This window comes from Clostridium sp. AM28-20LB, from assembly GCF_003480665.1.
Classification (GTDB): Bacteria; Bacillota; Clostridia; order Lachnospirales; family Lachnospiraceae; genus Otoolea; species Otoolea fessa.
The window spans coordinates 1-57,671 of record NZ_QUJN01000006.1 but is presented as its reverse complement, the minus strand read 5'-3'; the positions used below and the strand labels follow the sequence as shown (position 1 = coordinate 57,671).

The 57,671-nt window shown below is 50.7% G+C and carries 54 protein-coding genes and 6 tRNA genes (1 of these 60 running past the window's edge); 6 read left to right on the top strand and 54 right to left on the bottom strand.

Annotation, left to right across the window (positions count from 1 at the left end; all coding sequences use genetic code 11):
• The 21 genes from DW739_RS11815 to DW739_RS11715 all read right to left on the bottom strand — a co-directional run.
• On the bottom strand, positions 1-995 hold the 5' portion of the coding sequence (locus DW739_RS11815; protein WP_118743103.1) for a potassium/proton antiporter. Its footprint begins 685 nt before the window's first position; 995 of the gene's 1,680 nt are visible here — the first part of the coding sequence; its start codon is at positions 993-995; its stop codon lies off the left edge, out of view.
• 101 nt (positions 996-1,096) lie between these two features.
• Positions 1,097-2,377, bottom strand: coding sequence for a DUF1576 domain-containing protein (locus tag DW739_RS11810; protein ID WP_107001742.1), 1,281 nt, complete (start codon positions 2,375-2,377; stop codon positions 1,097-1,099).
• A gap of 196 nt (positions 2,378-2,573) precedes the next feature.
• On the bottom strand, positions 2,574-3,110 hold the full coding sequence (locus DW739_RS11805; protein ID WP_022360009.1) for a shikimate kinase: 537 nt from the start codon (positions 3,108-3,110) through the stop codon (positions 2,574-2,576).
• Positions 3,107-3,793, bottom strand: coding sequence for a flavin reductase family protein (locus tag DW739_RS11800; RefSeq protein WP_333489860.1), 687 nt, complete (start codon positions 3,791-3,793; stop codon positions 3,107-3,109). Before DW739_RS11800 ends, DW739_RS11805 begins: the two co-directional genes overlap by 4 nt.
• Before the next feature lie 12 nt (positions 3,794-3,805).
• Entirely contained in the window at positions 3,806-4,081 is a 276-nt protein-coding gene (locus DW739_RS11795) for a type II toxin-antitoxin system HicB family antitoxin (protein WP_107001743.1), read from the bottom strand.
• A gap of 94 nt (positions 4,082-4,175) precedes the next feature.
• Entirely contained in the window at positions 4,176-5,840 is a 1,665-nt protein-coding gene (locus DW739_RS11790) for a putative manganese-dependent inorganic diphosphatase (RefSeq protein WP_107001786.1), read from the bottom strand.
• A 372-nt stretch (positions 5,841-6,212) separates the two neighbouring features.
• Positions 6,213-7,157 carry an ROK family glucokinase gene (locus DW739_RS11785; protein WP_107001744.1) on the bottom strand — a complete coding sequence of 315 codons (945 nt, stop codon included), beginning with the start codon at positions 7,155-7,157 and terminating at the stop codon, positions 6,213-6,215.
• A 229-nt stretch (positions 7,158-7,386) separates the two neighbouring features.
• Complete coding sequence (gene tkt / locus DW739_RS11780; protein WP_022360014.1) at positions 7,387-9,372, bottom strand: transketolase; 1,986 nt, start codon at positions 9,370-9,372, stop codon at positions 7,387-7,389.
• A gap of 46 nt (positions 9,373-9,418) precedes the next feature.
• Positions 9,419-10,702, bottom strand: a complete 1,284-nt coding sequence (locus DW739_RS11775) for a DUF5711 family protein (protein WP_107001745.1) — start codon at positions 10,700-10,702, stop codon at positions 9,419-9,421.
• Positions 10,703-10,774: 72 nt separating this feature from the next.
• Positions 10,775-12,085, bottom strand: coding sequence for a LysM peptidoglycan-binding domain-containing protein (locus DW739_RS11770; protein WP_118293725.1), 1,311 nt, complete (start codon positions 12,083-12,085; stop codon positions 10,775-10,777).
• 191 nt (positions 12,086-12,276) lie between these two features.
• Entirely contained in the window at positions 12,277-12,876 is a 600-nt protein-coding gene (gene yyaC / locus DW739_RS11765; RefSeq protein WP_107001747.1) for a spore protease YyaC, read from the bottom strand.
• 215 nt (positions 12,877-13,091) lie between these two features.
• Complete coding sequence (locus DW739_RS11760) at positions 13,092-14,186, bottom strand: hypothetical protein (protein ID WP_117796611.1); 1,095 nt, start codon at positions 14,184-14,186, stop codon at positions 13,092-13,094.
• A 45-nt stretch (positions 14,187-14,231) separates the two neighbouring features.
• Positions 14,232-14,498, bottom strand: coding sequence for a hypothetical protein (locus DW739_RS11755; RefSeq protein WP_107001749.1), 267 nt, complete (start codon positions 14,496-14,498; stop codon positions 14,232-14,234).
• A 150-nt stretch (positions 14,499-14,648) separates the two neighbouring features.
• A complete protein-coding gene (locus DW739_RS11750) occupies positions 14,649-15,452 on the bottom strand; it encodes a sugar phosphate isomerase/epimerase (RefSeq protein WP_233430282.1) in 804 nt (267 codons plus the stop codon).
• Between the two features lie 78 nt (positions 15,453-15,530).
• On the bottom strand, positions 15,531-16,679 hold the full coding sequence (locus DW739_RS11745) for an ABC transporter ATP-binding protein (RefSeq protein WP_107001750.1): 1,149 nt from the start codon (positions 16,677-16,679) through the stop codon (positions 15,531-15,533).
• A 42-nt stretch (positions 16,680-16,721) separates the two neighbouring features.
• A complete protein-coding gene (locus tag DW739_RS11740; RefSeq protein ID WP_107001751.1) occupies positions 16,722-17,546 on the bottom strand; it encodes a carbohydrate ABC transporter permease in 825 nt (274 codons plus the stop codon).
• On the bottom strand, positions 17,536-18,426 hold the full coding sequence (locus tag DW739_RS11735; RefSeq protein ID WP_022360022.1) for a sugar ABC transporter permease: 891 nt from the start codon (positions 18,424-18,426) through the stop codon (positions 17,536-17,538). Before DW739_RS11735 ends, DW739_RS11740 begins: the two co-directional genes overlap by 11 nt.
• A 278-nt stretch (positions 18,427-18,704) precedes the next feature.
• Positions 18,705-20,072 carry an ABC transporter substrate-binding protein gene (locus DW739_RS11730; RefSeq protein WP_107001752.1) on the bottom strand — a complete coding sequence of 456 codons (1,368 nt, stop codon included), beginning with the start codon at positions 20,070-20,072 and terminating at the stop codon, positions 18,705-18,707.
• Between the two features lie 429 nt (positions 20,073-20,501).
• On the bottom strand, positions 20,502-21,851 hold the full coding sequence (locus tag DW739_RS11725; RefSeq protein WP_118743102.1) for a glucose-6-phosphate isomerase: 1,350 nt from the start codon (positions 21,849-21,851) through the stop codon (positions 20,502-20,504).
• A 126-nt stretch (positions 21,852-21,977) separates the two neighbouring features.
• Positions 21,978-23,063 carry a hypothetical protein gene (locus tag DW739_RS11720; protein ID WP_118743101.1) on the bottom strand — a complete coding sequence of 362 codons (1,086 nt, stop codon included), beginning with the start codon at positions 23,061-23,063 and terminating at the stop codon, positions 21,978-21,980.
• Positions 23,064-23,465: 402 nt separating this feature from the next.
• Positions 23,466-24,164 (bottom strand): 5'-methylthioadenosine/adenosylhomocysteine nucleosidase, encoded by a 699-nt coding sequence (locus DW739_RS11715; protein ID WP_022360026.1) that lies wholly within the window; start codon positions 24,162-24,164, stop codon positions 23,466-23,468.
• 381 nt (positions 24,165-24,545) lie between these two features.
• Between DW739_RS11715 and DW739_RS11710 the strand changes: the two genes are divergently transcribed.
• Positions 24,546-24,794: a TIGR03905 family TSCPD domain-containing protein gene (locus DW739_RS11710; RefSeq protein ID WP_022360027.1), complete on the top strand. Its 249-nt coding sequence runs from the start codon at positions 24,546-24,548 to the stop codon at positions 24,792-24,794.
• Between the two features lie 192 nt (positions 24,795-24,986).
• On the opposite strand, the gene DW739_RS11705 is transcribed toward DW739_RS11710, so the two are convergent.
• Both DW739_RS11705 and DW739_RS11700 read right to left on the bottom strand, forming a co-directional pair.
• The gene (locus DW739_RS11705; protein ID WP_107001754.1) at positions 24,987-25,523 is read right to left on the bottom strand and encodes a hypothetical protein; all 537 of its coding nucleotides are present in this window, start codon (positions 25,521-25,523) and stop codon (positions 24,987-24,989) included.
• Between the two features lie 12 nt (positions 25,524-25,535).
• Entirely contained in the window at positions 25,536-26,375 is an 840-nt protein-coding gene (locus DW739_RS11700) for a DUF4367 domain-containing protein (RefSeq protein ID WP_107001755.1), read from the bottom strand.
• Positions 26,376-26,550: 175 nt separating this feature from the next.
• Between DW739_RS11700 and DW739_RS11695 the strand changes: the two genes are divergently transcribed.
• On the top strand, positions 26,551-27,618 hold the full coding sequence (locus DW739_RS11695) for an undecaprenyldiphospho-muramoylpentapeptide beta-N-acetylglucosaminyltransferase (RefSeq protein ID WP_107001756.1): 1,068 nt from the start codon (positions 26,551-26,553) through the stop codon (positions 27,616-27,618).
• A 100-nt stretch (positions 27,619-27,718) separates the two neighbouring features.
• Here the strand turns inward: DW739_RS11695 and DW739_RS11690 are convergent, their stop codons facing one another.
• The 14 genes from DW739_RS11690 to DW739_RS14965 all read right to left on the bottom strand — a co-directional run bounded on the left by DW739_RS11690 (position 27,719) and on the right by DW739_RS14965 (position 39,704).
• The gene (locus tag DW739_RS11690) at positions 27,719-28,276 is read right to left on the bottom strand and encodes an RNA polymerase sigma factor (protein WP_227589698.1); all 558 of its coding nucleotides are present in this window, start codon (positions 28,274-28,276) and stop codon (positions 27,719-27,721) included.
• Between the two features lie 10 nt (positions 28,277-28,286).
• Positions 28,287-28,709, bottom strand: coding sequence for an HIT family protein (locus DW739_RS11685; RefSeq protein WP_107001757.1), 423 nt, complete (start codon positions 28,707-28,709; stop codon positions 28,287-28,289).
• A 215-nt stretch (positions 28,710-28,924) separates the two neighbouring features.
• Positions 28,925-30,445, bottom strand: coding sequence for a DUF6382 domain-containing protein (locus DW739_RS11680; protein WP_118743100.1), 1,521 nt, complete (start codon positions 30,443-30,445; stop codon positions 28,925-28,927).
• A 13-nt stretch (positions 30,446-30,458) separates the two neighbouring features.
• Positions 30,459-30,851 (bottom strand): hypothetical protein, encoded by a 393-nt coding sequence (locus tag DW739_RS11675; RefSeq protein ID WP_117796600.1) that lies wholly within the window; start codon positions 30,849-30,851, stop codon positions 30,459-30,461.
• Positions 30,848-31,411 (bottom strand): prepilin peptidase, encoded by a 564-nt coding sequence (locus DW739_RS11670; RefSeq protein WP_117796599.1) that lies wholly within the window; start codon positions 31,409-31,411, stop codon positions 30,848-30,850. The genes DW739_RS11675 and DW739_RS11670 overlap by 4 nt, the downstream gene beginning before the upstream one ends.
• A 45-nt stretch (positions 31,412-31,456) precedes the next feature.
• Complete coding sequence (locus DW739_RS11665; protein ID WP_118472975.1) at positions 31,457-32,296, bottom strand: hypothetical protein; 840 nt, start codon at positions 32,294-32,296, stop codon at positions 31,457-31,459.
• Positions 32,297-32,503: 207 nt separating this feature from the next.
• A complete protein-coding gene (locus DW739_RS11660; RefSeq protein WP_243015275.1) occupies positions 32,504-34,438 on the bottom strand; it encodes a DUF5702 domain-containing protein in 1,935 nt (644 codons plus the stop codon).
• Complete coding sequence (locus DW739_RS11655) at positions 34,435-34,623, bottom strand: Flp1 family type IVb pilin (RefSeq protein ID WP_022360416.1); 189 nt, start codon at positions 34,621-34,623, stop codon at positions 34,435-34,437. Before DW739_RS11655 ends, DW739_RS11660 begins: the two co-directional genes overlap by 4 nt.
• Positions 34,624-34,650: 27 nt before the next feature.
• A complete protein-coding gene (locus DW739_RS11650) occupies positions 34,651-35,874 on the bottom strand; it encodes a hypothetical protein (RefSeq protein ID WP_118482083.1) in 1,224 nt (407 codons plus the stop codon).
• 6 nt (positions 35,875-35,880) lie between these two features.
• Positions 35,881-36,663 carry a type II secretion system protein F gene (locus tag DW739_RS11645; RefSeq protein WP_243023774.1) on the bottom strand — a complete coding sequence of 261 codons (783 nt, stop codon included), beginning with the start codon at positions 36,661-36,663 and terminating at the stop codon, positions 35,881-35,883.
• Positions 36,614-37,822: a CpaF family protein gene (locus DW739_RS11640; protein WP_347559450.1), complete on the bottom strand. Its 1,209-nt coding sequence runs from the start codon at positions 37,820-37,822 to the stop codon at positions 36,614-36,616. The genes DW739_RS11645 and DW739_RS11640 overlap by 50 nt, the downstream gene beginning before the upstream one ends.
• 120 nt (positions 37,823-37,942) lie before the next feature.
• Positions 37,943-38,947: a hypothetical protein gene (locus DW739_RS11635; protein WP_118626992.1), complete on the bottom strand. Its 1,005-nt coding sequence runs from the start codon at positions 38,945-38,947 to the stop codon at positions 37,943-37,945.
• Between the two features lie 35 nt (positions 38,948-38,982).
• On the bottom strand, positions 38,983-39,558 hold the full coding sequence (locus tag DW739_RS11630; protein ID WP_182427989.1) for a prepilin peptidase: 576 nt from the start codon (positions 39,556-39,558) through the stop codon (positions 38,983-38,985).
• Positions 39,555-39,704 carry a hypothetical protein gene (locus DW739_RS14965; RefSeq protein WP_182427988.1) on the bottom strand — a complete coding sequence of 50 codons (150 nt, stop codon included), beginning with the start codon at positions 39,702-39,704 and terminating at the stop codon, positions 39,555-39,557. Before DW739_RS14965 ends, DW739_RS11630 begins: the two co-directional genes overlap by 4 nt.
• Before the next feature lie 384 nt (positions 39,705-40,088).
• Between DW739_RS14965 and DW739_RS11620 the strand changes: the two genes are divergently transcribed.
• The 4 genes from DW739_RS11620 to glgB all read left to right on the top strand — a co-directional run bounded on the left by DW739_RS11620 (position 40,089) and on the right by glgB (position 44,330).
• Positions 40,089-40,502, top strand: coding sequence for a metalloregulator ArsR/SmtB family transcription factor (locus DW739_RS11620; protein WP_243015268.1), 414 nt, complete (start codon positions 40,089-40,091; stop codon positions 40,500-40,502).
• 81 nt (positions 40,503-40,583) lie between these two features.
• The gene (locus tag DW739_RS11615; protein WP_118482082.1) at positions 40,584-40,826 is read left to right on the top strand and encodes a YaaL family protein; all 243 of its coding nucleotides are present in this window, start codon (positions 40,584-40,586) and stop codon (positions 40,824-40,826) included.
• A gap of 23 nt (positions 40,827-40,849) precedes the next feature.
• Complete coding sequence (locus DW739_RS11610) at positions 40,850-42,379, top strand: alpha-amylase family glycosyl hydrolase (RefSeq protein WP_243023773.1); 1,530 nt, start codon at positions 40,850-40,852, stop codon at positions 42,377-42,379.
• Between the two features lie 4 nt (positions 42,380-42,383).
• Positions 42,384-44,330: a 1,4-alpha-glucan branching protein GlgB gene (gene glgB / locus DW739_RS11605; RefSeq protein ID WP_118482081.1), complete on the top strand. Its 1,947-nt coding sequence runs from the start codon at positions 42,384-42,386 to the stop codon at positions 44,328-44,330.
• 116 nt (positions 44,331-44,446) lie between these two features.
• Here the strand turns inward: glgB and DW739_RS11600 are convergent, their stop codons facing one another.
• The 17 genes from DW739_RS11600 to DW739_RS11520 form a co-directional block, all read right to left on the bottom strand.
• The gene (locus DW739_RS11600) at positions 44,447-45,619 is read right to left on the bottom strand and encodes a MalY/PatB family protein (protein ID WP_118743099.1); all 1,173 of its coding nucleotides are present in this window, start codon (positions 45,617-45,619) and stop codon (positions 44,447-44,449) included.
• Between the two features lie 260 nt (positions 45,620-45,879).
• On the bottom strand, positions 45,880-47,025 hold the full coding sequence (locus DW739_RS11595) for a PLP-dependent aspartate aminotransferase family protein (protein WP_207663864.1): 1,146 nt from the start codon (positions 47,023-47,025) through the stop codon (positions 45,880-45,882).
• A 370-nt stretch (positions 47,026-47,395) separates the two neighbouring features.
• Entirely contained in the window at positions 47,396-47,983 is a 588-nt protein-coding gene (gene pdxT, locus DW739_RS11590; protein WP_118684527.1) for a pyridoxal 5'-phosphate synthase glutaminase subunit PdxT, read from the bottom strand.
• Position 47,984: 1 nt separating this feature from the next.
• Positions 47,985-48,860: a pyridoxal 5'-phosphate synthase lyase subunit PdxS gene (pdxS, locus tag DW739_RS11585; RefSeq protein ID WP_107001769.1), complete on the bottom strand. Its 876-nt coding sequence runs from the start codon at positions 48,858-48,860 to the stop codon at positions 47,985-47,987.
• A 364-nt stretch (positions 48,861-49,224) separates the two neighbouring features.
• Positions 49,225-50,076: a 16S rRNA (cytidine(1402)-2'-O)-methyltransferase gene (gene rsmI, locus DW739_RS11580; RefSeq protein WP_118743098.1), complete on the bottom strand. Its 852-nt coding sequence runs from the start codon at positions 50,074-50,076 to the stop codon at positions 49,225-49,227.
• A gap of 15 nt (positions 50,077-50,091) precedes the next feature.
• Positions 50,092-50,823, bottom strand: coding sequence for a tRNA1(Val) (adenine(37)-N6)-methyltransferase (locus DW739_RS11575; RefSeq protein ID WP_107001771.1), 732 nt, complete (start codon positions 50,821-50,823; stop codon positions 50,092-50,094).
• A complete protein-coding gene (locus tag DW739_RS11570; RefSeq protein WP_022360400.1) occupies positions 50,813-51,724 on the bottom strand; it encodes a stage 0 sporulation family protein in 912 nt (303 codons plus the stop codon). The genes DW739_RS11575 and DW739_RS11570 overlap by 11 nt, the downstream gene beginning before the upstream one ends.
• Before the next feature lie 4 nt (positions 51,725-51,728).
• Positions 51,729-52,718, bottom strand: coding sequence for a DNA polymerase III subunit delta' (holB, locus tag DW739_RS11565; RefSeq protein WP_117796592.1), 990 nt, complete (start codon positions 52,716-52,718; stop codon positions 51,729-51,731).
• A gap of 260 nt (positions 52,719-52,978) precedes the next feature.
• On the bottom strand, positions 52,979-53,596 hold the full coding sequence (locus DW739_RS11560; protein ID WP_118652523.1) for a guanylate kinase: 618 nt from the start codon (positions 53,594-53,596) through the stop codon (positions 52,979-52,981).
• 98 nt (positions 53,597-53,694) lie between these two features.
• Positions 53,695-55,287 carry an aminotransferase class I/II-fold pyridoxal phosphate-dependent enzyme gene (locus DW739_RS11555; protein WP_243023772.1) on the bottom strand — a complete coding sequence of 531 codons (1,593 nt, stop codon included), beginning with the start codon at positions 55,285-55,287 and terminating at the stop codon, positions 53,695-53,697.
• Positions 55,288-55,379: 92 nt separating this feature from the next.
• Complete coding sequence (locus tag DW739_RS11550) at positions 55,380-56,501, bottom strand: MBL fold metallo-hydrolase (RefSeq protein WP_118743097.1); 1,122 nt, start codon at positions 56,499-56,501, stop codon at positions 55,380-55,382.
• A gap of 319 nt (positions 56,502-56,820) precedes the next feature.
• Positions 56,821-56,893 (bottom strand) — tRNA-Lys (locus tag DW739_RS11545).
• A 3-nt stretch (positions 56,894-56,896) separates the two neighbouring features.
• Positions 56,897-56,969 (bottom strand) — tRNA-Phe (locus DW739_RS11540).
• A gap of 196 nt (positions 56,970-57,165) precedes the next feature.
• Positions 57,166-57,239 (bottom strand) — tRNA-Met (locus DW739_RS11535).
• A gap of 66 nt (positions 57,240-57,305) precedes the next feature.
• Positions 57,306-57,387: transfer RNA gene (locus tag DW739_RS11530), tRNA-Tyr, on the bottom strand.
• Positions 57,388-57,396: 9 nt separating this feature from the next.
• Positions 57,397-57,469: transfer RNA gene (locus DW739_RS11525), tRNA-Thr, on the bottom strand.
• A gap of 18 nt (positions 57,470-57,487) precedes the next feature.
• Positions 57,488-57,560, bottom strand: a tRNA-Val gene (locus tag DW739_RS11520).
• Between the last annotated feature and the right edge of the window lie 111 nt (positions 57,561-57,671).

The window sequence follows — 57,671 nt, the reverse complement described above, 5'->3', positions numbered from 1 at the left end:
TGCCCGATCGGCGGTTTCGACGGTGCGAGCAGCAAGCCAACCGCCGCCGGACGCGCCACAAATGTTAAAAACAATGCGATTGCGATCGCCGGAAGCACGATCGACGGCATCTGCGAGGGAAACGCCAGAAGTCCCAGTAAGAAAAACAGAAGCATCTGCATCATGCCGGTAAACGCATCAAAGAAGCCAACCAGCGCTTTCTGGTTCTTCAGCTCCTGATTTCCAAGGATAATACCGGTCAGATACACGCTTAGGTAGCCATTTCCGCCAATCTGGGATGCAAGCGCGTAGGAAATGATTGCCGCCGCAAAGACAAAGATCGTGTCAAATCCCTCGCCATAAAAGGCATACCGCTTTAAAAGCCATGTCACCAGCCACGCGACCGCCGCGCCGGTCAAAAGCCCAAATGCGAGCTGGCGGATCAAAAGCAGAACCGCCGAACCGCCGCTCACACTCCCCGTCATCGCAGACAGCAGAATCACCGTCATCATGTACGCAAACGGGTCGTTGCTTCCGCTCTCTAACTCCAGCATGGATGCCGTGCCGTATTTGAGGTTCAGCTTGCGCGAACGCAGGATCGAGAACACGGATGCCGCATCGGTCGATCCAAGAACTGCGCCGAGAAGCATTCCTTCCATCAATGCCATCTTAAGCACCAGATGACAAAACAGCCCGGTCAAAAACGCCGTCAGCACTACACCCGCCGAGGATAACAAAATCGACCGCCCCGCGACCGGCTTCGCCTCACTCCAGCGCGTGCCGAACCCGCCGTAAAACATAATAAAAATCAGTGCCACCGAGCAGACCTGTTCCGCCAGTGCAAAATTGCCGAATGGAATCTTAAAAATACCGTCCGATCCAAACAGCATTCCCAGCATAATAAAAATAAACAACGTCGGCACCCCCAGCCGCCCCGAAAGACGGCTTCCCGCGATGCAGACAAGGATAATAATCGCTACGACCAGAAGCGCAAATGAAGTTGAAATATGTATCATTCCTTTCTATGTTTAGTAGGTATCATAAATGTGGTGTTTTTATAATGATACAATATCTCTATGCCTCTTTCGTGTTAAGATTCCATTAAAAAGAGGAAATCTTACAGCGACAGATCTCCCTTCGCCCGCGCCCTCCGGTCGCGGATCGACTGGATCACCGGCACCAGGAACATTGCGACGATACCGCCCGCAAATCCATTGTTATAGAGGTTCATGCCCCCATACACGATCCCGACATTGAGCGCCACCGACGCGTGCAGAAAACCGGCTAACACGCCGCATAAAATTCCAAACTCTCCGGCGATCGGCGCCAGCGTCGTGGAAAAGAGCAGCGCCAGAAGTGCCGACGGATTCGTGATATCCCACGCCCGGACGGTACTCGCAATGCAGACGCCCGCCATGATCGGGAAAATATTCCGCAAATGTTTTCCAGTCGCACTGAATCCAACGATGGTAAAGATTCCGCCGATCGTCGGTCCATTTAGGTTTCCGCCGACTGCCAGCACAAAGAAGGTCGCAAACAGACCATTGAGTCCCATGTTGAGAAGCGTCACCGCACCGCCCAATTCCAGCAGGTAATCGGTACCGCCGATTCCCGTTGTCGCAAGGAGTTTTTCATACCCTAAAAGCGTATCTTTTCCGCGCCACAGCACTGCCACCACCGACATGCCTGCAAACAGGACAAATAGCAGCCCTAAAAGCATCGCATCATTGCCGGAGGACCAGATAAGACGCGCCTCCGTCTCAATTCCAAAGGACTTAAACGTGGAGACCAGGACCGTCGCAATGATACCAGAGGCAAATCCCACATTATAAAGGGAATATCCCTTATGGGCATAGTGGGAATGCGTCGCGAGCGGTGGAAGCACGAATCCGATACAGATTCCCACCAGAATCGTCACACAGAAGCGCTGCCAGAGCGGCAGCTCCACCACGTGCATCAGCTGTGTGATGATCGGAGACAGGCTCGTTCCGTAGATGCCGACATAAATATAGTTGGATAAGTGCATTTTATGATATTTTGCATAGAGAAATACACCCAGAAAAATCGCCCAGATATTCATCAGATTTTTTCCGAACAAAGAGAATCCAAACATCAGACAGCAGGATGTGATCGTATGCCCGTCCATCTCCATCCCAAGACTATAGACAAAGTAGATGCTGATAAGCGCCATCATCCCGGCATTGACAAACGCGGCTCCCATGCCGCCGACCGCAATATAATCGGTGATCAGGAAATCCGGTTCCCTTATGATTTCATAGATACCAGTCACAATGGAGTCAAACGGCTGTATAATCAGCCCCACTGAAATGAAATAGATCGGAATCAGTGCCAGAAGAAAGAATTTCATCTCTCTGGACAGAGATTTCACTGTAGTCATATACGCACACCTTTCAAAAAAGGGATGCAAAAAAGATTCCGCATCTTTGCACCCCCGACTGTTAACATTCTATAAAAATGGTTACTATTCTATTGTATTGGATTTTCAACTGTTTTGCAACTGATTTTTTTCTCACTGTAACCCGTTATGAAACCCGTCCGACAGAACCGGCTGCCCCCATTCTCATGTGAAATTGTTACTCTTCCTCCGGCGCACTTCCCAGCACATAACCGCGCTCTTCCAATATTTCGCGCAGCTCATCAACCACCGCCCCCAGCTCTTTACCTTCCTCGTCGATCGTGATGTCCGCGTATTTCTCAAAATACGAGATCCTCTCATGGTAGAGATCCAGAAGTGTCATGCCGTCTTTCAGCGCCACGCCGCGGTCCTTGACATCGCCGACGCGTTTTACCAGCTCGTCATAGGTAATTTTCAGATAGACAACCAGTCCGATGGATTTTAAATGTTCCATCGCTTCCTTTCCGTAGATCACGCTGCCACCCGGTGCGATGACCGCCTGCTCGGCTTCCACCCCCGCGTTGACGCGGTTCTCCACATCGAGAAATCCGTCCAGTCCCTGTTCTTCGATGATCTCGCGCAGACGCTTACCTTCCTGTTCCTGAATCAGCAGATCCACATCTATAAAGGAATAGCCCAGTCTCTTTGCTAAAAGCACTCCGACCGTGCTCTTTCCTGCGGACGGCATACCAATCAAGGTTACATTATTTTTCATCTTTGGCACCTCTTCTTTTTCTTTACACTCCATCCAAATGTTCCAAGAAGCTCTGAAAGCCCATAATAGCCGCCATGCGAATACACAATCGGTTCCGCCTTTGCAAGCTCCAGGCTGCCGCGCTCGTTGAGCCACTGCTCGTCCACGCTGACACCCGTTACCTCTGCCAGAAACATATGATGTGACCCCAGTTCCTTGACTTCGGTCACCCGGCACTCGATCGCGACCGGGCTTTCGGCGATCACCGGCGCCTTCACCGTCTGCGCCGGAACCGGTGTGAGCCCTGTCTCCTTCCATTTATCCACATTCCTGCCGGAGCGGACGCCGCAGTAATCGGTCGCATACGCCATCGACTCCGTCGCCAGGTTGATGACAAACTCACCGCTCTCCCGCAGCATATGGTAAGAATAGCGCTCCGGGCGCACCGAAATGTACGCCATCGGCGGGTTCGTACAGATCGTGCCCGTCCAGGCAATCGTGATGATGTTGCTGTTTCCTTCGCAGTCCGCCACTGTGACCAGCACCGCCGGAACCGGATAAATCATATTGCCCGGCTTCCACTGGGCGCGCGGTCCCGGAGTGTTCCGGGTCTCCATCCGTTTTTTCAACTGTCCTTCCGGGTTCTGCCTTGCTCCTCCCCGGCGACGCTCTTCTGGCTTTCCAGCCGCTCTCTTCTGTGCCATCCCTATATCCTCTTAATCGTTGTCCGGGAGAAGTTTGATCCGGACCATGATCTGTTTCACCATGCTTCCTTCCGGCAGGCTCATATCATCGATATGCGTCTGTGCCGGCAGATCGCCCTCTTCCTCCAGCTCCAGGCTGATCCAGTTGTACGCTGCCTCCCGCGCATTTTCCACCGCATCCTCCAGATCCGGACCTTCCGCCTCGCAGCACTCCAAATCCGGGAAATATGCATCATACCCTTTTCCATCTTTCTTAGGCGTAAAAACCGCCGGATATACAAATGTCATGGTATCCTTCCTTTCCGTCCGACCTTCCTGCCCTGCACGAACTATCACTGGATTTTCCGTATGAAACAATCCCGTCCGCGCACTGTCATCTGATTTACTGCTCCAGTGTCACTGTCAGTGCCGGAATCAGCTGTTTCTTTCTGGAAACAACGCCCGGCAGTGTTGCCGTCTGCTTCAGCTCTTCATTTGCATCACCTACGTGGAACGCATCTGCCACAACCTGTGCCGCCCCCTGTCCAACACAGAGAAGTTCGGTCGTCTCCGTCAGGATATTCGTCAGCATGAAGAAGAGCATATCCAGACCTTCGTCCTCACGCGCCTTCTCCATAAACGGCAGCATACGGTTCTTCAGCTTTCCAAGCTCCTCTGCATTCAGGGAGTTGATCTGACCGACGCCGAAGTTTGTCTTTCCAGCTGAGAATTTCTTGAAATCCAGATACAGAATCTCTGCATCGCTCTTGCCCTTTAACTCGCTGCCTGCCTCAAACATCTGGTTTGCGAACTCATCCAGCTTGATGCCTGCCATCTCAGCCAGAGAAACCGCTGCCGCCCGATCCATCGGTGTGCAGGTCGGAGAACGGAACAGAAGCGTATCGGAGATGATCGCACTGCAGAGCAGACCTGCGATGGTCTTGTCGATCTCCAGCCCCTGTTCGCGGTACATCTGGAAGATGATTGTTGCCGTACAGCCGAGCGGCTGGTTACGGAAGAAGACCGGTCCGACTGTCTCCACAGTACCCAGACGATGGTGGTCAATCAGCTCCAGGATATTGGCATTCTCGATGCCGTCTACCGCCTGGCCGCGCTCATTGTGATCGACCAGAATCACGTTCTTGCCGCGCGCACCCAGTAAGTTACGGCGGGAAATCAGGCCTTTGTATTTGCCTTCTTTATCGAGTACCGGGAAATGACGGAAACGCTTGCTTGCCATCACATCCTTAATATCATCGATGAAATCATCTGTATCGAAGGTGATCAGCTTCTCAGTCTTCATGAAATAGCTGATCGGCATACTCTGGTTAATGAGACGGGCTGCCGTGTAGGTATCATACGGAGTTGTGATGACGGTACAGCCGCGCTCCTGTGCCAGTTTTTTGATCGTCATGGAAACGCCAGCGCCCTCACACACGATGATACAGCTTGCACCCATCTCGATCGCGCACAGCTGCGACTCATAGCGGTTGCCGAGGATAACCAGGTCGTTCTTTTCAATATAATATTCCATCATATCCGGATTAGCTGCCGCAATCAGGACTTTTCCTTTATCAAAGTACGCTTTCTCATCGCCAACAAAAATCGCGCCCTCCAGGGTCTCGATGATATTTGCATACTGAGTGCATGCCTTGGAAAGAATGCTGCTGTCGTATACATTCATATAAGAACGGGTAATATCGCCGACTGTGATCAGACCTTCCAGTATATTCTTATCGGTAACAGCCGGAAGTGTTACCAGACCATCCTCCTGCATCAGGTTCCATGCTTTTCTCAGGGAAATATTCTTGGAAACACCTGGAGTCTCGCGGATCTCAATATCCTTGACCTGCGTTTTAACGGATTTAATCAGTTTCGGCACATCTACCTTAAAGTAATCCAGTACGAAGGTTGTCTCCGGGTTCAGTTCTCCGGCACGGCACGGTACATATTCGCCGCCCGTCTGAAGTGTTTTGAAATTCGCATAGCCGATTGCAGAACAAATCGAATCCGTATCCGGGTTTTTATGTCCAATTACAATCGTTTTCTTTGCTTTTTCTGCTGCCATTTTTTCCTCCTGATTCGCACCGTGCGCTGCAAATTCTGCCATTTTTCTTTCTATCCTCTGTTTTGATAGAGAAACCTCTGATTCGTGAAACTTTTTTGTACAAAATCTCCAATTTTCATAATCTGTTTACACGGTGTTCATATTTTATTCATATCTTATTTTTATACTAAAAGCATAAAAGATTTCACTTTTCAAATTTGTTTTATAGTGATTTTGCACATAGATTTTTCATAATTGCCCCGGATGCTTGACCGCTCCGGGGTCTCCTCTTGTCTACAGCATATTTTCGGCATATCTGAACGCTTTTCTATCTCTATTTCCTTCAAACGTCCAGACCCTTTACCCTGCACTCTGTCACTCAAAACAAGGCGCCTAATCTAAGATCAGTCTCGCCGCCCCATAGATACCTGCGTCATTTCCCAATGTTGCCAGGCGAACCTCGCCCTTATTCTCAGAGATCGGGGTCAATTCACGGTAATAGCGGTCAATCCAATCCGTTAAAAAAGTCCCCGCCTTTGACACGCCGCCTCCGATGACAAAAATCTCCGGATCCACGGTCATCGAAATAGTCGCCAGCGCCCATCCGAGATAATAGCACACGGTGTCCATAACCTCCAGCGCCAGTGCATCCCCGGCTTTTGCCGCATCCAGCACATCTTTTGCGGTGATCGCATCACCGTAGGCACGCATCACCGACGCATCCGGCTTTGCCGCCATCTTCCGCCTCGCTTCCCTGGCGATACCGGTCGCGGACGCTACCTGTTCCAGACAGCCGTGTCCGCCGCAGTTGCAGGTTTCTTTCTCGCCCTCGCGGATATGGATATGACCGATCTCGCCGCCCAGTCCGTGGCGTCCTGCAACGATCTTCTGATCGTGTACCACGCCGCCGCCGACACCGGTTCCCAGCGTCACCATCACGATATCATGGCAGCCCTTGCCGCCGCCCTGCCACATCTCGCCGAGCGCCGCCACATTAGCATCATTACCGGAGCGGACCGGCATTCCATCTAATAACTCACTCAAAATCTTCTGCGGGTTCAGATCGCGCCATCCCAAGTTGACGCAGACCTCCACATAGCCGTCCGGCTGCACCGGACCCGGAAATCCCATACCTGCGCCGATCACGGCGTCCATCGGGATTCCCTGCTCGTTCAATTTCTTCCTGATCGAAGCGGCTACATCCGGAAGAATGTACGCCCCATTCTCTTCCTTGCGGCTCGGAACCTCCCACTTATAAACAAGCGTTCCGTCCGTCTCAAAAATACCAATCTTAACCGTCGTTCCGCCGACGTCTATCCCAATACATTTTTTTTCCATGTCTGGATCCCTTCCCTTACGGCTGCACCGACAGCCTTTCTTCTATGCCCTCATCTTTTTTCTGCGCTGGCTCTTATTATACGCAATGCATCCCCGTTTTGCAAGGTTTGGAAAGCAAAATACACCTGCCTGCCGGAGAAAGGCGCATTTCTGCTTAAGCGGTACCGCATTCTTTTCTGCCGACAGACAGGTGCCTGTCTTTTATCTTATTTTTTTACCAAAATCAGCATTATTTCAGGCTCTTAGCCACCTCTACCACATGCTCAACGGTAAAGCCGAACTTCTTGAACAGAAGCCCTGCCGGTGCGCTGGCGCCGAAACTTTCCATCGCGATGATCTTGCCGTCTAAGCCGGTGTACTTGTCCCAGCCGAAGCTTCCAAGCGCCTCTACTGCTACACGGCGGCGTACTTCTCTCGGAAGTACGGACTCCTTGTACTCCTCGCTCTGCTCCTCGAACAGATCCATACACGGCATGGAGACAACGCGGACTTTCTGACCTTCTGCTGCCAGAGTCTCTTTTGCATGAACCGCCAGAGCTACCTCGGAACCGCTGGCAATCAGAATTAACTCCGGTGTGCCTTCGCAGTCGTCGATGATGTAGCCGCCCTTTAATGCCTCACGGCTGCTGCCTGCCATCGGCTCCAGATTCTGTCTGGTCAGCACCAGTGCGGTCGGTGTGTGCTCGGAAGTAACAGCACTGTACCAAGCTGCCTCTGTCTCGGTCGCATCGCACGGGCGGAATACATGGAAGTTCGGCATCGCACGCAGCGCTGCCATCTGCTCGATCGGCTCATGGGTCGGTCCATCCTCACCAACGCCGATACTGTCATGCGTAAATACATAGGTCAGCGGCACGCCCATCAGTGCAGACAGTCTTGCCATCGGTTTGCAGTAATCACTGAATACAAAGAAGGTCGATACATACGCACGCAGACCGCCGTGCAGCATGATGCCATTTCCGATCGCTGCCATCGCAAGCTCGCGGACACCGAAGTGCAGGTTACGTCCAGCTCTGTCCTCCTTGGAGAAGTCGCCCGCATCCTTCATGTTAGTCTTGTTGGACGGTGCTAGGTCAGCAGAACCGCCAAACAGGTTCGGCAGAACATCCTTGATGTAGTTGATCAGGCGTCCGGAGATCGCACGGCTTGCTTCCGGTTTCTCCTGTTTTGCCCAGAATCCGGCGTCATCTTTCAGCGCCTCGCCCGCCTTTGCATTGTGATACTGGTTCCAGAGCGCTTCCATCTCCGGATATTCCTCGCAGTAAGCGGCAAACATCACGTTCCATGCAGCTTCTACCTCTGCCTTCTGCTCTGCGATCTCGGAGTAGTTTTTGTATACCTCTTCCGGTACGAAGAACGGCTCTTCGCTCGGCCAGTTTAAGTTCTTTCTGAGTGCTTCCACATTCTCCACGCCCAGCGGCTCGCCGTGTGCGCTCGCCTTGCCCTGTTTTGCCGGGCAGCCGAAGCCGATCTGCGTCTTGATGGTGATAAAGGACGGATGCTCGGTATCTGCCTTTGCAGCCTCGATCGCCTTGCCGATCGCGTCGATATCATTGCCGTCTTCTACAGTGATCGTCTGGAAACCAAATGCCTGCATACGCTCCTGTACATTCTCACGGAATGCGATGTCGGTGCTTCCCTCGATGGAGATGCGGTTGGAATCATAGAGAACAATCAGCTTGGAAAGTCCCAGGGTACCTGCCAGAGAGAATGCCTCAGAGGAAATGCCTTCCATCATACATCCGTCGCCGCCCAATACATAGGTGTAATGGTCAACTACCGGATAATTTTCTTTGTTGAATACACTTTCCAGATGTGCCTCAGCCATCGCCATGCCGACTGCCATACCCATACCTGCGCCCAGCGGACCGGTCGTCGCCTCAACGCCAACGGTATGACCATATTCCGGATGTCCCGGAGTCTTGGAATCTAACTGGCGGAAGTTCATCAGATCTTCTTTGGAAAGATTTCCGTAGCCAAACAGGTGCAGCAGAGAGTACAGCAGCATGGAACCATGACCGCCGGATAAGATGAAACGGTCTCTGTTCTCCCACTTCGGGTTAGCTGGGTTATGGTTCATATGATGTGCCCACAGTTCATAAGCCGCTGCTGCACATCCCAGCGGAAGTCCCGGATGACCGGAATTTGCCTTCTGGATTGCGTCTGCGGATAAAATCCGGATCGCGTTTACGGATAATGTGTCAATCTGATTCATAAGTAACCTCCTGCTATGTATCTTAATTTTAAAAACTAAACGTGTGTTATTTGAGGCGGATCTCGCGCATCCGGTCGCCGCCGCTGATAATCAATGAATTGAACGCGCGGCCGCGTGTTACCTGCGCCACAGAGAAATCAAACTCCCCGGCAAACCGCTCCTTGCCGGACAGACTGTAGACCCGACAGGAATTTTCGTTATTTAGGATGACGAAATCGCCCTGTATATTTATGTTACGCCACGAATACGAGAAATCTGCCGTACCCATAGCGGTTCCATCGGATTTAAACATGCTCAAACGGCTCTCACTTCCGCCCTCGGTGTTGTCCGAGATGACCGCCACATAGTCCTTCGACCATGCCACGCCGCGGACTTCCCCGTCGATCTCCGCCTGGCGCACCAGCGCCGGGCTTGTTACATTTTCCAAAGAGAAAAATGCCACCTGATCATCCGCAAATGCACACGCGTGATCCTCGTCGAGAAACCGGACGCGCGGACAGATGCTGTCTCCCAGCTCATCAAAACCTCCGACCAGACGGTCTGGATAATTCTTTCCATATTCGGAGAAATTGTAAAATACAATCCGGTTTTTGAGTGCCCCGTCCTGCAGATACAGGTCGGAAAGCATGACCTGCGTACCATCCGGCGATAAGGAAACGTCCATCAGGTAACCATTTCCCGACATAACCGTCTTGATCGCCCAGTCAAGCTCGCTGCCGTCTTTCTTGAAAAAGGTCACATACGAAGCATTGCTGTCCTCCACCAGCGCCGCCACGATGCCGTATGCCGATACGCTGACGCGCAGGATCGGCAGAAGCGTCGTCGCCTGTCCCTGGCTTCCGGTCTTGTCCACAATATAAATATCATTGCCCTGCTGGTCCCCGATCACGGCATAATCGCCGTTGACATAGCAGATCGGTGATTTCAGCTCATAACTCATCGACCAGACTGCCTTGCCGGACTTGTCCAGATAGGAAGCTCCGTCCTTCGTGTATTTCAGGACATTTTCCCCAAACGGGACAAATTCCGTCGTGCTGCTCTCACTCGCCGCAATCTCTTTTTCCCACGCCACCGTATAGTCCGTGTAGGCATGGTTATCTTTATAATACATAAAACCAACCGCCAAAAGCGCCGCGATTAACACCGCCGTCAGCACCTTGCGGAGACGTTTCCGTCTGGAATGGCGCTCGGCTTTCTCCGCCACCTCTTCCTCATTTTCCCCGTGGCTTATGCCCCGGCGGGGAAACATGTCCTGCGTGGCGGTGTCGATCACACGCCCTCTCAGCTGCTTTTTCTTCTGTTCCCGTTCAATCGGGTTCATCTCACTCATTTTTTTATCTCCTGTAGCTGGACTGCCATCTTGATTATACACTATTTTAGATGGTTTGGCATTATCTTTTTGCTATTCTCCGGACACATCCGGCAGCACCAGCGTCTGCCCTGCGATAATGCGGTTTTCATCGGTCAGATGGTTGACTGCAAGGATATCGTCCAGATGACGGATATTGCCATAAAGCTTAAAACAGATCCCATAGAGCGTCTCCCCATCCCCGACCGTGTACGTGCCGCCGGGCTTCAAGTTTGTGACCGGATAGTCCTGTCCCGCCGTCGAATTGCCGCCCGGATTCGGCAGGTCGCGCTGTGCCTCCGGCTCCGGCAAAATGTACGGGGCTTTCGTCTCCGCCATTTTTCCGTCCTCTTCGCTCTGCCCGCCGGAAGCCTGTCCATTCTGTCTGCCTGCTATGGCAGTGCCCTCTGTGTCTCCATCCGCCGCGCTCTCAAGTGTCCATTTATGCGCCTGTCCTCCGTTTTGCGCTGTTGTTCCGTCTGCATCCACATCCGCGCCGGCCTCGCCGCTCTCAAGCGGCGTCACACTGCCGCGGAGCTGTTCCACCGTGACCGCCTCTTTCCCGTCCGCAGTGCCCCGCACACCATCCGGAAGGACGGATACCAGCACACTCTCCATCTCGCGCATTTTCTGGTAATTGCCGAAAAGCACCACGCCGCCGGCAAGCACCGCGACCGAAAGCACGCCGCACAGCGTCCCCAGCGCCCGGATCGTCCCGTAACGCGACGCCGCCTCCTGCTGCCGCTCTTCCATCCGGTTACGGAAATCGCGGATCACCCGATCGCCGGTGCCTGTCTCCACCCGGCGGGCGTCCTTCCGCAGAATCATATAATCCTGCATCATCTGGTTTTTCTCGTAGTATATATGATATCCTTTCAAACGGTAAAACCCGTCCTCCGACATCACATAGTATGCCGCCTCACCGTCCACGCCGCTGTTTATGTACATGAGCTGGTTTTTCCCACCGAAATACTGCTTGTGCAGCCGCCAGTAGGTCAGGGGACTTAACATACACCCCGGCGCGCCGCAGATAAACCACCCCTGCACGGTCTTTTTCGGAAATGTCTCCTCCATCCGCTGGTATGCCTTTTTCCATGCCGCCTCCGAAAAGACAATCTTCTCCCCGGACGGCACAACCTCCTCCATCTCCAGCGCCCCGTCCACAAAGAGGCACGGAACCTCCTGCTGTGGATCCGAATTTCCGAGCAGCAGCCCGACCCGGAGTCCCGGTCCGCCGGATGGATATACCTGTTTCAAATACGTGTTTACATAATCTTCCACATACAACCGGACCACCTCATCCCGCTCGCCGATCTGCCGGATATTTTTCGGCAGTTCTGCGCGGGAACCAGAATATTCTCCCATATGTTCACCCCACTATGATAGATTCTCCTGAAACCGGGTCTGTACTTGCTTCCATGATTTGATTGCTGCACCGTGCAGCATTTTCAGTGCTGAAAATACCTGCTCAAATACAGTAACATGATTTTCCGTAATTTCAGGAGTATGATGAATTTCTTTCCGCCTATCATAACGCCGATTGCATGCAAAATTTGTCAAACGGAGGCAGCATCCAGGCAAAAATTTTCGACAAGCCCGATCCCCGCGCTGATGCAGTCTGCCAGCTGCATGACGAGTGCCAGGCGGATACTCTGCAGCATCATCGGATCGTAATGGCTGCAGCCCGCCACGATCCCGGTGATAAAGAGATCTCCGACCGCGTGAAGCTCCTTGCAGACGCCAAGCCCCGGCTTTAAAGCCCCACGCCCCAGCGTGACATAGCCGACGTGGCTTTCATCGCCAACCGAGGCATCGACCGCCACCACCAGCGCATCCGGGTACCCATTTTTTAAAACCTGCACGTAATGTTCCAGGTTCATCGCGTGCACGGGGCGATCAAGTGTTCCGAATACCAGCGTACCGCGCCGCCGTTCCTGTTTGAGTTTATATCCGATCAACGGTCCCAGACTGTCTCCGGTCGAGCGATCCGTGCCGATGCAGAGGAAAACCAGTTTCTTTTTATGCCTTCGGGTCATTTCTTCCTGAATCAGCCCACTTAACTGCCCTGCCAGCTCTCCCACCGCGTCCCGGCGGGCTGAATTGTAGTAATATATCTCCGGACTGCCACCGAACCGGCTGCGTCCCCGTCTGTTCATCTCCCACACCGTCCTGTTTTCTCCCTGCCTGTTGGACAGGGGTTGTTTTACCTTTATTATAGGCGGGGTGGCAGGAAATTATGCGAAAATTGAAGGATATATACACGGACGAAAAAAGATGTGACAGAAGGCAGCTTTACAGCGCCCGGTGTCACATCTTTTTTCTGGTTGTTCCTATATCTAATTATTTATTTTTATGAAATAATTTCCACAGTTTACTTTCCGCCGCGTTCGCGGTACTCTGCGATGACCTCGCTTAAATTAACGGCTGTGCTGTTATCCAGAATATGTTTTAGCGCGTCCAACTTTTCTGGATTCAGAAATTCCTTGCCTAAGTAGCACTCGTAGGTATCTGTGATAAAGATTCTCTTTTCCTTGATTACCGTCTCGGTATAGTGCAGGCGGCTCTCGACCTCCTGATGGCCTTCTTTGAGTTGTTCGAGCTTTGCACGGCTGTTGCTGGTGATCTCATCGGTCAGGATGGTTTTTGTCACATTTTCGAAGGTGTTTAATGCGTCCTTTTTCTTCTTCGCCGTCTCCTCCAGATCCTGCTCCATCTGGGAGATCTCATCGTCGTATTTTTCCAGATCGTAGAGCGCTTCACTGCGATCCCGACGGATCGAGGAGGTGATCACCGCGATCTTGCGGTTGTTCGCCGCGATCAGACTGCGGATCGAACGTCCTTCCTGCAGCGCCGCCAGATGGCGATCCTTCGTCCAGTTTCCAATCAGGATATACAGTCCGCCAAAAACAACCACATCCACGCCGTAGATCATCGCCAGGTATAAAGTCTTCTGTTCTGGAAGCAGCTTGTAGATGCCGCACGGGATCAACAGGAAACAGATCGCAAAGGTAATCAACACCGTCAGAAATTCTTTGAATCCCCTCGGAAAATACAGCGCATAGTACAGTGGGCTTTTGCAGACAAATGGAACACGATCCGACTGGAACAGCGTCCGCATCCGCACGGCAAGCTCTCGGTTGTGCGCGTGAAGCTCCTGCGTTTCTTCCTTAATCCGCTCCTTGATGCCCTGGTTTTTCGCCTTTTCGCGGCGTGTCCGCGTGCGTTTCAGCTTATCCTGCAGCTTCCCAAGCTCATCGTCATAGCTTTTTTCAATCTCATCCCGGCGCTTTTTCACGGTCGAATTCACGGCATCCGCCACCGCTTTCCGCTCCGTCTCCAGCACGCGCAGACGCTTTTTCTCTTCCTGAGCAAGCGTCTCCTCCTGTTTTTCAAACTCCGCCAGCTCCACCACTGCCTGTCTGGCGTCTTCCAGAAATGTTTTCACATCCGTTATCGCCTGTGCCATCTCGCCCCTCCCGGTCTTTGTCTTTTTGTAACGGCTGCCTGCCCTTTATTCTTCCAGCACCTGTATCTCCAGATAATCGAAATCGATGCTCTCGATAAAGTTGTCCTGGGTAAAACGCGCCTTATCGTGGCGTTTGAACTCCTCGATCGTCTTATCCAGCCAGACCGGATGCCCCAGATCAAAGGCATAGCAAATCTGGTCGATCGCGTCAAACACCATCGCCGTTCTCGACATTGTATAATCACCGTTGCTGATCACAATATCCCTAAGCATCCGGTTTTCCTTCATCATTTTTCCCCAAAGACGAAACATCCTGCCGTTCCTTTCCCGCTGTCAAATTTCATTTTTACCGTGTCCGGATGTTCTCTCCGGACATCTTTTCTCACAATCTTATGTCCAGTATATCAGCTTTTTTAAGAGTTGACAAGGCGGGGCTTTTCGGCAAAATTCACTGCCACTGTGTCATCGTGCAGCACTTCCCATTTTCAAAAGAAACTGCAGATCGTCCTCAATCCCCCGCACATTTCCAGAAACATCCATCGCATACTCCATGACCCACTCGGCATCCGGCGTCGCCTGCTTTGCCAGTTTTAAGAAGCCGTCAAAATCAAGTGTTCCCTCATGAATCCTCTGATGGCTGTCGTGGACACCGTCGTTGTTGTGGAGATGGTACGCCACAATCTGGTCCGCCAGCGCGTTTACGACCCGCTTAAGCGACCAGCCGTTCGCCCAGGCGTGCCCGATGTCGATAAGCACTGCATACTGTTCCCGGCGGCACAGATCGATAAATTCCTGCTCATCGAAGAGACGGTTTCCGCGCTCCAGAACTCCGGCATTCTCCACGACCACCTGGGTTCCCGCCTCCTCACACAGCTGTTTCACGGTGTAATAATTTTCACAGGAAACGCGGACGCGGTCTTCCTTCTCGCCCGGTATGATGCGGCAGTTGTTGTGATGATAAACGAGATATTTGCTTGAAAGCTCTTTCGCATACGAAAGCGTCTTTTCAAGCAGCTCCATCGTGCGCGCATACTCTACAGTCCCCTCCGCTGCCGAATGCTCTGCCTGATAATATGGACCATGGAAACTGACCGGGACTTCCTTTAAGAGCGGCATGGCGTCCCGCAGGTTCTTCTCAAAGCATTCCTCATGAAACATCGGGAACACCTCGACTCCCACCTGTCCCGGAAACCGTTTGAGGTACGGAAGAACCTGACCGAACTCGCTGCCTTTATACATATTAGTACTGATAAGAATTTTTCTCATGATTGCATGTCTCCTCTTCAAAATATACGTTCAGAATCTTGTTTTGAAAACACTTTTTTCGCTCTATTATCTCTATTCTTACTGGGCGATCGCCTTTTCCAATTTCGGCACCGCCAGCTTTTCCTGTGCGCGGATCACCATCTCCGGGTAACCGAGCGATTTCTCCGTCCCGCGTTCAAACAGATGCAGCTTTTCCGTCTCCACATGGATGTATACCTTCTCACCCGGCTGCGGAATCTCGCCCTCGCGGATGGCAATCAGCTCGTTCTTGTCTCCCTCAACCTGAATATAAACACCGTACCGGTTTCCGTAATCCTCCACGTAACGGACCACGCCCTCGATCGACCGCTCCTGCGGGGTGCGGCTCATCATCACGTGTTCCGGGCGGACACCGGCGTACAGCAGTCCCGACGGGCACTGCGCGGCGATCCGCTGCCAGATACCCGGAAGTTCTACCTTCTGTTTCCCGATGACAAGCGCCCCGTTATGATATTCCGCCTCCACGATATTCATGGACGGCGAACCGATAAACTTCGCACAGAACACGCTTGCCGGACGATTGTACACGTGTGACGGGGTATCGAGCATTTCCATCTTGCCCCGGTACATGAGCGCGATCCGATCGCCAACCGTCATCGCCTCGATCTGGTCGTGCGTAACATAGACTAACGTCGGGTGGTACATTTCATGGATTTTTACCAGTTCTTTTCTCGCACGCATCCTAAGCTGTGCATCCAGGTTTGACAGCGGCTCGTCCAGAAGGAAATAGTCGGCGCGCTTTACCACGGCTCTCGCCAATGCCACTCTCTGGCGCTGTCCGCCGGAAAGCTCCTTCGGCTTCCGATCCTCCAGCCCTTCCAATTCCAGCATTTTGAGGACTTCTTTTAAGCGCGCATTGATCTCGTTCTCATCCATCTTGTGCGCTTTTAAACCATATATGATATTATTCTTGACGCTCATATGCGGAAACAGCGCATAGTTTTGAAACACCATCGAGACACCGCGCTCGCCGCACGGCACATCATTTACCACCTGGTCGCGCATCCATAGGTTTCCGGCAGTCACATTTTCCAGTCCCGCAATCATGCGAAGTGTCGTCGATTTTCCACAGCCGGACGGACCTAATAAAATCAGGCGTTCGCCCTCCTTTACCTCCATGCAGAGGTCCTCCACGACCACATTTTTGCCATACGCTTTTTTAACATTTTCAAATACAATATTTTTCATCGAATTAATCTATCCCTTTCTTATGTCCAGCGCAATCTCCCGTTATCCCTTCAATCCAGACGCCGCAAATGTATTGACGATATAGCGCTGGAAAATGATATACAGTACCAGCGGAATCAGCATCGTGAGCACCGACACCGCCATCGCGATCGTAAATTCCGTACCGCCCTCGGCACTGATGTACATCTGCAATGCCAGCGACAGCGTATAATTTTCCTTGGATTTTAAGATCAGCACCGGCCACACATATTCATTCCACGAATTGATAAAGAAAATGATGCCGGTGGAAATGATGGACGGACGCACCAGCGGAATCACAATGTCGCGCATGATTTTCATGTGCCGGATATTTTCCATCCGCGCCGCCTCAATGAGTGCCAGCGGGATTCCACGCATTGCCTGGCGCAGCAGGAAAATTCCCAGCACATCCGCCAGCTGCGGCAGTGCGACGCCCCAGATGCGATCGCGCAGACCGATCTTAGAGATCAGAAGATAATTTGGAATCATCGTGACCGTAAACGGGATGAACAGCGTGCTTAACATAATAAAATACAAAAATCCTTTTCCCTTAAACCGGAAATAGACGAACGCATACGCCGCCAGAAGTCCCGTGATTGTCTTAAAAATCGTGACCGTCGATGCAATCAGAAACGTATTCAGCGTGATTTTCACAAACGGCAGTTTGTCAAATACATGCCGGTAATTTTCCAGCGTCGGATGCAGCGGAATCACCTGAAAAACTGTGTTGAACGCCTCCTGCATCGTCTTGAAAGAGTTGGAAATTGCAAATACGATCGGCATAAGAAGGAGGAAAACGACCACCACCAGAAACAGATGCCAGCCGATCTGTCTGTCTTTAGTTTTCATAGTAAACCCCCTTTTCTACAAACCGGAATTCCAGCACCAAAAGAATGATAAAGAGTGCCATCGTCATGACCGATACCGCCGAGGAAGTTCCTGTTTTATAGAGTGTAAACGCCTCATGGTACGACATATAAATCAGGTTCGAGCTGGCATAGTTCGGTCCTCCCTGTGTGACGACCTTGATCGGCGTGAACACATACTGGAGTCCCTGCACGATCGTCGTAATAAACACATAGATCCCAGTTGCAGAACTCATCGGCACGACGATATCCTTAAAAATCTTCCACATCGGCACATTTTCCAGACGCGCCGCCTCGATGACCTCCATTGAGACACCGGAGACGCCCGCCAGAATGTTGATGAAATTGTAGCCAAACGTCTTCCAGGTCGTGATAATGCACAGTACCGCGATGACCCAGCCCTCCGTTTTCGACCAAAACGGCAGTTTCAGCCCAAACCAGCCTGCCACAATCGCGACCGGACCCGAAATCGGATTCAGAATCCATGTATACAGAATCGAGCCGACGACCAGCGAAATCACACTCGGCAGGAAAAAAACCGCCTTGTAAAAACTCTGTCCCTTTTTGATGACGCACGAAAGAATGAATGATAAAATGTACGGCATCACAAAGTTAAACACCAGAAGAATCACGATGTACCAGAATGTATTGCCAAAGATTTTCCATGTATTCGGATCCTTCAAAACGGAAATATAATTCCCCAGTCCCACAAACTTCTTGACCGGCTTTACCATGTTCCACTCAAAAAAACTCAAATACAGCGTGTAAAAAAGCGGATAAAACATAAATACCGCAAACATGACGAGCGACGGCAGCAAAAAAACATATCCAAGCGCTGCCTGTTTTTTGTCCTCCCGATTCAAACTATTTCCTCCATTCTAATGTACTATCGGAATCTTTCGGCGCCTGCCCAGCCACAACAGCAGGTGTTGGAAAGACCCTGAGCCTGCATTTTATGAAGGGGCTGCCGCCAAACAGCTCTTTCGCGCTCCGGCCGCTTCCTGCGTCTTATCTGCACGCAGTCCATTCTGCCAAAACACGTTCTGCTATTCCGCAACAACCCCATTCTCATTTCTGTCCTAAATTTTGTAATGATTTTTCTGCCACCCGAAAGCTGTTCCAAGCGTCAGGCTGCCTGTCCCTACTGTGCATCCAGCAGCTGGTTGATCGCATCCTGTGTGCTCGTCATACCATCTTTCGCAGATACCTGACCGCCCAGAATCTGGTCTCTCATATCCAGAAGAAGCTGCTCTGCCTCAAGGCCTGCATCGCCCGGGAATGCGGTCCATGATACAACGCCGTCCATCTGCTCAATCGCTGCATTCATCATTGTGTTCTCAGCCAGAAAATCTTTCAATCCATTTTCTGCCTCTGCCACATCTTTTCTCGGCGGTACATAACCGGTTCCCTCGGTCCATGCTGCCATTGATTCTACGCTGTAAAGATACTTTTCAAACTCCCATGCCGCCTGAATCTGCTCGTCGCTCTGCGCGGTGATGGCTAAGAAACAGCCGCCTGCCGGAACCTTGCGCTCCTTGTCGTTCCACAGCGGGGATTTCACAGTTGCTACGTCAAACTGTGCCCCCTTCTGTACGGAAGCGCGTCTCGCAATGGTGGTGTAAAGCATCGCGCAGTTGCCGTCGATAAAGCTCTGGCAGCCCTCTTCCCATGAAACATGAAGGGCAGAACCATCTTTTACCATATCCTGCATCATTTGCATTGCCGCAATGCCGTCCTCGGTTGCAAAGCTTGCTTTTTTCTTGCCGGATGCATCCGCAGTCAACATATCCGCTCCCGCGCTCTCAACCAATGCCTGCTGCGCCCAGAAGTCTGCCGGTTCCTGCATATAGAAACCATATTTTCCTGTCTTCTCTTTGACTGCCTCGGCAAATTCCTGTACTTCCTGCCAGGTCTCCGGTCCATCTTCGGAAAGGCCCGCTTCTTTTAAGAGATCTTTATTAATGTAGAGAACCGGGCTGCTTAAGGAGTACGGGATTCCGACCTGCTCGCCGTTGCTGTTGACTGCCAGGTCTAAGACATTTGGAAGGAAATTGTCGGTTAAGAAATTTGCATCCTCGCTGTCGAATTTATCAATCGCATCCTGCGGCGCCACATAGTCAAAGTTATTGGAGAAATAATCCAGAAATGCCCAGCCAATCTGAACAAGCGCCGGTGTATTTCCGGTCGCCGCTTCCGCCTGCAGGTTCTGCATCAGACCTTTGTACATATCCGGGTTGTATTTCGCTACTACCTCGATGTGGTCATTTTCCTCATTAAATTTCTTTACCAGATCGTCTACGACCAGACCTCCCTGGGTTTCTGCGTTACAGTGCCAGTATTCAATCACCGTTTTATCGCCGGATGCCGTCTTCTCTGCCCCGCTCTCTCCGGACGCGATCTGTGTGTCGCTGCTTCCTGTCGCCGAGCTGGATGCCTGGCTGCATCCTGCCATCAATGTCATCGTGCCTGCCATCGCAAGCGCCATCAGACGTCTCATACTTACCTTCATTCGTTCTCCTCCTGCTGCGGTGTCCCATCTCCCAGTCTCTCTTACCTTGGAACCAGCCATCTATGTCAAAATCGTGATCGGGAGTCCTTTGCCGCGCTTCTCTTCTGTCAAATCACTTGTGCTGTGTCCAGATTCTATCTTAAAGATGGTCTGTAAAATGCAGGAGGCGATTTATGTAAAAATTATCTATAATTTTTGAAAATTGTTTTTTCGAGGTTCTGCGGCATAAAAGAATGTGCCTTTTTGTGTAATGGGGAATTCCAAGAAATTTCCTATTACACACAAAAAACGCCTCTATCAGTTTTTGCTGATAAAAGCGTTTTTTATTCTATGTTCCGTTTTCTATTTTTAGATCCGGGCTGCAGTTTCCTTCATGAAACATGCCAGAGTGAACGCCGCAGAACGCATATTCTTTTACAGACCTGCCCCTTACAGTCTCTTAAGCAGCGCCTCTCTCGCTTCCTCATAGCCCGGTTTGCCAAGCAATGCAAACATATTTTTCTTATAGCTCTCTACGCCCGGCTGGTTGAACGGATTGACGCCCAGAAGGTATCCACTGACGCCGCAGGCAAATTCGAAGAAATAGAAGAGCTGTCCTAAGCTGTACGCATCCATCGCCGGGATCGTCACTTTCAGGTTCGGCACACTGCCGTCGGTATGTGCCAGAATCGTGCCGTTCATCGCACTCTTGTTGACGAAATCCACGCTCTTGCCAGCCAGATAGTTCATACCGTCCGTGTCAACATCTTCTTTCTTCAAAATGATCTCCGCCGGAGATTCAGCCACTTCCAGAACTGTCTCAAACATGATTCTCGCGCCGTCCTGGATGAACTGACCCATCGAATGAAGATCGGTCGTTAAATCAACCGCTGCCGGGAAAATACCTTTCTGATCCTTGCCCTCGCTCTCGCCGTAGAGCTGTTTCCACCACTCCGATACATAGTGCAGGCTCGGCTCATAGTTTGCCACAATCTCGACCTGTTTGCCCTTCCGGAGCAGAATGTTGCGGACCGCCGCATATAACAGAGCAGAATTCTTCTCAAACGGAGTCTCCAGTGCATTCTTTCTCGCGTCTGCCGCGCCCTGCATCAACGCATCTATATCCGCGCCGCTGACCGCGATCGGAAGCAGACCGACTGCCGTCAGGACGGAGAAACGACCGCCAACATCATCCGGAACCACGAAGGACTCGTAGCCCTCTTCATTTGCCAGATTCTTGAGTGCGCCCCGCGCCCGGTCTGTCGTCGCGTAGATTCGCTTGTTTGCCTCTTCTTTACCATACTTCTCAATCAGCATCTCCTTAAATACACGGAATGCGATCGCCGGCTCCGTTGTCGTACCGGACTTGGAAATAATATTGATAGAGAAATCTTTTCCATCGACCAAATCCATCAGATCATGGATGTATTTGCTGCTGATGCTGTTGCCAACGAAGTAAATCTCCGGTGTTTTTCTTTTTTCTTTCGGAAGATTATTGTAAAAACTATGGGACAGGAACTCGATCGCCGCTCTTGCGCCCAGATACGAACCGCCGATACCGATTACCAGCAGGGCATCGGAATCCTTCTGAATCTTCTCCGCCGCTTTTTTGATGCGTCCGAACTCTTCCTTATCATAGTCCACCGGAAGGTCGATCCATCCAAGAAAATCATTGCCCGCGCCGGTCTTTTCTACCAGCGTCTCTCTTGCCGCCTGCACGCCCGCCTTGATACCGGCGATCTCTTCCTCATGAATAAATGCAGCTGCTTTTGAATAATCAAAGATCACATCTTTTCCCATATGTTTCCTCTCCTTTGCATTTCAGCCGTCCGCAGGCGGCGTGATTACTTTGTCAAAAACTTAACTTATCTTTATTATAGCAATCTGGACACCCGTGTGCAACCAGTTTTCAGTTGGAATCATCATTTACAACCCCGATAAATACTCCCTCATAATATCCCCCAGAACCTGCGCCTCCTCGCGGCTCAAACCTTTCATCCAGTCACCCGCATTTGCCTCGCCATTTCGTGTTTTCCGCGTATCCCGGCTTGCTGCAATCTGGTCGAGGCTCTGCTTCAAATACTCCATTTCCTTGTCGCCGGGACGCTCCTTCGCTTCCTGCCTGGGACCCGTATTGTTTTCCGTTTCATTTCCTGATACCATCCGGCGATCCGTAAGATGCCCATCTGTCTCATGCTTGTCCCGTTCCTCCGGTTCGCGCGGTGCAGTGCGAACTGCCCGCATCAGATTCTGTGCCCGTGCATCCCGCTCACGGAACGGATTCACTCTCATCGCTGTCCGCGATTTTCCTTTTTCAAACTCCGTTTCTCCCAGATCCCGGTTATCCGTTTCAGCACCATCCCGACCACTCACGCCGCGATCTGCCCGCGGAGTACTCTGCAGCCATTTCGGCATTTCCCGCACATTCGAGTCCACGCCAGCAATTCCGCCGGATACACCAGAAGCTCCGGACATTTCCTGTCCGCGTGTCTCCTTCTCACGTGCCGCCCGAAGAAACACCGAATTATCCACATACTCCAAAAGCGCCGTTTCCAGCCGCTGCTGTTTCTGGTCAATCTGGAAACAGCTCTCGATAAATGCCAGAAACAGACCGCTCATGACAGCTGCCGACGCATACAGCACAATATAGCTCGCATCCAGCTCATACCAGTATGCCAGAAATGCCTCCGCTGCTCCGGTCAGAAGCCCTAAAAGCACCATTTCCATTGACACGCCGTTCCACGCATCCAGCGAAATATGTAAAAATGAAAATCCGTCAATCTGCTTGTCCAGATATGCCTGCGTGTTCACGATGTTCTGTCCCAGGCGGCAGGTATTTTCCAACCGCTGCTTCAGATTTTGAAGATTCTTGTTCCGGGTCATCGCCATGTTGTCAGTTTCTTTTAATAATCTTTTGTAGAGGCTCCGTGTAATCAACTTGCTGACAAATCCGATCATTCCGATTGCCGCAAGAACGGACAGCGCTTTTCCAGTTTGTAAAAATTCCAGCATAAAAAAGCTCCCCTTTCTCTACTTCCGGATCACTTCCGGGTGGCTTGCCACAGGTCAGGTTTAGGCGCTTCGCAGTTTATCTCTTGCAATTTGCTTTTTACAATCTGCTTTTTGCATTCTGCTTTTTGCGCCTGTCAAATCCCGCCTGCATCGTGGCTTTATTATATCCGCCGAAAGAGTCTTTGTGAAGATGAGAAAGGGGAAAATCGTTCGTCAAATTCTGCCTTAATTCGATTTTTAATGGGTGTTTAAGCATGCAATATCATTAAATTATACCATATGTTTCCACATATGGCAAACACACGTTCTGTATTTTGCAAAAAATTTGGCACACCTAACTCATCACGAAAGTAACGAGAATGCGGTGTGCCGTTTTTCAAATTTTCGTGCTTATGAATTTAATTATGCCTCATAACGAGATGCCATCTCTAATAAGAGGTTTACCGAATGCTTGATCGCCTGCGCTTCAAATGCCGCATAGTCCATACCCGCACTGTCATCTGCCTTATCCGAAATGGCACGGATGATCAGGAACGGGATTCCGTTTAAATATGCCGCCTGTGCGATCGCTGCGCCCTCCATCTCGGTACAGCTTGCGCTAAACTGCTCGATCAACCACTCCTTTTTTGCCTTATCCGAGATAAACTGATCGCCGCTTACCACGCGTCCCGGAAATGCCTGAATCTCCGGATTTACCTTCTGGTTGCACTCAATCGCCAGCTCGCGCAGCTTCTCATCCGCCTCAAATGCAAAGGTATCTACACGCGGAATCTGTCCGATCCGGTATCCGAATCCGCTCGCATCCATATCATGCTGCACCGCATCCGTCGATACAACGATATCGCCAATGTTGATCTCTGCACGCAGGGAACCGGCGATACCTGTGTTCACAATCGCACTGATATGGAACCGATCCGCCAGAATCTGACTGCACATACCTGCATTTACCTTGCCGATACCAGAGCGAACCACAACTGCGTCCTTTCCGCCCAGTTTGCCCTGATAAAAATCCATACCGGCTACACTTGTCACGGTAACATCCGTCATTTTCTCCTTGATCTGAGCCACCTCTTCATCCATCGCTCCGATGATTCCTAACATCTGTTTGCCCTCCTGTTTTTCTGTTCTTTATTCTTCTGCCTTTCTTTTATAGATTTATAGAAAAAGAAATTCTTACTATTTGATCTTCTGCGCTTATACCCCTGCATCTCTTTCCTCAAATCCATTGGCTGACTCGGCTCTACAGTCAGTGTGTGCCTGCACCATCATTTTCCATTTGAAAATCGTTCATTTACTTTATAATAGCGCAGCCGCATCGTTACCATGTATACCTTGTACAAACAGTAACACCGTATCTTTTCATGAGTATACTGGATTTTTGTTATCTTGACAACACCTTTACTGGCAGACTATAATCATTTTACTGCGGTGGATTCCCGCCACAGCAGATTAAAACACATACCATTTTGAGGAGGTTTTACCATGACATACAAGACAAAGGGAGTCTGTTCCCGTGAGATTAATTTTGAAGTAGAAGATAATAAAGTAAAGAATGTGCAGTTCGTCGGCGGCTGCTCCGGCAACACACAGGGCGTTGCCCGCCTGATCGATGGCATGGATATTGACGAGGCAATCTCCCGCATCGAAGGCATCCAGTGCGGCTTCCGCCCAACTTCCTGCCCGGATCAGCTGGCACAGGCGTTGAAGGAGTATAAGGCGAACGTGAAATAGGAATCTTTGAGGAGATTCTTTCACGCCTGTTGGCATAATGAAAAACCGTTTAAGAACCCCCACCTGAAAACATCTGGAATTTTGAATCCAAAAATTCCTGGATGGTTGCAGGTGGGGGTATTTATGTGATCGCTTTTTTCATACTATTTAGTATTGTAAATATAGATTTAGTAACACGGTCCCCGTTTAGAATTAGTCGCCGTATTCGGTGATTTTGATTCCATCTGTTTTGGTCATGAAAGACTGCCCTTTTCCATTTGATTCAACGTAATGGACGCCAACCACTCTATAATAATAACCCGTCTTTTGATTTTTCACAGTAAATTCATTTGTCATTCCTGATAAATCTTCTGTTGGAAAATCTTCTTTTTTGGCATCATATATATATCTTGAAACCTCCACCCATTTACCGTCCTCTTGTCTTTGCAGTATTGCAATATTTTTGATTTTATCACACTCTACATGCGCTAATGTTTCGATAATAATTCCAATATCTCCCTTTCCCAAATTACTTATCTGAACCGTTGCTGTATCAATGATACTTCCTCTCTGTTCTATACCTTTTGCAATTCCTTCTGCGGATCCATCTTCCAAAAAATATGAATCACTATAATCAGCTGTTTCGATCGAAACCCCATTAACATTCGTCAATTCCGCTGCATTAGCCTGCATTGGTATTGCTGCCATCATAACTGCCGCACAAATAAATGAAACTAATTTTTTTCTCATAAACCCTCCGTACTACTTCTCTAAATACATATTTTCTACTATTTTCTTAAACTCTTTTTGAGGCATAATTCCTGAAATTTGATAGTATGTAGCCCCCTTTATCACTATGGAGCTATATTCCATTTCTCCACTATCTATTTTAGCCTGTTGAATATTAATATCTTCATTCAAAAGGTCATTATGCACTTTCATTGCTTTTTTTCGATCAGAAATAATATTGGTTGAATTTCCGCCATCCCGAAACTGTTGAATTATCTTTACCCTATATTTATCATATTCAAAATACATTACAACTCGGGTACTTGCTATATCTGTTTTAATATAATGCATTTTTTCAGGTATATATGCAAATCTAATCGCTTGGATTTTGGTCTTTTTCGCTATTTCTGTGTATGCTTTTTCTAATGCATCTTCTGTTTGAATCATATCCACATTATTCAATACAATATCACTCCGCACACTCCCCTCTTCTCTAACCACATACCGATACTCCCTCTTCGCCCCAGCCGAAATCCCCATCGCCACAACCATCACTGCGATAGCGGCGGCTGCTACAGAGACTTTCACAATCGTTTTCAGCCGGCGTGGTTTGCGAGCTTCTTCGTGCAGTTTGACAATGTTCTCGCTGGATGATTCTTTTTCACTTTCCGGGCTTGTTCCCACCTCCGCTTCTAACTTTGCCATCAACCTCTCAAAGCCGTCTTCTGGTTCTGGAGGTATGTCGCTGTCTTTTACTTCCGTCTGTGCAAGGATAAAATCCTTCAACAGCTGATCTTCGCTGACTCCAAACGCTTCCTGCAGCAGGCGCTCTGCATCTTCTCCAGCTTTTTTTCCGCGCCGGCTTCTGCTCACTTTTTATCCCTCCTCTCTGTCCTCGTCCTAACTTTTAGGTTGACTTTTCTTTTTTTCCGTTTACTATACTAAATGTAACCCTTTGCGGGTATGATAAAGCATAAAAACAGTTGTTTTCAGGTTATGGTTGTCCCCTCACACCGTAACCAGCGGCTGATGTGTGGAGGAAACTACTATGAAAAAAATCATTCTGACCGGCGGTGGTACTGCAGGTCATGTTACACCGAATCTCGCCCTGCTTCCGGCACTGCGCGAGGAAGACTTTGAGATTCACTATATTGGTTCTTATAACGGCATTGAGCGCCGCCTGATCGAGGCAGCCAGCATCCCTTACGATGGAATCTCATCGGGAAAACTGCGCCGTTATTTTGACCTTAAGAATTTTTCAGATCCGCTTCGCGTTCTGAAAGGATACTTTGAGGCTCGCAAGCTTATGAAAAAATACAAACCGGATATCGTCTTTTCCAAAGGCGGTTTTGTCGCTGTTCCGGTCGTTCTGGCTGCCAAGCATTATAAAGTGCCTGTCATCATCCATGAATCCGATATGACCCCAGGACTGGCAAATAAAATCTGTATTCCAGCCGCTTCTAAGGTATGCTGCAACTTTCCGGAAACACTTAAATATCTTCCGGAAGATAAGGCGGTTCTGACCGGTTCCCCGATCCGTGAAGAGCTTCTGCACGGGGATCGTCTGGCGGGACTCCAGTACGCCCATCTTTCTGCCGATCTCCCAGTAATTCTGATCATCGGCGGAAGTCTCGGCTCCGTCACGGTCAATCAGGCTGTCCGCGGCATTCTTCCGCAGCTTCTGAAAACCTATCAGGTAATACATATCTGCGGAAAAGGCAATCTCGATGAGTCTCTCATCGGCACCGAAGGATATGTTCAGTATGAGTATGTGGATAAACCACTCCGCCATCTCTTTGCAGCGGCAGATCTGATCATCTCCCGCGCGGGTGCAAATTCCATCTGCGAAATTCTGGCACTCCGCAAACCGAACATTTTGATCCCTCTGTCGGCTGCTGCCAGCCGCGGCGACCAGATCTTAAATGCCAACTCCTTTGCAAAACAGGGATTCAGCACCGTTCTGGAAGAAGAAGTTTTAACCGCAGATACTCTCAGCCAGGCAATCGAAGAGACCTATAAAAATCGCCAGCAGTTCATTGATAAAATGTCTGAAAGCCACTTAAACAATGCTGTCAAAACCATCATGGGGCTGATTCATGATTGCACACGCAGTTAGTAGCATTGCTACGTTTGTATAGTACAAGACTAAAACACTGAATATGTAAGCTTATCATCACATCGGACAGATTCGAAACGGCTCTGCTTCGATGTGATTTTTAAATATCAAACAGCTTTGCCCTCAACACGCGCTTCTGCAATTCTGCTTTTGCCCTGTAAAGACGTGTACAGCATACCGTTGATTTGATTTTCAAAACCGCACAGGCTTCTTCCGCCGTCAAGCCCTCCAGAACACGGAGAATCAAAACATCCCGCCAGTCCTTCTTCATAGATTTGACAATCTTCCATACGTTCCAATAGATATCCCTATCGATAACCTCCTGATCCAGAAGCTGAATTCCTATCTCCCCTTCCAAAAGAAGGTTCATAATCTCTTCTTCCGCATCCGGATCTTCCAGATGCAGCATCTCGCGGCGCCGCATCTGCCTCCGGTTATCGATCCACTTGCTCCGTAAAATGCGGATCAGTAAAACCAACTTTACTTTATGATCCAGATCTAACGAATAGCGCTTGTAATATTCAATGAAAGCTTCATGCACCATATCCTCAATGTCATCGTACCCTACTCCAATTCTATACGCATATTTCTTCAGCGGTACCAGGTACTCTCTGTAAAGCGCTTCAAAAAGCGCCATTTTTTCATTCTCATGGTGCATATCCAAACTCCTATCGCGTCAGTTCTTCGCGGATGGAGCTGCTAATTTCTGCCAGCTCTTCCGGCGTTGCTTTTCCTGGCGCCCATGTCACCATATCCGGTCCATTTTCATATCTCGGAATAATGTGTACATGGAAATGAAAAACAGTCTGTCCTGCGGATATGCCATTGTTCTGAACCACATTGAAACCCGTGCAGCCCAGTGCTTTCTTCATCGCCGCACCAATCTTTCCAGCTAATGGAAGAGCTTTGGCCGCAATCGCCGGATCCAGCTCACATAAATCTTTGAAATGCTGCTTCGGCAGAATCAGCGCATGTCCCTTCGATGCCGGTCCTAAATCCAGAATCACACGAAAATCGTCATCTTCATAAACCGTTGAGGATGGAATCTCTCCGCCAGCGATCTTACAAAAAATACATTCTTTGTCTGTCATGTCGGTCTCTCCTTCTCTCTATGCTTCTCCATTCCCTGGAAAAGCGGTATTTTCTTTTGTCACTTGGCTTGAAACTTCCATGTCAAGTGCCTTTATTATAGCATATCCCCATGGCTTGTTCTATGTAAATTTGCAGAAACGCGAAATTGATGTACTTGCAAAATAATTCACATCAATTTCGTGTTTTTGGTTATTATTTCATATTTTCAGACAATTTATCGGTGTTCCCAAAATTTATATCCGACATCCGCCAAATAAATGGAATCCCCATTCCCCAAACTGACTGTTTCATTTGCCTGAAGCGGATAGCCATTGACCGATGTTCCATTGGTTGAATTGAGATCTGTCAGAATGTATACGCCCTCCTTCTGATCGATCCGCGCATGAAGACGGCTGACGGTCGGACGGTCAATACATGCGTCCGACAGCCCCGGATGTTTTCCAAGTGTAAATGGAATATAGGAAATCTGAATCACTGTTCCTCCGGCTTCCACCGGCTCTAAGCGCACCGTTCCTTCCCCATTCTTTGAGGCAGACAGAAGCGTAGTCCCCGCTTCTCTCGCCCGCTCTATCTGTGCTTCTTCTTCTCTTCGAAGTTCCTGCCGATAAGCTTCTTCACTCTCCGGATAGACCTGCCAGCGGTTTTCAGGCGTTGTCTGATGCCAGTCTTGATATGATAGATCCACCTCCGTGCTTTCCTCTCTATCCTCTCCCTGACCTCGATTTTTCTTCCTGCCACCATATACCTGCCATTTTCTACGGGCTGCCAACGTCTCCCTCAAAAACACGATTCCCCCGATGCCGCCGCTGATTGCATACAGCCATACATCCATTTCTCCTGTCACGTACCAATACACAATGCCAGCTGCCACCACGCTTCCAAGTACCTTTATCCACCTGTTCTGCCATTGTCCCTTTTGTTTTCCACCTGCCCTTTCAGACTTTTCCCCCACTTCATCTGAATTCTCTACCGACTCCAGGTTCTTTTTCGTCGTTTTCTCCTGATACAACGCTTCCTGCCTATATTTCCAATCCTTCCTGGCTGGCGTTTGAGTGTCAAAAGCCATTTTCCCAGATCCAGATTCCAACGTATCCCTCCGATTTTGCTCCGCTTCAAGCCACTCCTGCCGATCCGCCCACACTCCCGCCGTCTCAGGATCCCCCTCATCCTCGTTTCGTTTTTCTGCCGAAAAGATCCGATCTTCCCCCGAAAGCTGGCGCAGCAGATCTGCCGTTCCGTAATTCTCCCGCAGACTAATCTGGTACAGATTATAAGCTAATACAACAGCCTCCCGATCCTGATGATCCGCACGTTCCAGAAGATACCCCAGCAGTTTTGAGAGCGCCTGCGGCGCCTCTTCCCGATGCCCCGGAACCAGACATAATTCCACAGTAAAATGATCGGGTTCCAGATACAGATATTCCGGATCCAGCAAAAGCTGTTCCTCTTTTAACAGGTACTCTTCCACCCGCTTCAGAACCGCCAACACACCAAGCAGAATCGACCGGAGTTCTTGTCCCGACAAGGTCCGCTTTTCCAACACCCGTCTAAGTGGCTGTCTCGACGTTATCTCATAATAATATTCTCTCGCCTCCTCCGTCTGGCGGACCCGGAACTTCAAAAGCCCTTCGATGGCATTCGCCGACAGCATCTGTACCGCATAGCCCGTTTCTTCCTCCGGCGCTTCGATTATCATATAATTATGATTCATTTCCCGGCTGTACCGAATCTCCATCCCGTATCCTCCATCACTCTGCATTTTCCAACACTGTCAGCAAACGGATCGCCCGCTCCGGCTCCTGTCCGCGCAGGGATATCTCCGTCTCTGTACTGCTCTTTACCCTTCCGTCCAAGTCTCCCCCATCTTCCCGGATCGTCAAAACTGCATCTCCGCACCGGAAGAATCCATGCAGGCGCTGTCCAGCTCTGCTGCTTATCTCCCCCACAGTCATTCCATCTCCCCGCAACGTTTTTTCCTCCCGATACAGGCACCATTCCATCGCCTCCTGCAGGACAAAACGCCCCGTAATCCTGCCATGCACCTCAAACACTCCATTTAACAGTGCCGCGATAAAAAAGAATGCAACCGCCATCACAAACGAGGCTTCCACCGTATAACTGGCAGAAACCTCCCGCTTCATCCAAGAGATGCTATCAGCATCCAAATCCACACCGGAAGCACACACGGCAGAAATGGCAACTTCTTTTTCCGCATTTTCTCCCATAGACCATTCCCCTTTCCGCCAAGCAGTGCCGTAAGCATCCAGACACCTCCTGCCAGACTGCTCACAAATACAGCTCCCATCAAAAGTTCAAGCGTCCGCCATCCCCCCAGATAGCACCCAGTGATCAGAAAAAAGCAGCCATCTCCCAGTCCGACCGCACCTTTCGTCTGCCGCTCCATCCAGAACAAAAAAATCCCCGGCAGCATTCCCAAAAGCCATACCGTTATCTGCAACACACTTTTTTTCCAATCCCATCCATCTTTTATAACCGACAGCACACACCGTATCATCGTAAGCGCCATTCCTGCCGTTCCAAATCCATATAGCCAGCTTACGCGTATCCGTTTTCTATGAAAATCCTGCCAGGAAAAGACCATCAGAAAAAGTGAAAAAACAACCGCACAGAGGAAACATACTGCACTTTCCAAATCCATCCGCGTAAATCCCATGAAACTTATCTCTGCACTGTTTTCCATCACTCCGCCCTCTCACCCCTCCTTGATTCTTTCCGCCATCCGCACCTATCCACTTCCACAGTATGAACACACCCCCATATATTCCACCTCTGATCGCCGCACCTTCTGCACATAATATGCCAATGACGAACAGTCCTGCTTTCCATGGTAAACCTCGCCGGACGGAAGAATATACACCAGACCTCCCGCCGACACCGTCTTTCCACAGTATCTGCAAGCCTTATAACGGCATCCCCCGCTGTTTCTAAGCACCCCCGAAATTACATCTGCATACGCAGCCGCGGTGATCTGATTCGATATATAATGGCACGAAGGTGAGAGATGGTAGCGCGTACTGTCCCGCCCCACATAGACCCATTTTTCCTCCGGTTCTGAAGCGTTTTTCTCTGAGAAATACCCGCCTTCCGCCCCAATCCATCCCCGCTTCCGGCTCCGGGAAGTAAGCGTCACATGGTCAAGCGCAAATACCGAGAACGGCAGCCGCACCTGATAGGAGGCGCGCAGGTCAATCCATTCTCCATCTTCCGATACGCGGCTGGCACCACACTGGATATTGGACACTTTGTTCCCGCCCGCTGTCTGAATCTTCTCCTTTAAATATCCCTGCAGGATAAGCCCGGACGGAAGTTCTGACCAGCCCCCCGTTCCCTTTTCTTCTGCCTCTGCCGCTTTTCCCGCCTCCATTTCTGCCGGATGCACCGTATGGGATGTCCGATACACCTGCCATCCCAGTTCCCGCCCCGTCACTTCCAGCACCGTCTGCACCTTTCTCTGAGTATCCAGTATTTCCATCGGAACTGACAGGAGAATCACCGTAAACATAAACAATGTCAGACTAAGCGCCGCCTCAATCGTCAGGCTCGCACACAGGGAAGCAGAGGACAATGCCCTTTTCCAGGGTCGTTTTGTTACTTGGGCTCTATGCCGCCGAAGGACAGGTATCCAGACCGCACAGATACTTTCATTTATTCGTTTTGTTAGGTTAGTTGTCATCATCTTTTTTACTGGCTTTCTTTATGTACTTGGAGAGGCACATTCACTTGCATCATCTCCTGAAAAAGGACACTGTCCTCCACTCCCCTGTAATTGTGTTTAATATTCCTTCTGGGACGTTCTACGAAGCGGTATCAACGTTCCCTGTGCCGCATAGGACACACTTACCCCATACTGGCACTGATCCATCCGAAATCCCGGCTCTTTTTCTGAAATGCGGTTCTGAATCATATCCATCATCCGGTAACAGAAACGGCTCTTTCCCTGTATCAGAAAAAAGAGTTTCAGCCAGTCCTGGTAGTCCAGCCCTCTGTCGTCTGTCCCGTTTTTCAATGAAGGATCCGTCCCCGTTTCCAGAAAGATGGACGCGCCCTTTTCCGTCAGAGCAGAAAGCGAAATCTGCCACTCCCCCGGCTGTTTGAAAAAAGGAATTTTTCCGCCAGCCAGCAGAACCTTCACATCTGCCACCGACTCTGCAAACGCCCAGACTGTCATGATAAAGAAGGATGCCGCCGCCGTGATCGGTGTGATTCCCGCCAGCCCCGTGATTGCCAGCGCCAATGCTTCCGCCTCCGACCGTTTTTCAGAATCCGCATATAAAGCTGCCAGATTCACCGCCTCGCGCACAGCCAGAAGTTCATTGACGGTGCGTTTTAAATTTTCCCGCTCCGACGCATTTCCCTGTAAGAGATATTCCTGCTCATAATGGATACTTCCCGTCTTTTCCTGCCCGAACCGGGTAAAAAAATGCGCCGCATACGCATCTAAAAGAGCCCGTTCAAGCCCCGCTGTCCAGACATCCCCAGTCGTCCCCCGCTTTCCGCTCTCTCCGCCTGCATACAACGCCGACGGAAATGCCGCGGTCGAAATCCAGTTTTCTGAAATCACAGTTCCCGCCGGCACACAAAGACTCAGCAGATCCGTCCCCGACAGGCGGCTGACTGCTTCCAGCACATTCATTTTTTTCTTGTCTCGGACTGCCGGAGCCCGGAAACGTCCATCCTTCTGAAAACCCGCTGTGATCGTCAGAACCGGCGCCCACAGCGCTTCCTCGTCCAGCTCATCGTCCTCATCGTCAGGCTCCCAATCATCGATATAATCCTGTATCTCCTTCCCTTTCCGGACTGCTTCTGCAACCACCTCTTCATTTCCTTGAGCCGTCTCTTCTGTCTTTTTTACCTCCTGGCGGCGCGCTCCATCCGCATCCAAATACGAACGATACCCCCGCATCTCCTCCTGTACCATGCCCCAGGAGCCTTCTTCCAGATCCGGCTGGGCTTCCTGCGCCCCCTGCTCCGATCCCTGCAATTCTTTCGCAAGCCGGTCCGCCTGTTTTTCATACGCCGCAACCAGCCCCGGAATCTGCTTTAATTCTTTCTCTAAGCTTTCCGCCGATTGAAAGAACGAGCTTCCATCCGCCTGGCTGACCGCTGCCTCCATCTCCTCCAGATGTTTCTCCTGTTTTTGCAGGCAGGCTCCGATCGCCTCGATCGACTCTTCCAGACGCAGCACTTTTCTGCCATTTTCCTGATATCCTTCCGCAATTCCATGAACCGCCCTTGCTTCCGTCATCCGTTTTTCCATCTCAGGCAGTTCAGACTCCTCACTTTCCAGCGTCCAGACACCCACTTTCATATAATCGGTAACTTCCTTCGCAAAGAAATCCCCATTATGGCCGGTGATCGCATCCATCGCTTCGATCTGTGCCTTGCCGCCGCTGACCGGATAAAAGGGCGCTGCCGCCAGATATGTTTCCATCTGCGGCTCCATCTCCGCCGCCAGGCGCTCTTTATCCGCACATTCCAGCACAAAAATCCGGTATTTATCCCAAATCTCCCGGTGATAACAGCTCATCAGCGAATCCAGGGAGGAATTGAGCGCCATCTGCATATACCAGCCGCTTCCGGCTGCCCGGGCGGACTCAAACAGCCCGCCCATCAGCGCACAGATACAGGTCAGAATCAAACTCAGGAAAACTGTGATCCCCCCGCAAACGTCCATTTCTGCTTCAACGTGCCGTTCTGCCCGGATCAATATACCTCCTTCGACTTGCTGTTGATCTGTTTAAAGATATTTGTAAGAAGCGTATTAATCTGCTTTTTAAAGACAATGACCAGACCTATCAGCACCACCAGAATCAGCACTAATTCAATGACCCCCACGCCATCCTCGTCCATCAGAAACGATTTTACTTCTCTTACCAGATACGCTTTATCCATATACTTTTTCTCCTTTCTCCCCATTTTTCAGATCCCAAACGCCAGAAACGCCGGGACTGAAACCATCACCATAATAATCATCAACATCAGAAACAATGGAAGCATCAGCTTTGTGGACGCCTCTTCCCCCCGGCGTCTTGCCAGTGCTTTCTCTTCTTCAAACGCCGACTCCATCTCTGTCTCCAGCGCCTTTCGAAGTCCTTCTGCCCCATTTCTGACATTCTGCTCCAAAAGCCCGGAAAGCTTCCGGTACGGTCTCAGACGGCAGCCCGCACCAAATTCCGCATATGCCTGCAGTTCCGGGACACCGCGCTGCATCCGGTGATATGCCGCTGCCATTTCCCGGTATGCCGCCCGCTCCGTCTGTGTTCCCGCCCGGCATGCCGCCTCGTATTCCAGCACAATCCGTTCCCATGCCCGGCGGACCGGAAGCCCCGCCCCGGAAAATACGGTCAGCTTTGACACAATCTCCGGGTAGTCTTCCATCAGTTCCCGCTTTTTCTTCTTTTTCTCCTCACTCTCCTTCTGTTTTTCATAAAGAGGAAGCAGAATTGCCGCCGCAATCCCCAGCACCGGAAACAGCAGATATTCCCTGTCTCCGCGCACCCGGTAAGATAAATTCTTCCCCTCATACATCTTTGGCAAAACCAGCTGACCTTCCGTTCTCTGCGCCTCATCCATCTGCTTTAACAGCTGCTTAAAACCTGCCTCTTTTTCCTGCTGCTTCGTCCGAAGCGGCGGATATAGCATGACCGGAAACCGGTACTCCCGGCTGAATGCCCCCGCCTGCAGGGATGCGGTCAGTTCTGTCTGAATCCCCTTCTCCGGGCATTCTTCATTTAAAACTGTCCCATCTGTCTGAATCCATTCCGCATCCTCCGGTGTCCAGCGGACCCGGATGCCCTCTTCTTCCAGCCAGCCAACGAGATGTAGATCTTCCCTTACCTCCTGCAGGGACGGATTGTTTCCCCGAATTAAATCCGCCAGTTTACCTCCCGCCTCCAGCAATGCTTTTTTTGCATCCTCTTCCGCATATTCCCGCTCTCCGAGCGCAATCTCCACCGGAATCTCCTTCTCCCACAGTCCGCGCACCCACACTTCCTGCTGCCGTTCCCCTTCTCCGTATGCATAGCGGTTCAGCCGGTTCCCCTCTTCCAGCGCCCCATCCCTTTTTTCCACCAGATATCCCACAACTGCCAGAATTATCCCCAAAAGAATGCATAAAACCTGCTTTTTCCCCATTTTCCCCATTATGTTTCACACCTCAATCTGAAGAATTTTCCCCGATACCCTCCATGCCAGCAGATAGACCACCAGACACCCGGTCATCACCACCCGCCCCACCGCTGTCTCATACATCTGTGAGAAAAACCCCGGCGATGACAAATCCACGTAGAGCACAATCAGGTACGGCATCAGGTTCATAATTCTCTGTTCAAACTGCTTTTCTGCCGTCATCGTGAGAATTTCCTCCCGCACCTGTATGCGATCCGAAATCACGTGAACGACATGGTGAACCACGCTTGCCAGCTCACCCCGGCTCCGTTTGGATACAGTAAAAATAACAGAGAAATTTTCCACCTCACCCAGACCACTCCTCTTTGCAAAGGAAGAAAGCAGCACCTCCACGGTCCGGTTCATTTTAAGCTGACTTGCCAGGTATGAAAACTCACGGGTAATCATCCCCTCTTTTCCGTATTGTTCTTCCAGATCGCGCACGCTCGCGATAAACGCATTTTCCACCGAATAGCCTGCAGCCAGCGCCGAAGCCACAATCTGAATCGCTTCCTTAAACTGGAGCCGCAGTTCCTCTTTTCTCCGGCGGCAGAGCTCCCGCCTCTTAAAAAACGGCCGCAGCATCCCCGCCGGAAGCATCAGAACGAACGCCAGAAATGAACGGTAGAATACATACGCCGTCACGGCGCACACCGCTGTTCCCTCCAGAAGGTAACGTATCCACTCCTGCCCCGTCAGGTGGTAAACCCGGTAATCAGAAAGCACTTCCTCCCGCGAATCTGCGCCGCCCTTCAAATCTGCCAACCTGGATAAGTGCTCCTTCCACCTGTCCGGAATCAGCCTCCCCGCTTTCCTGAAACTGATAGATGGGAGAAAGGCGGATTTCCCCATTTTCATAGCCTATCACCTCCGTGATCTCCAGTACCTTCCGGCTCCGGTCCCGCATCCGCCCGACATGGACCATCAGATCGAGCGCTGAACCGATCTGGCTCCGGACCGCCGCAAGCGGCAACTCTGCCGCCATCAGAACCATTGTCTCCAGTCTTGAGAGCATGTCTTTTGCGCTGTTTGCATGTCCGGTTGAGAGCGAGCCATCGTGCCCCGTATTCATCGCCTGCAGCATTTCCAGCGCCTCGCCGCCCCGGACCTCCCCAACGATGATGCGGTCCGGACGCATTCGGAGACTCGCCCGGATCAGATCGCGCATGGAAATCTCCTGCGAACCATCCCGGTTATCCACCCTTGTTTCCAGGCTGACAAGATTCTTTACATGGCGGATTTGAAGCTCTGCCGAATCCTCGATCGTGATGATGCGTTCCTCCTGTGGAATATAGCCGGACATGGCGTTTAAGATCGTCGTTTTTCCCGATCCGGTTCCGCCGCTGATGAAGATATTGAGCCCCTGCTCGACCGCTTTCTGCAAAAATGCCGCTGCCTCCCGGCTGATACTTTTTAACTCAATCAGACGTTCCATCGTGATCGGTTCCGGGAACTTCCGGATCGTTAAAATCGGACCATTTAACGCCACCGGTGCCAGCACCACGTGAACACGCGAACCATCTTCCAGTCTCGCATCCGCAATCGGAGACGCCAGATTGACCGTCCGGTTGACACGGCTTACAATCTGCTGAATCAGATCCTCTAGCTGCCCTACCGAATCAAAGTGCTTTTCTAATTCTTCCACACGCCCCTGCCGCTCGACAAAAATGTGCTCCGCGCCATTTACCATGATCTCCGTGATCGTCGGATCATCGACCAGCTCCTGCAAAATATCCAGCCGTCTGAATGAATCAAACAGCTCTTTTCTCAAACAAAGCCGCTCTTTTAACGGCAGATACGCCCCTTCTGCCGCTTCCAGAATCGCCATGTCGATCAGGTCGCGCAGCTCCTCATCCTCCACCTGCATACGGCTCTCCATCTGCTCCATCAGACGCTGCCTCAAAACCATTTTCTGCTCCTGCATACTTCCCCCTGCCAGTTGTTTCTCTCACAACCGTTTACTCTTTAGAATGACTGGCAAAATCCCGCTCCATTTATCCCTGTCAAAAGACTTTGCCCCTTCTAATTTAACCCACAATGAACATTATCCGCCCACACTGCTTCCCCGCAGCAGCTGCCGTACATAATCACCCAGTTCTCCCCATAAAAGCTGGTCAATATAATCGCCCCGTCCAAAACTGCCGTGATACGGAAGCTTCAGGCGTTTAATACGTTCCCTTAGCATGCCATTTCCTGTCTGTGAAAAATACTGCTCCAGCTCCTTAAGCTTTGCCAAAGACACCAGATCTTCCCGGATCGGCATATAGATTACCCGGCACAGCTTCATTACCGAAAGCGCCGTCCTGCGCCCGCTTCCTATATCCACTACCAGCGTATCATACGCACTCTCCCCGGCAATTGCCCGTATAAGCCCCGCGATTGCCTCCTCTCCCGCCTGATCCAGATCCTCCGGATAGCGCACCGGCGGAATATAGTCCAGCTCCCCCATCGTGTGGACAACGCTGCTCAAACGAAGCGAATTATAGCTTCCACCGTTGTAAAAATACAGCAGATCCGACAAATCACTCTTATATTCTTCTTTCATCAAAACCGACAGACCGGAAAATTCCTCCAGGTTCAGATACAGCACCCGCTCCTCCTGTGCCAAAAGTTTTCCCATTGTCAGGGCAAACGAGGTCTTTAAACACCGTCCAACCGGCGAATACACCCCCAAGACCTTCGCCAGCCCCCGCCCGGACACCTCCGGCAGCTCCCCCGGGCTTTCCCCATACCAGGTCAGCACGTCGCGCACAATCGCATCGCTGGACTGGTATTTGTAAACACAGGGAACTGACGGACTGACCGTTTTTCCCCCATTATCCGATAAAAGAATAACCTTTTCCGCCCGGATGGACTCCTTTTCTTCCGCCGGAACATGCTCGCCCAACAACAGAAGCTTTACCGGGTGTTCCGCCGCAAATGCCCGCAGCCGCTCGATCGAGCTGAACGCCACCACCTCAAACGGTATTTTTTCCTTCTGGTTAACTACCTCTGCAAACCGCGCCGCATAGACCGGATCCACATCATACACCGCCAGAATATGCTTCATCGCACCGCCACCTCCCTAATCACAAGCCATTTTCCTTACAGATACCGAATCAGCTCCGCCCCAATCACTCCCAAAAACAGGCACGGTGCCAGACAAAAAGATGCCTCTTTTCCATCCCGCGCTTCCAGATAGTACGGCTCGACGCTTCCCCCAAGCGCGGACCGGTACAAATAAAACACAAGATATGTAAGCCGCTGCCTGGCAATCCCACGCCGGATAAGTAATACAAGTGACCATATTCCGGCAGCTGCCAGCCCGCACAGGAAAATCCGCCCGCCCTGCCGCAGCCCGGCGGCACCAAACAGGACGGCTGCCATTTTGATGTCCCCCGCACCTATCATGCGAAACAGATACAGAGGGAACAGGACAATCAGTAAACTCCCGCTACGAATCAAATATCCACAAGTCTCGCCAATCCCCATCATAAGCGCCGCCCCATATCCCGGCAGCCGCCCGTCCCATCCGGCCGTATATCCCATCTTCATCCCCAGACCAAACCGAATCAAAAGAAACAACAGGCCGCCAAGCAGAAGCATCCCATTGGGAATACGGCGTTTTTTCAAATCCCAAAACGCACAGCCGCCAGTAAACAACAGCAGCAAAAAGGTCAATCCATCCCCTCCTTCTCTTTCGCATACATGAAACGAACAATTTCTGCACAGTATGTCCTCTTTTCAAAACTCCTGCCGCAAACGATAGCTGCCAGTCCTGCGCCAGCTTTTACCGCCACCTTTTTCCATTCATTTCCTGTATGCACTTCAAACATTCCTGAAAAATTATCGAACATTTCTCTGAACTTAACTTTTAGAATCTTAATAATAGATCAACGGGAAATCCGGATTCCCGTGACAGATGGAAGAACCCATCCATGAATGTTCCTCCATTATGAACAGTTTTTGATCAAAAGTCAATCCCAAAACACCCGAAATATGCGCCAAAAACATCTCAAAAACTTTGTGCATCTGAACCCATTATTTTAGCTAGACAATTTCGTTATTTGAAAATAATTGCCAAAATATCTCTTTATTTTTTATCTATAAATACCCATTCCAGCATTTTCCTTTCCATTGACTGACGAAACAAAAAATGGTAAAATACTATTAGTTTAAATTTTTAAACCATTATAGAAGGAGGAGCCGCGATGAAAAAAGGAATAGAACTCAAACAGCATTTTCATACCTGTATGCCTCTTTTTATCGCGCTGGGCGATGAAATACGGCTGACGATCATCGAAGCGCTGACGGACGAAGCCCTCACGGGGCGCAAAAAAAACAACGATGTGAACAAAAATCAGCCTGATAAGAACAATGACCGTCCAATCAGCCTGCCCGCCCAGTCCCGTCCGCATGGCTTAAACGTCCGGGAGATCACCGAACAGACCAGCCTGTCGCGCCCGGCAGTTTCCCACCATTTGAAGATCTTAAAGACAGCCGGGCTGATCGATGTCCACCGGGAGGGAACCTGTAATTATTATTATCTCTCAATCGAAGACAGCACCCGGAAACTGATGCAGCTCGGACATCTGCTGGAATCCGTGCTTTCCATGGACGCCTGAACCAGGATGCATATCTTTCCATTTTCTGAATATACTGATCGTTGTACCAATTTATAGGATTCAGAAAGAGAGCATCAAACCATGAAGCACAACCGCACCCACTGCTCCGGTATCACCAGCACGGACATTTTTTCCGCCCACCCTGACCCAGAGCTGCTGACAGAACTGCGACAGACCATGAGCACGATCAACACCGTTTTCAACCATTTTGAAGAGGTCGTCGATCCGACTCTGATTGACTGCTATATCTACGAACTGAAAGCCGCACATCTCCGGTATCAGTTCCTTTTACGACATATTAAACAACAGGAAAATACCATTTAACCGACACAAGGAGGGCCTTTCTCATGACAGCCTGGTACGACAAAGCTATCTTTTACCATATGTATCCTCTGGGAATGACCGGAGCACCGTTTGCCAATCCCTACCCCGTCTCCGATGGGGCAGCGGATGGCACAAACAGGGACGTTTCCGCCGATTCCCGCATGGACGAACTGATGCAGTGGATTCCCTATTTAGAGAGCCTGCATATTTCCGCGCTTTACATCGGACCGCTGTTTGAATCATCCACGCACGGCTATGATACCCGCGATTTCCGGCTCATCGACCGGCGGCTGGGGACCAACGTCTCGTTCCGATCTTTCGTGGACTGCTGCCATGAGCATGGCATCCGCGTCGTCGTGGACGGCGTGTTCAACCACACCGGTCGCGAATTTTTCGCCTTCCGCGACCTGCAGGCGCACCGTGACCAGTCTCCTTACGCCGGATGGTACAGGAACGTCAATTTCGGCTGGGGCAGCCCGCTCGGCGATTCCTTCGGCTACGAATCCTGGCACGGCATCTGGGAGCTTCCCTGCTTAAACCATGGAAACCCGGAAGTGCGGAACTATCTGCTTGACACTGTCCGTTTCTGGGTGCAGGAATTTGACATCGACGGTATCCGCCTCGACTGCGCGGGCGATCTTTCCTTTGAATTTATGCAGGAACTGCGCCGGCTGGCAAATGAAATCAAGCCGGAATTCTGGCTGATGGGCGAAGTCATCCACGGCGAATACGCCCGCTGGGTCAATCCGCAGATGCTTCATTCCGTCACCAACTACGAGATGCACAAAAGTATCTATTCCGCGCACAACGACCACAATTATTTCGAACTGGCACACAATGTCCGCCGCCTCGAAGCGGTGGGGCGGGATCTCTACACCTTTGTGGACAACCACGACGAAGACCGGATCGCAAGCAAACTGTTAAATCCGGCACATCTTGCGCCGCTTTACACGCTGCTGTTCACTCTTCCGGGAATTCCATCCATCTATTATGGAAGTGAATGGGGCATTCAGGGACGCCGCGGACACAACTCTGATACGGAACTCCGTCCGAAAATCCTGCCGCCGAGACCGCTTGCAGAAGAAATGCAGACCAGCGACGGACAAAACACAGGCATCCGCACAGATGGCAACTGCCAGAGCTTTTCGAGCGCCACAGGCGCAAACACCTGCTGCCAAACCACTTCAAGCACCACAGACTCAAACACAGATACCAGCGCAGGCACCGTGACACCGCTTACACTTCTGATCCAGAAACTCGCCGCCATCCACGCCGCCGAACCGGCGCTTCACGGTGGGCGTTATCAGGAACTTCTGCTGACAAACCGGCAGTACGCATTTGCCAGACACGGTGACCACCAGGCGATCCTTACCGCTGCCAACAACGATGACAACGCCGCTTATTTACAAGTTCCGCTTCCATTCCACACGACAGCGGAACAAGCTACGGATCTGATTACCGGAAAATCGTTTTTGATCGATAAGAATACAAACAAAATTCAGATAGAATTAGAGGGTAACAGCGCTGTTATTCTCGGAATCACGGAGGGGTAACCTTATGAAAAAAGCAGCTTCCACTACTAAACGAACCACATCGAAAAAACAAAAGACAGAGGGACTCGGCGTGATCGGCGAGCTTGACCGGTATCTCTTCGGAGAAGGCCGCCACTACCAGCTCTACCACAAGCTGGGCGCACACCCTTATACATATCGCGGACAGGACGGCTACTATTTCGCGGTCTGGGCGCCGCACGCAGCCGCCGTCAGCCTGGTCGGCGACTTCAACGCCTGGAATCCGGATGCAACCCCGATGAAGCCGGTCGCAGACAGCGGCATTTACGAGCTCTTCGTACCGGGACTTGGCGTGGGACAGCTCTACAAATTCGCCATCACCACGCACACAGGAACGATTTTATTTAAGGCAGATCCATATGCATTTTCGGCAGAATACCGTCCTGGAACCGCTTCCGTGACCGCCGATATCCGCGGCTTCAAATGGAACGATTCCAAATGGATGGAATCGCGCGCGGGCACCGATCCGGTCAAGGCGCCAATCTCTATCTACGAGGTTCACTTAGGATCCTGGAAAAAGAAAAACCGCCCGGAAAAGGACGGTTATTACACTTACATGGAAGCCGCGCATGAGCTGGCTGACTATGTCCTGGAAATGGGCTACACCCATGTAGAGCTCATGGGAATCGCCGAACATCCGTATGACGGCTCCTGGGGATATCAGGTAACCGGCTATTTTGCCCCGACCTCCCGCTACGGAACCCCGACGGAATTTATGTATTTCGTCAATTACTTACATAAAAAAGGCATCGGTGTCATCCTAGACTGGGTTCCGGCGCATTTTCCGAAGGATGCACATGGACTTGCCGATTTCGACGGACAGGCGCTCTATGAGTATGCCGACCCGCGCAAAGGCGAGCACCCGGACTGGGGTACCAAGGTCTTCGATTATGCCAAAAACGAGGTATCCAATTTTCTGATCGCCAACGCGCTCTACTGGCTCGATGAATACCACATCGATGGTCTGCGCGTGGACGCCGTCGCTTCCATGCTTTACTTAGACTATGGGCGCCAGGACGGACAGTGGGTACCAAATAAATATGGCGACAACAAAAACCTCGAAGCCATCGAGTTTTTCAAACATTTAAACAGCGTGATCCGCGGCCGGAAGGACGGCGCCATCATCATTGCCGAGGAATCCACCGCCTGGCCGAACGTTACCAAGAGCCCGGAGGAGGACGGTCTTGGATTTACCTTCAAATGGAATATGGGCTGGATGCATGACTTCCTCGAATACATGAAGCTCGACCCGTATTTCCGTAAATTTAACCACAACAAAATGACCTTCGGCATCACCTACTGCACCAGCGAAAACTTCATTCTGGTGCTCTCGCACGACGAGGTCGTCCACCTCAAATGCTCGATGATCAACAAAATGCCGGGCGAATACGAGGATAAATTTGCCAACCTGAAAGTCGGCTACACTTTCATGCTCGGACATCCGGGCAAGAAACTTCTCTTCATGGGACAGGATTTCGGTCAGTTCCATGAATGGGATGAAAAAGTCTCCCTCGACTGGTACCTTACGAAAGAGCCGTTCCATGCCGACCTCCAGAATTATGTGAAAGGGCTTTTGACGCTCTACCACAAATATCCGGCGCTCTACCGCCTGGACGAGGAGTATGACGGCTTCCAGTGGATCAACGCCAACGACGGAGACCGCAGTATTTTCAGCTTTATCCGCCGCGATGAAACACAGAAAAAGAATCTTCTCTTCATCTGCAACTTCACCCCGGTAGACCGCGACGATTACCGCGTCGGTGTTCCGAAACGCGGCACCTACACGCTGCTGCTTGACCAGGAACACGGCTACTACAAGCGCGGCGATAAGATCAGCCATTACCGCTCCATCAAGAGCGAATGTGACGGACAGCCATACTCCTTCGCGTACCCGCTTCCGGCGTATGGAACTGCGGTGTTCCGGTTCTCATAAAATAATGTTCCTATGAAGTCAAAAAACCTGCCGCAGACAGACTGTTTATATGGGGGATACAGTCTGCCTGCGGCAGGTTTTATTTATACGGGTTCTGATTCGTGACCCAATCAATTTTATCCGCGGATCGCCGCTTCCAGCTGCTTCAGCGCTTTCTCCACCGTCACCCGCGGGCATGCGATATTGATCCGCTCGAAGCCCTCGCCGTCCGGTCCGAACATCGCGCCGCTGTCCAGCCACAGATGTGCCTTGTCCACGATCAGATGTTCCAGCTCTTTTTCATTCAAATGAAGCGCCTTAAAATCCAGCCACAGAAGGTAGGTTCCCTCCGGCTCGATCAGACGGATTTCCGGCAGATGCTCTTCCAGATACGCCTTCACAAACTTCCGGTTCTCCTCCAGATACGCTTTTAGCTGTGCAAGCCACTCCGCTCCCTCTTCATACGCCGCCTGGCATGCTACCAGTCCCATCAGACCGACCTGGCTGTAGCCTGCCGCCGCGATCTCCTTTAAGAGTTTCTTCCGAAGCTCTGGGTTTAGCACAAAGATATTGGAAATATGCAGTCCCGCCAGATTGAACGTCTTGGATGGTGCCGTGCAGATCAGGCAGTTCTGCTCAAACTCTGCACCCAGCTTCGCAAATACTGTGTGCGGATGTCCCTCGCGGGTAAAATCACTATGGATCTCATCGCTGACCACGAGCACACCGTGACGCAGGCAAATCTCGCCAACCCGGCGCAGTTCTTCCTCGCTCCAGACACGTCCGACCGGGTTGTGCGGACTGCAAAGCAGGAACAATTTTACCTTATTTTCGACGATCTTCGTTTCCAGGTCGTCAAAATCCATCGTGTAATAGCCATCCGTGATTTTCAGCGGGCTGTTGACAATCTTACGCCCATTGTCCGTAATTACTTCCGAAAACGGATAGTACACCGGCTGCTGAAGCAGTACGCCGTCACCTTCCTTTGTATACGCCCGGACAGCCGCCGCCAGCGCGAATACAACGCCCGGTGTCTTCACCAGCCACTCCGGTTTCGTCTCCCAGCCAAAGCGCTCCCGGTACCAGTTCTGGACTGCCGCAAAATAGCCCTCTTTTCCATCACTGTAGCCGAAAATACCATGTTTTACTGTCTCTTCCAGCCGCTCTAAAATCGCCGGAGCCGTCTGAAAATCCATATCAGCCACCCAAAGCGGTAAAATATCCGCTGGTTTTCCTCGCTCGATGGCAAAATCATATTTTAAACAGTTGGTACCATGCCGGTCCACCACTTTGTCAAAATCGTATTTCATGCATTTTCCTCCCAATCCATCGTTCCTGTCAATGAACGGTTTTCACTCTGGCATCCTGTCATCCATGCCCATATCCCACTGCCCATGCAAAACCGATACCAGACATATCTATCCTCTTTTGTAACTGTTCAGTCCCTTCACAGTCACGCGCAAAAATCCATTAAAAATTGCCTACGGCAATGGGATTTTTGCCTGCTGGCCCATGTTTTCGTACGGTCAGCGCAGTAAATGCGCAGACCTACTGAACAGTTACCCTCTTTTTACGCTAACGCCTGCTCCAGATCCGCAATCAGATCATCCACATTTTCAATACCGACAGACAGACGTAAAAATGTCTCCGTAATTCCAAGGCGCTCCCGGATCTCAACCGGCACATCGCCGTGTGTCTGCAGCATCGGATAGGTAATCAGAGACTCCACGCCGCCCAGACTCTCCGCATAAGAGATGAGCTTCACACGCTCCAGCACCTTTCTCGCCGTCTCCTCCGTATCTGTACGGAACGAAATCATGCTGCCAGCGCCACGGCTCTGTTTTTGGTTGATCTCATAACCCGGATGTTCCGGAAGTCCTACATAGTAGACATCCGTTACCTTTTTCTGCTCTTTCAGCCAGTCTGCGATCTTCATCGCATTCTCCTGCTGCCGTTCCACACGCACTGACAGAGTCTTGATGCCGCGCAGGACTAAGAAAGAATCAAACGGAGAAAGTCCGCTTCCGATCGTCTTGAACAGATACCGGATCTGCTCTGCCAGCGCCTTGATCGGCGTACATAAAAATCCAGCCAGCGTATCATTGTGACCGCCTAAAAACTTCGTGCCGCTGTGGACAACCAGATCCGCGCCCTGCGCGATCGGATTCTGCAGATACGGGGACAGGAAGGTATTGTCCACGATCAGAAGCAGTCCGTGCTTCGTCGCCAGACGGCTCATTTCCGCCAGATCGGTCACCTGCATCGTCGGGTTGCTCGGTGTCTCGATGTAGAGTGCCTTCGTCTGATCCGTGATCGCCTTCTCAACCGCCTCCACATCGGCTGTATTTATATAGGAAAATGAAAAACCGCGCTTCTTTTCCAGTGCCTCAAAAATACGGACGGAACCGCCATACAGATCCTCGGTACATACAAAATGGCTGCCACTGTCAAACAGCTCCATCATCAGCGAGATCGCCGCCATACCGGATGTGCAGGCAACGGTATCAACCGCTCCTTCCAGCGCCGAAACAGTCTTTTCCAGCTCGTCTCTGGTCGGGTTGCTCTCACGCGTATAATTATGACCGGTTGATTCCCCAATACCCGGGTGGGCAAAAGTCGCCGTCTGGTAAATCGGCACTGAAACAGCGCCAAAAGAATGGTTTTTAGAAGTTTCCGGATCTCCGCAAATACAAGTTGTCTCTATCTGATAAGCCACGATGTCATCCTCCTGTGTCTATTTGCTATATCAGCAAATTCGTTTTTTATATAATTTTCTTATTTCATATTGTTTTAATTGGTTTATCAGTGATTGTAATGCGGAATTCCTACTTTGTCAATAGGAATTCCATGCAGTCCGCCATTTTACCGGGCGTTTTCCTTTCTCAGCGCAAAAACCTATCAAGGTACATTTTTTGTTTTTTCACAGACCGTACCTTCCAAACAAATAAAAAAACGGTCAGAATCAATGACATCTTCCCACATTTCAGAAATATATCATCCATTCTGACCGCTTTAAATGGCTGCAGTTCTCGCTCCCCTTACCAGTAGGTTTCACTTTTCATCAACCACACACTAATTTCTACCAATTACCCTCTTAATTTTCCTTTACAGACTTCCTCTAGAAAATACCGGTGCACCGTCACATCCTCATTCAATTCCGGATGAAATGCCGTCGCAAACTGGTTTCCCTGTCTGGCTGCGACTATCTTTCCGTCCACTGTCGCCAGCACCTTAACATTTTCCTGAACCGAAGCGATGTACGGCGCGCGGATAAAAGTCATCGGAATCGTCCCCAGACCGGCAAATTCAGCCTCCGTGTAAAAACTTCCGAGCTGACGCCCGTAGGCATTCCGCACCGCCGACACATCCATCGTCGCAAAGCACGGCGTTCCGCCCTCGATCTCCTTGGCCAGAAGCAGAAGCCCCGCGCACGTTCCATACACCGGAAGCCCTGCCGCAATCTTTGCCCGAAGCGGCTCATAAAGCCCCAGCTCATCCAGGAGCTTACGCATCGCGGTACTCTCGCCGCCCGGCAGAATCAGTCCGTCCATCGGCCGCTCCAGATCCGGAAGCTGCCGGATCTCAAACGCCTCTGCGCCCAGTCTCCGTACCATGGCAATGTGTTCGGCAAACGCGCCCTGCACCGCCAGCACGCCTATCTGTTTTTTCTCCATCTTACTGTCCCCGCTCTGCCATCAAAATCGCAATCTCATTCTCATTGATACCAACCATCGCCTCGCCCAGATCCTCAGAAATCGCAGCAAGTAATTTTGCATCTTTGTAATTCGTTACTGCCTGCACGATCGCCGACGCACGTTTCTCCGGATTGCCTGACTTGAAGATACCAGATCCAACAAAGACTCCCTCTGCGCCCAGCTGCATCATCAGAGCCGCATCCGCCGGGGTAGCCACACCGCCTGCCGCGAAATTGACAACCGGGAGACGTCCATTGTCATGTACATAGCGGAGCAGATGAACCGGAACTTTTAACTGTTTTGCTGCCTCGTAAAGCTCATCCTCACGCAGGTTCTGAACCCGGCGGATCTCCGAATTCATCGCACGCATATGGCGGACTGCCTGTACGACATCGCCCGTTCCCGGCTCGCCCTTGGTACGGATCATCGAAGCACCTTCCTCGATCCGGCGCAGCGCCTCTCCCAGGTCTCTCGCACCGCAGACAAACGGAACCTTGAACTGTGTCTTGTCAATATGGTACACATCATCCGCCGGAGATAATACCTCGCTCTCATCGATATAATCAATCTCGATCGCTTCCAGAATCTGCGCCTCCACAAAATGACCGATCCGGCACTTCGCCATAACCGGAATCGAAACTGCCTCCTGAATGCCGCGAATCATCTTCGGGTCACTCATACGGGACACACCGCCCGCTGCCCGGATATCCGCCGGAATCCGCTCCAGCGCCATAACCGCACACGCGCCTGCCGCCTCCGCGATCTTCGCCTGCTCCGGGGTTGTGACATCCATGATAACGCCGCCCTTTAACATCTGTGCCAGCTGTTTATTCAGTTCATAACGATTCTCTGCCATTTTTATTCCTCCCGTGGTTGAATATGATTTTTCTTTGTAAGCCAAGCGTCCTTACGATCCTTGCAATCAATACCCGAATCCACTGAATCATTCACAGGCAAGCGCCTCTTCTGCCTTTCTATTCTGCCTTGCGAAAAACAATTCACTGACATTCTGTATTTTTACATTCATTTCCGCATCAACTTAGTAGGAATTATAGCAAAAACTGTACTGATTAAAATATACACTTTTAAATATTTTAATCAGTACAGTTTGTTCTTTTCTCAAATCTTATTCTATTTTTCTTTTATCTGCACAAACCGGAGCGCCCCGGCATTCCACCAACGCCACTCCACTTACCCATTTTTCAGCTTTCCGTTTGTGTCTACGCCTCTTCCGCCTCCAGCAACGCCTGGTACACATCCCGCTTCGAAACCCCGCGGTCCTTCGCCACCAGCTTCATCGCTTCCTTGCGGCTGTTTCCCTGTGATTCATAATGTTCCATATGCTCTTCCAGGGACATCTGCTGCCAGCGCGCCTGATCCTCCGCCTTGATCTCCTGGACGGATTTGCCCTCGATGACGATCACGCACTCGCCCTTCGGCTCATTTTCCGTATAATACGCCACCGCCTGCGAAAGCGTCGTCCGGAATGCCGTCTCGTATTTCTTCGTCAGCTCCCGGCAGATAGACGCCTTTCTATCCCCCAGCGCCTCGTAAAGTTCCGTGAGCGTCCGCAGAAGGTGGTGCGGCGCCTCGTAAAGCACAATCGTGCGCGTCTCATTCTGAAGCTCTGCAAGCACCCGCTGGTGCTCCTTCTTGTCCGTCGGAAGAAATGCCTCAAAACAGAACCGTCTCGTCGGAAGTCCCGAAATAATCAGCGCCGTAACACACGCCACCGCTCCCGGAAGCGCGGTTACTTTAATTCCCGCCTCGCAGCACTGGCGCACCAGCTCCTCGCCCGGATCCGAAATCCCCGGCGTCCCGGCGTCCGTGATGCAGGCAATATTCATGCCCGATTTCAGCTTCTCCACCAGCACACGCGCCTTCTCGACCTTATTGTACTCATGGTAGCTCGTCATCGGTGTATGAATATCAAAATGATTCAGAAGCTTAATACTGTGCCGCGTGTCCTCCGCCGCAATCAGATCCACCTGCTTTAACGTCTCCAGCACCCGGAATGTGATGTCATCCAGGTTGCCGATCGGCGTGGCACACAAATATAATGTTCCTTCCATCGTTCTCCTATTCCATTAATATCCGTAAATATCATAAATCTCATCCGTATACACGCCCGGCTCTTTGTACACAATGATCGGCTTTTCCACTGTCATCAGCGCGCCGCCGCCGCGCACCGCCTCGATGAGAACCATATTTGCCTCTTTATCTGCAAACGGATGGACAAATTTCATCCGCTTCGGCTCCAATTTCTGACTTTTCATCGCCATCAGAATCTCAATGAGCCGTCTCGGACGGTGCACCATATAGAGTCGTCCGCCGGGACGAAGTGCCGAAGCCGCCGCGCGCACGACATCCTCCAGATTGCAGAGAACCTCATGGCGGGCAATCGCCTTGGGAAGATCGGGATTTTTCAGCCCGTGGCTGTCGTTCATGTACGGCGGGTTCGTCGTTACCACATCAAAGGATGCCTTCTCAAACAGCGTCGGAACCTCCTTGATATCGCCCTGCACGATCGAAACCTTCTCTTCCAGCCTGTTGAGCGCCACACTCCGGGATGCCATCTCCGCCATCTCCGCCTGGATCTCCAGACCTGTAAAATGGCTTCCTTCCGTCTTTGCCTCCAGAAGAATCGGGATAATACCGGTTCCCGTTCCCAGATCAAGCGCTTTCTCGCCCGGCTTCACCGATGCAAACCCGGACAAAAGCACCGCGTCCATGCCAAAACAGAACCCGTTCGTCTTCTGGATGATCCGGTATCCGTTCCGCTGCAGTTCATCGATCCGCTCGCCCTCTTTAATTATCATCCAGCTTCGACTTTCCTTCCTTTTTCTCCAGTGCCTCCAGCGCTTTCAGCTCCGCATCGTTGACATTTCCCCTGTCACGGCGGCGCTTCGGCTTAAACTTGAGCTGATCCACACGGTAATCACGGATCTCCTTCTCATCCCGTCCTACCGTCACAACCACCTTTACCTGCTGGCGCAGGACGCTGACGCTGTGAACCTCGCCTTTCAGCCCGTCATCCGTTGTGACGTAATCGCCGACACTCGGCAGATGGCTGTTCAGATCCTCATACGTCTCTTCCTCGTATTTCAGGCAGCACATCAGACGACCGCACACACCCGAAATCTTCGTCGGATTTAAGGACAGGTTCTGCTCTTTTGCCATCTTAATTGAAACCGGAATAAACTCCGATAAATATGAATGACAACAGAGCGGACGACCACAGATACCGACGCCACCCAAAATCTTCGTCTCATCCCGGACGCCAATCTGGCGCAGCTCGATCCGCGTCTTAAAGACCGCCGCCAGATCCTTGACAAGCTCACGGAAATCGATTCTTCCATCCGCCGTAAAATAAAACAGCAGCTTATTGTTATCAAAGGTGTATTCTGCATCGATCAGCTTCATCTGCAATTCATGCTTGCGGATCTTTTCCTGACAGATCTGGAATGCCTCATGCTCTTTTTCTTTATTCTTCCGTTCCAGCTCCTCGTCATTCTTCGTCGCCATACGAATGACCGATTTCAGCGGCTGGATTACCTTCTTCTCATCCACCTCGCGGACGCCAAGAACTACCTCTCCGAACTCGATTCCGCGGGCGGTCTCCACGATCACATGATCGCCCATCTTGATTTCCATCTGCGCCGGATCGAAGTAATATACCTTTCCGGCCTTGCGGAACCGGACTCCGATTACCTTTATCATAAATTTAATTCTCCTTCATCGTCAAAAGCATCAGCTCCAGCGCCAAATCGGTGTTGACGTTAGCATTCAGCCGGACTTTTGCCTTTTCAATCGCACTCAATATCTCTTCCAGCCCCTCATAGGAACTCTTCTGGCAGCAACTGCTGACCGCCGAATACTCCTCCTTAAAGATCAGCGAATTCATGTCCTTTGTGACCTTAAACATCAGAATATCCCTGTACCAGAGCTGCATGAAATCCAGGCACTCATACAGATCCAGATTGTCCTCCTGCAGCTTGCGGATATAATCCAGAAGCATCGGAATATCCATGTCCTTGATATTTTTAAGCAACGTCAGCACCTCTCGGTACAAAAGTGCAAACTCCTCCGAAGAGGCGAGATGAATCGCTTTTCCTAAATTTCCTCTCGCAAACGCCGCATAAATATCCGCCTGACCATCCGAAACACCCATTTTCTCCGTCAGGTAATCGCTTACCACCGAATCCTTGAGCGGACGAAGTTTCAACTGGATACAGCGGGACAGGATCGTCGGCAGAAATACCTCCGGGTTCGTCGTGATAAGCACCAGCACCGCATAGGCCGGCGGCTCCTCAATCGTCTTTAAAAGAGCGTTCTGCGCCTGCACCGTCATTTTCTCCGCCTCATCGACCAGATATATCTTATATGGACTGCTATACGGACGGATCGAAACCGTATCATTGATCTGAATCCGGACATCATCGACACCAATGCTCGCAGGTTTCTCATGTGTCACCCAGATCACATCCGGATGATTGCCCGACAAAAACTGCTTACAGGAATGGCATTCCATGCATGGCTCCGTCCCATGTTTCTCGCACAAAAGCGTCATGGCAAATGCCTTCGCGATCGTCTTGCGTCCCATTCCTTCCTCGCCCGACAATATGTAGGCATGTGAAACTCTCTGATACCCGATCGCCTTCTGAAGGTGCTCTTTTATCTTCTCATGTCCAATAATATCGTGAAAACCTGCCATCTTGATGCTCCTTTCAGGGCTGGACTCTGAATTTTAATTCTAAAATCGTTTCAATCGTATGGATCGGTTGGGATCCCTTCTATCATGCCCTTCTTTTATTATTTGTAAATCTCTATCATCTTAGTATAACACAAGATTTAACCTCTGCCTAGTACGATGAAATTCCGAATTTGTTACTGTTCACGCATACGTGCCCAGTAACGGAATTTGCCGTGGCTTCGCATTTAAATACGGCAAATTCCTGCTGCCACCACGTTTTCTTACGGCACTTTCGGTTCCAAAAGTGCCAATCCCTGAGCCCGAATTTCCCTTACCAACGTATCCACACACGCTTCCAGCTCGCGGTTTTCAAACCGGTTTTCCGCCCGGATCCCACATTTTTCCATATTTTCGGCACTGAAATCTGCCTCATCCGCCAGGAAACGGCGGCACAGCTCCGCATACTTTGGCTCTGTCTGCTGCCGTTCCCGGTCAAGCGCACGCTGAAGGCGTTCACCGTCCTCCACCTCAATGTAAAGCGGCACCAGCACATCCGCACCGAAATAATTCCGCGTCCCCTCATACGATTCCAGCGTCCCGATCATGAAATAATCATGCGATCCCAGATCGATCTGCCCATCGTCCACCGTTGCATAACTCCACGGTCCATAAATAGTCTGGTAGGTTCTCTTTTCAATGATCTTTCCCTGTTTCTCCAAATCCGCAAGCCTTTTTCCGGTCACAAAATAATACTCCACACCGTCCCGCTCGCCTGCCCGGATCGGTCTGGTCGTATACGGCACCACCGTCCGGATCTGCGGCAGCCGCTCTCTCAATATCTTATAGATCGTGTCCTTCCCGGACGCGCTCTTTCCCATCACGTAAAATATATGTCCCATCTTCCTATTATGCCTTTCCAGCCAGTATTTTCACACGCATTCCATCGTATATATAAATCCGATTTTTCTCTGTTTCTTATGGCAAATGTGCGAACCTGCTAAATAACAACCTCTATCCACAAATTCAATTTGTCTGATTTTTCACAAATTCCTTCCACCGTAAGTCCCAGCTTCCAATCCTCACGGATCCGCGCGATCTCCCTTGTTCCAATCCGCTCTCCCGGCATCAGCATCGGCACCCCCGGCGGATAAATGGTAACGCAGGTCCGCGCCGTCCTTCCTTCCGCCTCCTCAAGCGGCACCAGCATGCCATCCCCATGCCATGCCTGCCAGGGGAGACACATCTGCTGTGGATAGTTTTCTGAATCATTTTCTTGGTTCGGTTTCTGATTCAATTGTGCTCCCGAAAACGGTTCCTGCCTGCCTTGTTTTGCATCTTTCAGCCCAACACTTTCCGCCTCCAGCTTTTCCACCCGCGCATCCAGCTCCAAAAGTGCCCGCTCCAGACGCGAAAATCCTTCCTCCGTATCCATAAACGAAGTCATCAGAAGCACATACCGCCCGCTCGACATCTCCGCCTCCAGATGGTACTCTGTCCGCAAAACCTCTGCCAGTCTAGTTCCCGTCATAAAATCTGGAAATAGCACCAGTTTTGACGGATCATATCCATACACACCTGCCGCACCACAGATTTCCTCTTTCAGAAGCCGGAAATGTTTTAGCTTCGCCAATTTTTCCCGGAGTTCCCGCAATCGCGCGCCATACCGCGCCATCTCCCCGGCTCCTTTTTCTGCCATATACCGGACGCAGTTCTCCATCGACGCAATCAGAATATACGACGGGCTGGAACTCTGGTAAACCGATAAATACTGTTCCACCTTCTTCGCATCCAGAATCTGGCTTTTCAGATGCAGAATCGCCGTCTGTGTCAAAGATGGAAGCGTCTTGTGAAGACTCTGGATCACCAGGTCCGCCCCCTCCTGTAACGCCCCATCCGGGAAATAGTTCCCATCCCCAAACGGCAGATGCGCGCCGTGCGCCTCATCCACAATCAGCGCCGCTCCATGCCGGTGCGCCGTCGCTGCAATCCCCTGGATATCCGACACGATCCCCTCATAAGTCGGGGAAGTCACAAACACAGCCCGGATCTCCGGATGCTCCAAAAGTGCTCGTTCCACCTGCTCTGGCTCGATCCCTCCCGGAATCTGAAACTCCGGCACCTCCTCCGGATATAAATATACCGGTTCCAGCTGGTTTAAAACCACCGCGTGATACGCCGATTTGTGGGAATTTCGAGCCATGAGGATTTTTTCCCCCGGCTTCACCGCCGCCGCGATCGCCGCCAGAATCCCGCACGTACTGCCATTCACCAGATACCAGCCCCGGTCTGCTCCGTACACCGCAGCCGCCGAATTCATCGACTCTTTCAAAATATCTTCCGCATGATGCAGGTTGTCAAATCCATCAATCTCCGTGATATCCACCGAAAATGGATTCGGGACGGAAGTTATCCCCATTTTCACCTGGCGTTTGTGGCCCGGCATGTGGAACGGGTAGGCATCCGACGCCGCATAGGTGGATAAACGTTCTAAAAGCGGCACTTCCGGACGTAGGATGATTGTTTCCGACCGCATTTTCCTGTCTTTATTCACTTTTTCTTCTTCCTTCTGTTTCTCTCTTTTTTCGTTCATGTCTTATTTCTATCCGCTGCACCGCATCCCAAAAGCATTTCATTTCCCTGAAAACAACTTTTTAAAATTTTATTTTAATCTTTTATAAAAAACTACCGCAGTATCTGATCGCCATCCTTGACACAAAGATTTTTCTTCACACCTAATGTTACCATCCATCCACGGACAATCGGCGTCTTATACGAACCAGCGCCCGCGACGCCATCCTGCACATTATCCCAGAGCCAGTCCGGCGTCGGCCATAAGCAGACCTCCGGTGAAATCTCCTGGTAGAGCTCCTCTTCCACACCTCTCTGCCCATGGTGCGCCATCTGTAGCACATCCGATTTCAGTTCCTCCTGCGTATGATTGGCAAGAAAATCTTCCCCTGCCTGCCAGCCCATATCACCCAAAAACAGGATCCGTTTTCCGCCCATCTCCACGCGGTACGCGACCGAGCTGTTATTAAAACTATTTTCCGTGCAGGCAAATGGCTCGTTCATCACTGTGATCTCCGCGCCCGCCACTGAAATCTTCTGCCCTTTCGTAAGCGTCCCGCATTTTTCTGCTTCCGGCAGTTTCGCAATCGCTTCCGTGATCCGATCATAACACTCCAAATCTGAATCCCGTCTTGAAACCTGCTCCTGACCTAAAAATTCTTTATTCAGAAATGAATAATACACCTTACCGATCGAGATCGGCATCGGATCCATGTTTAAAATCTCCGTGATCGCCCCCACATGATCGCTGTGCGGATGGGTTAAAAGCCATGCATCCACATGACCGCCCAACTCCTGAATAACCTCAATCAAATGCGGTGCATCGACATCACGACCGCCATCTACCACGATCACCGCGCCTTCCTTCGTCTTCATGACGCAGGAGAGGTTCTGCCAGATATCCGCACACGCTAAAAGCCGAAGCTCTCCCCCGTCCAGATACGGCTCCTCCACGCCCGGCTCCGCCGCCTCCGCCGCAGCTAACGCTTCCATTTCTGCCGCCGACTGCTGTTCCCCTAGGTTATCTAAATCAATCGGCTGATCTGGATTTTCTCCATTTTCATCTCGGACAGCCTCCCGCTCTGTACTGTCCACGATTGCTACCGTTCCGGCTGTCTCCGGATAGTTCGTGAACCGGTGGCTGCATCCGCTCAAGTTCAAAAGGAACGTCATGCCAAGCGCCGCCGCTGCATATAAATATTTCCGGCGTTTCTGTTTCATCTTGTTTGGCTCCATTTTTCTTCTCCATTTTAAAATTTCTGCATTTGCCTATTTCTATTCTTACTTCCATTTTGGTTTTCTATTTGCTTCTGTTTTCAATCAATTATAACAGCTGCCATATCCGAAAACAAGAAATTATATATTCAAGAAAGACTCCTGTCTGAATGGCTTTTTTACTTTACATGAATGTTAAACGAAGTTTCCTATTTCTGCTTCGCGCGAGTGCGCATCATTGGCACGTTAGTGCCTTTTTGTGTAATAGGAAATTCCTTGGAATTCCCTATTACACAAAAAACCGCCACACTGTCTCCAGTGTGACGGCTTCTCATCTTCATGAGGCATCGGGGATTCGAACCCCGGACAACTTGATTAAAAGTCAAGTGCTCTACCGACTGAGCTAATACCCCATATGCCCAGAACCGGAATCGAACCAGTGACACGAGGATTTTCAGTCCTCTGCTCTACCAACTGAGCTATCTGGGCGTAATGGTTATTTGGTTTTATGCGGATTAAAAGTTTGCTTGTCGCTTTTTTTAGTCCGAAGTGCTCAGCTCAAGACCTGCGGTCTTTCGCTTACGGCATTCGCCGTATACATCTAAAAATATATCTGTTAAAAAACATGCAAGCATGTTTTTAACTTCTATATTTTTATCTGTGCACTTCTCATTGCATAAAAAAATTGCGGGGGCAGGATTTGAACCTGCGACCTTCGGGTTATGAGCCCGACGAGCTTCCAGACTGCTCCACCCCGCGCTAATTCTTACTCTATTATTATATACAATTTCTGGAAAAATACAACCATTATTGTAAAAATAATAATGGATGGAGGTGGATTCGAACCACCGAAGCGAGACGCAACAGATTTACAGTCTGCCCCCTTTGGCCACTCGGGAACCCATCCATTTTAAAAAGCCGATGATCGGACTCGAACCGATAACCTGCTGATTACAAATCAGCTGCTCTGCCAATTGAGCCACATCGGCATAAAACATTGGTAACAATGGGGCCTACAGGGCTCGAACCTGTGACCCTCTGCTTGTAAGGCAGATGCTCTCCCAGCTGAGCTAAGACCCCATCTACGATACTGCACCAGTCCATATTCATTTTTCAAAGAATTGAAATAGTCGTATCTAAACGACCCGGATGGGGTTCGAACCCACGACCTCCGCCGTGACAGGGCGGCGC

Bases quoted from the DNA above. Each gene is read 5' to 3' on its own strand.
- DW739_RS11710 (WP_022360027.1), top strand. From the start codon at position 24,546: ATGACATACAAGACAAAGGGAGTCTGTTCCCGTGAGATTAATTTTGAA.
- DW739_RS11715 (WP_022360026.1), bottom strand. From the start codon at position 24,164: ATGTTAGGAATCATCGGAGCGATGGATGAAGAGGTGGCTCAGATCAAG.
- DW739_RS11675 (WP_117796600.1), bottom strand. From the start codon at position 30,851: ATGAAGCGGGAGGTTTCTGCCAGTTATACGGTGGAAGCCTCGTTTGTG.
- DW739_RS11680 (WP_118743100.1), bottom strand. From the start codon at position 30,445: ATGGAGATTCGGTACAGCCGGGAAATGAATCATAATTATATGATAATC.
- DW739_RS11705 (WP_107001754.1), bottom strand. From the start codon at position 25,523: ATGAGAAAAAAATTAGTTTCATTTATTTGTGCGGCAGTTATGATGGCA.
- DW739_RS11720 (WP_118743101.1), bottom strand. From the start codon at position 23,063: ATGCTGGAATTTTTACAAACTGGAAAAGCGCTGTCCGTTCTTGCGGCA.
- DW739_RS11555 (WP_243023772.1), bottom strand. From the start codon at position 55,287: ATGAACGAAAAAAGAGAGAAACAGAAGGAAGAAGAAAAAGTGAATAAA.
- DW739_RS11650 (WP_118482083.1), bottom strand. From the start codon at position 35,874: ATGGGGAAAATGGGGAAAAAGCAGGTTTTATGCATTCTTTTGGGGATA.
- DW739_RS11800 (WP_333489860.1), bottom strand. From the start codon at position 3,793: ATGGCACAGAAGAGAGCGGCTGGAAAGCCAGAAGAGCGTCGCCGGGGA.
- DW739_RS11640 (WP_347559450.1), bottom strand. From the start codon at position 37,822: ATGCAGGAGCAGAAAATGGTTTTGAGGCAGCGTCTGATGGAGCAGATG.
- DW739_RS11635 (WP_118626992.1), bottom strand. From the start codon at position 38,947: ATGAAGCATATTCTGGCGGTGTATGATGTGGATCCGGTCTATGCGGCG.
- DW739_RS11775 (WP_107001745.1), bottom strand. From the start codon at position 10,702: ATGAGTGAGATGAACCCGATTGAACGGGAACAGAAGAAAAAGCAGCTG.
- DW739_RS11810 (WP_107001742.1), bottom strand. From the start codon at position 2,377: ATGACTACAGTGAAATCTCTGTCCAGAGAGATGAAATTCTTTCTTCTG.
- yyaC (WP_107001747.1), bottom strand. From the start codon at position 12,876: ATGAACAGACGGGGACGCAGCCGGTTCGGTGGCAGTCCGGAGATATAT.
- DW739_RS11600 (WP_118743099.1), bottom strand. From the start codon at position 45,619: ATGAAATACGATTTTGACAAAGTGGTGGACCGGCATGGTACCAACTGT.
- DW739_RS11790 (WP_107001786.1), bottom strand. From the start codon at position 5,840: ATGGCAGCAGAAAAAGCAAAGAAAACGATTGTAATTGGACATAAAAAC.
- tkt (WP_022360014.1), bottom strand. From the start codon at position 9,372: ATGAATCAGATTGACACATTATCCGTAAACGCGATCCGGATTTTATCC.
- DW739_RS11730 (WP_107001752.1), bottom strand. From the start codon at position 20,072: ATGAAGGTAAGTATGAGACGTCTGATGGCGCTTGCGATGGCAGGCACG.
- DW739_RS11610 (WP_243023773.1), top strand. From the start codon at position 40,850: ATGACAGCCTGGTACGACAAAGCTATCTTTTACCATATGTATCCTCTG.
- DW739_RS11695 (WP_107001756.1), top strand. From the start codon at position 26,551: ATGAAAAAAATCATTCTGACCGGCGGTGGTACTGCAGGTCATGTTACA.
- DW739_RS11670 (WP_117796599.1), bottom strand. From the start codon at position 31,411: ATGGAAAACAGTGCAGAGATAAGTTTCATGGGATTTACGCGGATGGAT.
- DW739_RS11615 (WP_118482082.1), top strand. From the start codon at position 40,584: ATGAAGCACAACCGCACCCACTGCTCCGGTATCACCAGCACGGACATT.
- DW739_RS11550 (WP_118743097.1), bottom strand. From the start codon at position 56,501: ATGGAGCCAAACAAGATGAAACAGAAACGCCGGAAATATTTATATGCA.
- glgB (WP_118482081.1), top strand. From the start codon at position 42,384: ATGAAAAAAGCAGCTTCCACTACTAAACGAACCACATCGAAAAAACAA.
- DW739_RS11745 (WP_107001750.1), bottom strand. From the start codon at position 16,679: ATGAAAAATATTGTATTTGAAAATGTTAAAAAAGCGTATGGCAAAAAT.
- DW739_RS11750 (WP_233430282.1), bottom strand. From the start codon at position 15,452: ATGAGAAAAATTCTTATCAGTACTAATATGTATAAAGGCAGCGAGTTC.
- DW739_RS11685 (WP_107001757.1), bottom strand. From the start codon at position 28,709: ATGACAGACAAAGAATGTATTTTTTGTAAGATCGCTGGCGGAGAGATT.
- DW739_RS11655 (WP_022360416.1), bottom strand. From the start codon at position 34,623: ATGGATAAAGCGTATCTGGTAAGAGAAGTAAAATCGTTTCTGATGGAC.
- DW739_RS11560 (WP_118652523.1), bottom strand. From the start codon at position 53,596: ATGGGACATATATTTTACGTGATGGGAAAGAGCGCGTCCGGGAAGGAC.
- DW739_RS11755 (WP_107001749.1), bottom strand. From the start codon at position 14,498: ATGTTTCGTCTTTGGGGAAAAATGATGAAGGAAAACCGGATGCTTAGG.
- rsmI (WP_118743098.1), bottom strand. From the start codon at position 50,076: ATGGAAGGAACATTATATTTGTGTGCCACGCCGATCGGCAACCTGGAT.
- holB (WP_117796592.1), bottom strand. From the start codon at position 52,718: ATGGCAGGTTTTCACGATATTATTGGACATGAGAAGATAAAAGAGCAC.
- DW739_RS11795 (WP_107001743.1), bottom strand. From the start codon at position 4,081: ATGACATTTGTATATCCGGCGGTTTTTACGCCTAAGAAAGATGGAAAA.
- pdxT (WP_118684527.1), bottom strand. From the start codon at position 47,983: ATGGAGAAAAAACAGATAGGCGTGCTGGCGGTGCAGGGCGCGTTTGCC.
- DW739_RS11570 (WP_022360400.1), bottom strand. From the start codon at position 51,724: ATGATAAAGGTAATCGGAGTCCGGTTCCGCAAGGCCGGAAAGGTATAT.
- DW739_RS11575 (WP_107001771.1), bottom strand. From the start codon at position 50,823: ATGATAATTAAAGAGGGCGAGCGGATCGATGAACTGCAGCGGAACGGA.
- DW739_RS11785 (WP_107001744.1), bottom strand. From the start codon at position 7,157: ATGGAAAAAAAATGTATTGGGATAGACGTCGGCGGAACGACGGTTAAG.
- DW739_RS11805 (WP_022360009.1), bottom strand. From the start codon at position 3,110: ATGAAAAATAATGTAACCTTGATTGGTATGCCGTCCGCAGGAAAGAGC.
- DW739_RS11620 (WP_243015268.1), top strand. From the start codon at position 40,089: ATGAAAAAAGGAATAGAACTCAAACAGCATTTTCATACCTGTATGCCT.
- pdxS (WP_107001769.1), bottom strand. From the start codon at position 48,860: ATGGCAGAGAATCGTTATGAACTGAATAAACAGCTGGCACAGATGTTA.
- DW739_RS11760 (WP_117796611.1), bottom strand. From the start codon at position 14,186: ATGGCACAGGCGATAACGGATGTGAAAACATTTCTGGAAGACGCCAGA.
- DW739_RS11725 (WP_118743102.1), bottom strand. From the start codon at position 21,851: ATGGGAAAAGATGTGATCTTTGATTATTCAAAAGCAGCTGCATTTATT.
- DW739_RS11740 (WP_107001751.1), bottom strand. From the start codon at position 17,546: ATGAAAACTAAAGACAGACAGATCGGCTGGCATCTGTTTCTGGTGGTG.
- DW739_RS11690 (WP_227589698.1), bottom strand. From the start codon at position 28,276: ATGCACCATGAGAATGAAAAAATGGCGCTTTTTGAAGCGCTTTACAGA.
- DW739_RS11770 (WP_118293725.1), bottom strand. From the start codon at position 12,085: ATGGGAGAATATTCTGGTTCCCGCGCAGAACTGCCGAAAAATATCCGG.